We start from the raw sequence: 55685 nt of genomic DNA on the forward strand, positions 1-55685 counted from the left end.
CGTACTTACCCGAGGCGGATCCTCCCCAACCGCGTCACAGGAACAGCACGCACATGGCGTACGCGGCGGGCGCGGCCAGCGCGAACCCGCCCAGCGGCCCCTGCATGTGCCGGGCCACCCACATCGTCGGCGGTTCACCGGCCATCAGCCGGCCCGCCTCGGCGTACCCCACGGCGAGGTCGGCCAGGACGGCGGTGGCCGCGCTGACCACCCCGACCAGGGCGGCGCTGGTCGGGGTGAAACCGACCAGGTAGCTGCCGAGCACGGCGCTGGTGAGCGTGCCGAGCATGGCGCCGACGACCACGCCGGCCGCGCCGCGTGGCACCTGCGGGGCGAGCCGGGGCCACGGCGCGACCGCGTCGGTGAGCCGGGCGACGAGCAACGCCACCCCGGCGGCGGTGAGGCAGACCGTGATCGCCTGGGTGCCCTTGGGGATCCGGCTGAGCACCACGAGCGTGGCGAAGGAGACCACCCCGACCACGATGAGCAGGGTGCCGCCGAGCGAGTCGGTCAGCCGGACCCGGTCCACCCGCCGCACGAGCTGGCCCAGTACGGCGAGCAGGAGCCCGGCGAGCGCGGCGTAGCCGAGCGGGGCCAGGCCGGCGATGTCCGACCGCACGGCGGCGACGTCGGCGATCACCGCCGTCGCGGCGCTGACGAGCGCGACGACGAGCAGCGCGGGCGGCCGCATGGCCATCGTCCAGGCCAGCACGAACAGCAGCTGGACGCCGAAGATGATCGCGGCGAACGGCAGCCGGTGCCCCGGGCCCGAGGTCTGCGCGCCGAGCACCAGGCCGACGCCGAGCAGCGCGGCGAAGCCGGCCACGGTGAGCGCCAGCGGGCGGCGGACCGGGACCGGCGGCACCTCCTCCTCGGGCTCCTCGTCGGACTCGTCGTCGGGACGCCGGCCGGGCCCGCCCTTGCGCAGCCGGCGCGGGCCCTTGCGTTCCGGCCGGTCGCCCTCCTCGTCCGCGGGGCCGGTGCGCGGGGCGGGCGGGTAGCCACGGACGGGGGCGGACGCGCCGGTGGGCGGCTCGTCGGTCCACGGGTCACGGCCGGTGTCGCGCGAGGTGGAGGGAAACACGCCCCGATCGTGCCAGACCCGGGCGGCTCGGCGGAGGTCCCGGTTTCGGCGACGTTAAAACCTGCGCCGCGATCGAGGGCAGAAGGGGCAAACGGTAAATCGCGCGAAGGTGACGCCCGGTCCATCGGTTACGCTCAGGCCGTTACCCGCCCGTCGACGACGCCGGGACCCACGCAAGTTCACAGTGCCGCCCGTCGCCGGGCGTGTCGCTGGTCGCGCGCGGCCGGAAGGCCGCCGGGACGGAGGTGATCGTGGAGCTCCTGCTGCTCGTGACCGCGCGGGCCGGTGAGCCGTCGGCGGTGTTGCCGGCACTCGACCTGCTGCCCCACTCGGTCCGCACCGCACCCCGTGACGTCCGCACGCTGGTCTCCGGCCCGACGCCGGACGCCGTCCTGGTGGACGCCCGCTCCGAGCTGAGCGAGGCGCGGGCCACCTGCCGGATGCTGCACGCCACCGGGCTCGGCGTACCGCTCGTCGCGGTCGTCACCGAGGCGGGCCTGATCGCGCTGAACGCGGACTGGGGCGTCGACGACGTGATCCTGGCCGGCGCCGGGCCGGCCGAGGTGGAGGCGCGACTGCGGCTCGCTGTGGGCCGGCTCAGCAACGCCACCGCCGGCGCCGGCGGCTCGATCCGGGCCGGCGAGCTGAACATCGACCCGGACACGTACGCCGCCAAGCTGAAGGGCCGGCCGCTCGACCTCACGTACAAGGAGTTCGAGCTGTTGAAGTTCCTGGCCCAGCACCCGGGGCGGGTGTTCACCCGGGACCAGTTGCTGCGTGAGGTCTGGGGCTACGACTACTTCGGCGGCACCCGGACGGTGGACGTGCACGTGCGGCGGCTGCGCGCCAAGCTCGGCTCGGAGTACGAGTCGATGATCGGCACCGTCCGCCAGGTGGGCTACAAGTTCGTCGTACCGCCGTCGCGCTCGCTGCCGGAGCCGGAGCCCGCCCCGCTGCCTGTCTGACCGCCTCCGCCCCACCCCGCTAGAGGGCATTTTTCGCGTATGCCCTTTTTGCCCGATCGGTCAGCCATATCCTGGCTGCCGTAATTGTCGGGCTAAGGGGGGCGACGGTGCGCGCGGTGAACACGGGGGCGACGAACGGCCGGTGCCGCTGATGCGGGCCTCGACGCTGCGCGCCGCCGGGCTCGTGACAGTCGTACTGGCCGGCCTGCTCGGTTCGGCCTTCGTGCTGGGCCGCAGCCTGGTGCCGGACCCGCACCCGTCGGCCGCCGGAGTCGCCACCACGCTCACCGGGCCGCGCTACGGCGAGCAGCCACCCAGCACCGACTTCCCCGGCAGCACGACCAGCCCCCGGCCGAGCCCCGACGCCGCGCCGGACGCCGCTCCCGTCCCGCCCGACGGCGACGGCCCGTACGGCGCCATGCTCGCCACCGGCTCGTCCCGGGTCGCGCTGACCTTCGACGACGGCCCCGATCCCCGCTGGACCCCGCAGGTGCTCGCGCTGCTGGCCCAGTACGGCGTACGGGCGACGTTCTGCGTCGTCGGCGAGAACGTCGAGGCCCACCCGGATCTGGTGCGCTCGATCGTGGCCGAGGGCCACACGCTGTGCAACCACTCCTGGAACCACGACGTCAACCTGGGCAAGCGGTCCCCGGCGACGATCCGCGCCGACCTGCTGCGCACGAACGACGCGATCCTGGCCGCCGCGCCGGACGCGCGGATCACGTACTACCGCCAGCCCGGCGGGGCCTGGACGCCGTCCGTCATGTCGGCCTGCGCCGACCTGGACCTCACCCCGCTGCACTGGAGCGTGGACCCGTCGGACTGGAAGGCGCCGGGCGCCACCACCATCGAGGCGATGGTCCGCTCGCAGATGGGGCCCGGCGCGATAGTGCTCATGCACGACGCGGGCGGGGACCGGTCCGGCACGGTCAGCGCGTTGCAGCAACTCCTGCCCGAACTGCTGGCCCGGTTCGATCTGGAGCCGCTGCCCGTCGGCAGCCCGTGACGAGCGCCACCGATCACCGTCGTCGTCGGACGCGAACCGCGGCCCGCCGAGCGCTACCGTGACTCAGATGAGCAGCACCGAGCCGACGCGTGGGCCCGCCGACGGGATCGCCTGGGCGGACCGGCTGACGCCGGACGGGATCGACCGGCCGGACCGGCTGACGCCGGACGAGGTCGCCGAGGTGCTCGCGCTGGCCCGCGCCGCCGGTGACGCCGACGGCGCCGACCCGCTCGACGAGCACGTGCTGCTGCGGCTGCGCGACCCCGAGGCGCCCGCCGTGCACCTCACCGCCCGCACCAGCGAGGGCACCCTCACCGGGTACGCGCACCTCGACACCACCGCCCCGGCCGACGGCGTCGGCGTGGAGATGGTCGTGCACCCCGCGTACCGGCGGCGCGGCTCCGGCCGGGCACTGGCCCGTGCCGTGGTGACCGCCGCTCCCGGGCCGCTGCGCGCCTGGGCGCACGGTGACCACCCGTCGGCCGCCGCGCTGGCCGTCGACCTGGGCTTCTCCCGGGCGCGGGTGCTCTGGCAGATGCGCCGCCCGCTCACCGCCGACATGCCGGCACCTGTCGTACCGGAGGGCGTGACACTGCGCGCGTTCCGCCCCGGGGAGGACGACGAGGCCTGGCTGGCGGTGAACAACGCCGCCTTCGCCCAGCACCCCGAGCAGGGCAAGTGGACGCTCGACGACCTGCGCGTCCGCATCGCCGAGCCGTGGTTCGACAGAGCCGGGTTCCTGCTCGCCGTCGACTCCGCCACCGGGCGGCTGCTCGGCTTCCACTGGACCAAGGTGCACGAGCGGCAGGGCTCGGCCCGCATCGGCGAGGTGTACGTGCTCGGCGTCGACCCCACCGCGCACCGGGGCGGGCTGGGCCGGGTGCTCACCGCCGCCGGCCTGACCCACCTGCGCGACGAGCGCGGGCTGGACCGGGTGATGCTCTACGTGGACGAGAGCAACACCGCCGCTGTGGCGCTCTACGAGCGGCTGGGCTTCGCGCACTGGTCCGCGCACGTCAACTACCAGCTCGGCTGAGCGTTCACCGGCCCTGGAAATTCGCCACAAAGGCGATAGCAGGCTGCTAGTTCACGAAATGGACAACCCTTCCTCAGCGTACGGCCACCTCGTCGGCTGAACGTGTTCACCGCGCGTTCACTTGCGTCCGGCGAACCGTCCACCTGGCCCTCCTACCTTTCGTGTCAGCCGGTCAGCGCCGGCCCCCGGCACTCCGGGCGACCTGACCAAAGACGTGAAGGGAAACCCCTCAAGTGAAGCTCCAGCGGCACGGCGCCATCGCCTGTCTCGCTCTTACCGCGGTTCTCGGTCTCAGCGCCTGCGGCTCGGACAACAACGAGCCGGCCGGCGCCTCCACCGCCGGTTCCGCCGCCGCGGTGGACTGCGCGACGGGCACGCTGAACGCGCAGGGCTCCTCCGCCCAGAAGAACGCCATGGCCGAGTGGATCAAGGTGTACCAGCAGAAGTGCGCCGGCACCACGATCAACTACGAGCCGAGCGGCTCGGGCGCCGGCATCCAGGCCTTTATCGCCGGCACCGCCGACTTCGCCGGCTCGGACTCCCCCCTCAAGCCGGAGGAGCAGCCGCAGGCCGACGCCAAGTGCACCGGCGGCCAGGCGCTCAACCTGCCGATGGTCATCGGCCCGGTCGCCGTCGTCTACAACGTGGGCGGCGCGGACAACCTCCAGTTCAGCCCGGCCACGCTGGCGAAGATCTTCGCCGGCAAGGTGACCAAGTGGGACGACGCGGCGATCAAGGCCGACAACCCGGACGCCAAGCTGCCGTCGACCGCGATCCAGGCGGTGCACCGCTCCGACGAGTCGGGCACCACCGACAACTTCACCAAGTACCTCTCCAAGACCGCCGAGGCGGACTGGACGCTCGGTAACTCCAAGGCCTGGAAGGCCCCGGGCGGCGTCGGCGCGGCCAAGTCCGACGGTGTGGCCAGCAAGGTCAAGAGCACCGACGGCACCATCAGCTACGTCGAGTGGTCGTACGCCGAGAACTCCGACCTGAAGATGGCGAAGATCAAGAACGGCAACGGCGAGTTCGTCGAGCTGACCGGCGACTCGGCCGGCAAGACCATCGCCGGCGCCAAGTTCGAGGGTCAGGGCAACGACCTGAAGATGTCGATCGACTACAACACCAAGGAGGCCGGGGCGTACCCGATCGTCCTGGCGACCTACGAGATCGTCTGCAGCAAGGGCCTCGCCGCCGACAAGCTGCCGCTGGTCAAGGGCCTGCTCGGCCACGCCGCCAGCGCCGAGGGGCAGAAGGAGCTCGTCGAGCTCGGCTACGCGCCGCTGCCCGAGACCGTCCGCACCAAGGTCGAGGCCGCGGTCAAGAGCCTCTCCTGACGCTCTGACCGACACCTCCTCAACACGAAGCGAGCGAGCAGATGGGTGACACCCCTCACCGCTCGGCCCACGCCGGCACCGGCGGGAACCCCGTGACCACGAGTCACGAGCGACCCGCCGGTGCCTCGGCGCGTGTGGCCGAGCGCCCCGGTAACCCGGGCCGCCCCGACGGTGGCCTCGGCGGCGGCGGTGCCCTCCCCCGGGCCCGCGCCTTCGGCGCGGAACGGGCGTTCCGCGGCCTGACCCTGGCCGCCGGCACCACGGTCCTGGTGGTCATCGCGGCCATCGCGATCTTCCTGGTCGCCAAGGCCGTCCCGGCGCTGCGGGCGAACACCGAATCGTTCTGGACGTTCGAGGGCTGGTTCCCGAACGACAACCCGCCGCAGTTCGGCATCGGCGCGCTCGCCTTCGGTACGGTCCTGAGCTCGCTGCTGGCGCTGCTCATGGCGGTGCCGGTCGCGCTGGGCATCGCCCTCTACCTGTCGCACTACGCGCCCCGGCGGCTCGGCAACGCCCTGGGCTTCCTGATCGACCTACTGGCCGCCGTGCCGAGCGTCGTGTTCGGCCTCTGGGGCCGGGACTACTTCGCCCAGCCGGTCGCCGACCTGTCCGCCTGGCTGAACAGGTACTTCGGCTGGATCCCGATCTTCGGCGACGGCCCGTACGGCAACTCGATCCTGCTCGGCTCGGTGGTGCTCGCCATCATGGTGCTGCCGATCGTCACCTCGCTGTCCCGCGAGGTGTTCCGGCAGACCCCGACCGCGAACGAGGAAGCAGCGCTCGCGCTCGGCGCCACCCGCTGGGAGATGATCCGCACCGCGGTCCTCCCGTACGGGCGGCCCGGCGTCATCGCCGCGGTGATGCTCGGCCTGGGCCGGGCGCTCGGCGAGACCATCGCGCTGGCGCTCACGCTCGGCTCCACGTACGCCATCTCGTTCAACATCCTGCAGAGCGGCGGCAACTCGATCGCCGCGAACATCGCCAACCGGTTCGCCGAGGCGAACGACACCGGCCGGGGCGCGCTCATCGCCTCCGGCCTGGTGCTGTTCGCGATCACGCTGATCGTCAACATCACCGCCCGGGCGATCATCTACCGGCGGCGCGAGTTCACGGAGTCGGCCGCATGACCACTACCCTCACCCCCCGCCGCCCGCGCCCGCCGGCCCAGCCGGCCACGCTGCGGGCGAGGCGGCTTCCCGCGTACGCCGCTCCGGCCATCGCCGTCGCGGCGCTGCTGCTCGCGGCGGCAGTGGTGTACGGCACCGGCACCGGCGGCCCGGTCCTGGTCGTGGTGGTCGGCGCGCTGCTCTACCTGGCCGGTCTGTTCGTCGCGGCGAACGCGGTGGAGGGCCGCCGGTCGGCCCGCAACCGCACCTGGAGCGCGCTGATCCACTCCGCGTTCGTGCTGGCGGTGCTCCCGCTGGCCTCGGTGGTCTGGACGCTGGTGAGCAAGGGCTCCGAGCGGCTGGACGCGAACTTCTTCGGCACCTCGATGAACAACATCGGGTCGCGGGACGCCAACGGCGGCGCGTACCACGCGATCGTCGGCACGTTGCAGCAGGTGGGCATCGCCACGCTGATCACGGTGCCGCTCGGCGTGCTCTGCGCGATCTACATCGTCGAGTACGGCCGGGGCCGGTTCGCCTTCACCATCCGCTTCTTCGTCGACGTGATGACCGGCATCCCGTCGATCGTCACCGGCCTGTTCGCGCTGGCCTTCTGGGTGCTGATCGTCTCGCCGTGGTTCAACGACGGCCGGCCGGGCTTCTCCGGCTTCGCCGCCGCGCTGGCGCTGAGCGTGCTGATGCTGCCCACTGTGGTCCGCTCCACCGAGGAGATGCTCCGGCTGGTGCCGGCGCCGCTGCGCGAGGGCGCGTACGCCCTGGGCGTACCGAAGTGGAAGACCATCCTGCGGGTCGTGCTGCCGACCGCGCTGCCCGGCATCGTCACCGGCATCATGCTCGCCATCGCGCGGGCCGCCGGTGAGACCGCGCCGGTGCTGCTCGTCGCCGGCGGCGGCGCGGCGATCAACTTCAACCCGTTCGAGAACAACCAGTCGTCGCTGGCCCTCTTCGTCTACCAGCAGGCCGGTGAGGCGTCGAAGTACTCGCCGGCACGGGCGTGGACCGCGGCGCTGACCCTGGTCGCTCTCGTCCTCGTCCTCACCGTGGCGGCGAAGCTGCTGTCCCGCCGCAACCGGCTCGGCCGATGAACCCCGGAGGTACCGCCACCATGGCCAAGCGCATCGAAGCCACGAACGTGACCGCCTACTACGGCGGGTTCAAGGCGATCGAGAACATCAACCTGACCGTCGAGCCGAAGACCGTCACCGCCCTGATCGGGCCGTCCGGCTGCGGCAAGTCCACCTTCCTGCGGTCGATCAACCGGATGCACGAGGTGCTGCCCGGCGCCCGGGTCGAGGGCAGCCTCACCATCGACGACCAGGACATCTACGACCGCGACGTGGACGTCACCGCGGTCCGCCGGATGATCGGCATGGTCTTCCAGCGGCCGAACCCGTTCCCCACCATGAGCATCTTCGAGAACGTGGTGGCCGGCCTGCGGCTCAACGGCGTACGGCGCAAGTCGATCCTGGAGGAGGCCGCCGAGCGGGCGCTCCGCTCGGCGAACCTGTGGGACGAGGTGAAGGACCGCCTCGCCAAGCCGGGCGCGGGCCTGTCCGGCGGTCAGCAGCAGCGGCTCTGCATCGCCCGCACCATCGCTGTCGAGCCGCAGGTGGTGCTGATGGACGAGCCCTGCTCGGCGCTGGACCCGATCTCCACGCTGGCGATCGAGGATCTGATGTTCCAGCTCAAGGACAAGTTCACCATCATCATCGTCACGCACAACATGCAGCAGGCCGCGCGGGTGTCGGACCGGACCGCCTTCTTCTCGATCGAGAAGACCGGCGACCCGGGCCGCCTCATCGAGTACGACAACACCCAGAAGATCTTCAGCAACCCGGCCCAGAAGAAGACCGAGGACTACATCACCGGCCGCTTCGGCTGAGGTGTAAGGAGGGGCACCCTGTTAACGCCTCCGGTAGAGGAAGGGGCCCCTCTTAACACCACCGGCCGAGGTCAGCTCAGGCGGAAGAGGGGCTCGTCGCCGTCCAGGCCGTCGATGTGGGGCAGGATCGGCGTACCCGGCTCGCGCTCTGCCGCGGCGCGGGCCACGGCGGCGAGGTCGCCCGCGGCGGCGACCTCGGCGAGCGTGACCATGGTCGGCGGCAGCATGGTCAGCTCGCCGGCCTCCGCCCGGGCCAGCGCGTCCGCCGGGCGCAGCCACAGCGTGTGGTCGGCCTCGCCGGAGACGTCCCGGGTCCGCTGCCCCTCGGGCAGCAGGGCGACGAAGAAGTACGTGTCGAAGCGGCGCGGTTCGAACTCCGGGGTGATCCACCGGCTCCACGGCAGCAGCAGGTCGGACCGGAGCGTCAGGCCCCGCCCGGCCAGCAGGTCCGCGAAGCCGACCCGCCGTCCCTCCAGATCCTGGCGGGCCGCCTCCCAGTCGTCGCCGCTCACATCGCCGACCACGGTGTCCGGGTCCGGCCCGGCGAGCAGCACGCCCGCCTCCTCGAAGACCTCGCGGGCGGCGGCGCACACCACCGCCTGCGCGTCGGACGGGTCGAGCCGGAGCCGTTCCCCCCACGCCGCCGGCTCCGGGCCGGCCCAGCCCAGGTGCGCCTCCGAGTCGGAGCGGTCCACGCCGCCGCCGGGGAAGGCGTACATGCCGCCGAACGTCATCGCCGCCACCCGGCGGATCATGTAGACCTCGAAGCCGTCGCCGGCCGGGCGGAGCAGCAGCACGGTGGCGGCGACCCGGGGTACGGCGGGCACGGCGCCCTCGGCCTGGAACCGGCGGGCGTGCTCCACCAGGGCGGGGGGTGCGGCGAAGCCGTCGATCGTCATGCGCCGAGCCTAGTTCGCGACGGGCGGCCCGGCCGGGGGCGGCCGGGCGGGGGCACAGAGCGCCTCACCCGCACTCCCCGACCACGCCACCTGGTCACGATGCGTAGTTCTCGGTCCCTACCCACGGACACCCCTCCGCCGCCTTTGCTCTGCAGCCAGATCCGCAGCGGCAACCGTCCGTGAGCGGTGCGCATGAGGTTGCAGAGCAAAGTGGGCGCGAGGTAATCAGCCCAACTTGCGCCAAGGCCGCCTTATGTCCGGTTGATCGCCTTTGAACGTCTGACTTCGACGAGGAGGCGGGCGGCAGCCGTCACTCTGCGCGTTCTTCACGCTACGTGTTCGCCGCGAAGCGGCATCAGCTCGCCGCGCCCGGTCGTGCGGGCCGGCCGGCCGGACCAGCCGGACCGTCGCCGGCACGGGGCAGCGGCCGCCGGTCGCGACTGGCAGGGTGGTGACCCATGATCGACGACTTCGCGAAGCAGTATCTGCACAACGACCTGCGCCAGATCCGCGAGGCGATGCTGTGGAAGCTCGACGGGCTGTCCGAGTACGACGTGCGCCGTCCCCTGACCGCGTCCGGCACCAACCTGCTCGGCCTGGTCAAGCACCTGTCCTTCGGGGAGGCCCGGTACTTCGGCGAGGTGTTCGGCAGGCCGTTCCCGGAGCCGCTGCCCCGGTGGGACGACCCGGATCCGGACGGCACCGACATGTGGGCGACCGAGCACGAGACCCGCGAGGAGGTGATCGGCCGCTACCGGCGGGCGGCCGAGCACGCGGACGCGACGATCGACGCCCTCGCCGTCGACGCTCCCGGCCACGTGCCGTGGTGGCCCCGCCCGGACGTCAAGTTGTTCAACATCCTGGTCCACGTGGTGGCCGAGACCAATCGGCACGCGGGGCACGCCGACATCCTGCGCGAGCAGCTCGACGGCTCGACCGGGGCATGGGCCGAGTACGCGCACCTGGAACCCGACCAGCCGACGCTGACGGCGCGTCGGGCGACGATCGAACGGGCCGCCCGGGCCGCCGCCGACGTCCCCGGCACCGCCTGACGTCCCGACGGGTGGATCACCCTGCCGGCCCCGGAGCGGGAAGGGATAGCGTGCCGGGCATGACGCGTTGGGGAATCCTGGCCACCGGAAACATCGCCGCCCGCTTCGCCGAGGATCTGCGGCTGGTGCCGGACGCCGAACTGGTCGCGGTCGGCTCGCGTACCCGGGAGAGCGCGGCGCTGTTCGCGCGCCGGCACGACGTGCCGCGGGCGTACGCCTCGTGGGCGGAACTGGCCGCGGACCCGGACCTGGACGCGATCTACGTGGCCACCCCGCACGCCGCGCACCACGAGGCGGCGCTCGCGTGTCTGGCCGGCGGCAAGGCCGTGCTCGTGGAGAAGCCGTGCACGCTGGACCTGCCGACCACCGCCGAACTGGTGGAGACGGCGCGCGCCCGGGGCCTGTTCCTCATGGAGGCCATGTGGATGCGGACGAACCCGCTGATCCTGCGCGTGCTGGAGCTGATCCGGGACGGCGCTATCGGTGAGGTGACGCACGTACGGGCGGACTTCGGTGTGGCCGGCCCGTTTCCGCCGGAGCACCGGATGCGGGCCCGCACGCTCGGCGGCGGCGCGCTGCTCGACCTCGGCGTGTACCCGCTGAGCCTGGCCCACCTGGTGCTCGGCGTGCCGCAGCACGTGCAGGCGTGGGCGAAGCTGACCCCGGAGGCGGTGGACGAGAACACCGGCATGGTGCTCGGCTGGGACTCCGGCGCGGTGGCGACGCTCAGCTGCGGCATGGTCGGGGCGACCGCGATCTCCGCGTCGATCACCGGCACCACCGGCAGGATCGACCTGCCCGAGTTGTTCTTCCGCCCCGCGCACGTGGTGCTGCACCGGGCCGGCACCGAGGCGGAGACGATCCCGGCGGACCTGACCGGCGGCGGCTACCAGTACGAGGCGATCGAGGTGCAGCGCTGCCTGGCGGCCGGGCTGACCGAGAGCCCGCTGGTCCCGCACTCCGCCACCCTCGAGGTGATGGGCCTGATCGACGACATCAAGGACCGGATCGGCGTCTCCTACGCGTGAAGGGTTCCCCGCCGTGGCGGGGAACCCTTCGACGTCGTCGCGCGAAGCGCGAAAAGGAGCTCAGAACAAGGGCCGGACCAGCAGGTACGCGAGGCAGGCGATCGCGGCGGCGGCCGGGAACGTGATGATCCAGGCGATCACGATGTTGCCGGCCACGTTCCAGCGCACCGCGGAGAGCCGTTTCGTCGCGCCCACACCCATGATCGCCGAGGTGATCGTGTGCGTGGTGGAGATCGGCGCCTTCAGCACCAGCGCGTTGAAGTAGAGCACCGCGCTGGCCACGGTCTCGGCCGCGAAGCCCTCCGCCGGGCCGAGGTCGATGATCTTCCGGCCGAGCGTCCGGATGATCCGCCAGCCGCCCGCGTACGTGCCGGCCGCCAGCATCGCGGCGGAGGTCCAGAACACCCAGCCCGGGATGTGCGTCTTGCTCTCCTGGAAGCCACCGGTGTAGAGCGCGAGCACGATGATGCCCATGGTCTTGGCGGCGTCCTGCATGCCGTGACCGACCGACATGGCGGCGGCGGACGCGGTCTGCGCCCACCGGAAGCCCCGGCTGAGCTTGCCGGGCTGGCCCTTCCGGAACAGCCACATGATCGCCAGCATCATCAGGAAGCCGAGGATCAGGCCGACCACCGGCGAGAGCACCATCGGGACGAGAACCTTCTCGATGATGGTGCCCCACTGGACGATGCCGTCGGCGGCGAACAGGGTGGCGCCGACCAGTCCGCCGAAGAGGGCGTGCGAGGACGAGGACGGCAGGCCGAAGTACCAGGTGATCAGGTTCCAGATGATCGCGCCGAGCACGCCGGCGAAGACCACGCCGAGGCTCTCCACCCCGGTCGGCAACGTCACCAGGCCGTCGCCGACCGTCTTGGCCACCCCGGCGCCGAAGTGCGCGCCGACGAAGTTGCCGACGGCGGCCAGCGCGAGCGCGATCCGGGGGGTCAGCGCCCGGGTCGAGATGCTGGTGGCGATCGCGTTGGCCGCGTCATGGAAGCCGTTCGTGTAGTCGAACGCCATGGCGACCGCGATCACCGCCAGCACGGCGATGAGTTCGGGACTCACTGGATCAGGACTCCTTGACCGCGATGGTCTCGACGGTGTTGGCGACGTGCTCGAAGGCGTCGCAGGCGGCCTCCAGCTCGTCGGCCACCTCCTTCATCTTCAGCACCGTGAGCGCGTCGTACTCACCGGAGAAGAGGCGTACCAGCAGCATCCGGTACGCCTGGTCGCCGTCGTTCTCGAGCCGGTTGCACTCGATCCAGTAGTCCTCGAGATCCTTCATCGACTTCAGCCGGGGCATCGCCTCGGCGGTGAGCTTGGCCTGCAGGTCGAGCACGTTGACCAGCTCGTGCAGCTCGCGCGGGAGCGACGGGAGCTTGGTCAGGCCGTACAGGTAGAGCAGGTTGCCGACCGCCTCCAGGTGGTCCATCACGTCGTCGAGCAGCGAGCCCAGCCGGTAGATGTCCTCCCGGTCGAACGGCGTGATGAACGTGGAGTTGATCTTCTTGTACAGCTCGTGCGTGATCTGGTCGCTGTCGTGCTCGATGTCGGTCAGCCGCTCGCTGATCGACTGCACGTCGGCACCGGGCAGACCCAGCTCGTTGAGCAGTTCGGTCCCCTTCACCAGGTTCTGCGCGGCCCTGGTGAAGAGCTCGTAGAAGGCGCCCTCGGTGGGACGGAAGGAAAACTTCACAGCACGGACCTCGTCGTGTCGGTGGAAGGGTGGCCGTCGCCCCCCGGGCGTCTGCTCTGCGCATGCTAGGGACCGCGCCGAACCCACTTTCGATCGGCCCACCCCTGGTCAGGCCCGATTCACCGCTCGTTCACCTTCCGTTCACCTGGTCACCCGCCGAGTTGGTTCCGTAACCGGTCACGCTCCCGTTCGACGTCGAAATCGGCAGGCGGATACCCCAGATCCAACCCGCCGAACGTCTCCCGCAGCAGGTGGGCGACGGCCCAGTCGCGGTACCACTTGCGGTCCGCCGGCACCACGAACCAGGGCGCGGCGTCCGTGCCGCAACGCTCCAGAGCCTCGGCGTACGCGTCCTGGTAGTCGCCCCAGCGTGCCCGGGTGTCCAGGTCGCTGGGGTTGAACTTCCAGAACTTCGTCGGGTCGGTGAGCCGCTCCATCAGCCGCTCCCCCTGCTCGGCGAACGAGATGTGCAGCATGACCTTCACCACTGTGACCGCCTGCTCGGTCAGTTCCCGCTCGAAGTCGTTGATGATCGCGTACCGGGACCGCCAGGTCGCCTCGTCGACCAGCCCTTCGACCCGGGCGATGAGCACGTCCTCGTAGTGGGAGCGGTTGAACACGCCCACGTAGCCGGGCGGTGGCAGCGCCCGGCGTACCCGCCACAGGAAGTCGTGCCGCAACTCCTCCTCGGTCGGCGGCCCGAACGAGCGGATGTGCAGCCCGAGCGGGTTCATCGCGCCCGCCACCCGCTTCACAGTGCCGTCCTTGCCACCGCAGTCCATCGCCTGGAGAACCAGCAGCACCCGGCGCGGCCGGTCGCCGTCCAGCCCGGCGTCCGCCTGCGCCGGAGCGCTGGTGGCGCCGCCCGGTCCGGCGGCGCCCTTCGCCGAGGCGTACAGCATCTCCTGCTGCCGCCCGAGTTCCGCGCCGATCAGCTCGACCTGGGCCCGCGCCCACTCCTTGCGCGCCGGCCCGCGCCCGGCCGCCACCGGCAGCCCCGGCGTCGACCGAGGATCGACAGCCGCCAGATCGACAGTCCCCGGCCCCACTCGAAGCAGTTCCCGCATAGGCCCGCCGACGGGCCGCACCACCTCACTCATCCCCCGATCCTCACCCCCGGAGCCGTTCCGCGCCCGCCTCGTCCCGCCGATCTTGCGGTTGCAGTCCCTGGCACGCCCGGAGAGCACCGTTTGCCGGGGCGGCAAGTGCAAGATCAACGGGGGTGGGTGGGGGTGGGCGGGGTGCCGTGGCGAGGGGTGGGGCGGGAGAATGTCTGGGTGGACGAGCTTGCGGGGGAGTTCGAGGCGGAACGAGGGCGTCTCCTGGCTGTGGCGCAGCGGATGCTGGGTAGCCGCAGCGAGGCCGAGGACGCGGTGCAGGAGACCTGGCTGCGCTTCTCCGGCGCGCTGAGCGACCCCGAGGAGCGCGCCCGCGTACGCGATCTGCGCGGCTGGCTCATCACCACCTGCTCCCGGATCTGCCTGGACGTGCTCCGCTCCGCCCGGGTGCGCCGGGAGGCGTACCCCGGTCAGTGGCTCCCCGAGCCGATGGTGACAGCGGTGCCGGCGGCGGACGGGTTCGCGCCCGACCCGGCCGAGCGGGCGGTACGGGCCGACCAGCTCGGCACCGCGCTGCTGGTCGTGCTGGAACGGCTGACGCCGGAGCAGCGGGTGGCGTTCGTGCTGCACGACGTGTTCGCGGTGCCGTTCTCCGGCGTGGCGGACGTGCTCGCGGTGACGCCGGAGGCGGCACGTCAGCTGGCGTCTCGCGCACGCCGGGCGGTGCACGGGCCGGACGCGCCCCGGCACAGCGCCGACCTCGCCGAGCAGCGGCGGGTGCTCGCCGCGTTCGCCGCTGCGGTGGAGTCGGGTGAGCTGGAGCAACTGGTCCGCGTGCTCGCCCCGGACGTGGTGTCGATCGGCGACGCCGGCGGCCACTTCCCGGCCGGTCGCCGGCCGGTGGTCGGCGTGGACTCGGTCGCCCGCCTGCTGCTCGGCCTCTACGGCCAGGCCCGGCAGCGGGGTGGCCTGCGCGGACGCCCGGTGCTGGTGGACGGCACGCTGGGATGGCAGACGGAGTTCTTCCACCGGGACGGGCGGCCCGTTCGGATGGTCACCTCGTTCGCGGTCCACGAGGGGCGGGTCACCGGCGTGTTCAACCAGCTCAACCCGGCCAAGGTCGGCGACCTGCCGCCGCTGGGGCCGGACGCCGTCTGGCCGCCGCGCTGGTGAGCCGGCTCAGACCACCAGTGCGAGCCACTTCCGGTACGACGTGGCGAACGGCTCGGTGCCGTCGCCGAGCGCGCCGAGCAGCCAGCGGGACGCGGCCTCGGCCTCGGTGACCACGTCCTCCGGGTAGCCCCAGCGGGCCCGGTGCACGGCGAACTCGTCCTCGTCGCGCAGCTCGACCAGGCCGGTCTCACGGCGGCGCACCACGTCCAGGTCGAGGTCGATCAGGTGGACCGTCTCCTCACCCTCCCAGCGGGCCGGGGTGGCGATGTCGCAGTAGACCTCGCTGGTGCGCGGCGGCGGGTTGAACATGCCGGTCCACCATCCGTGGTGCGGCACCAGCAGGACGAACGGGATCCGCTCGACCGACGGGCGGCCGTGGTAGACGGACTCGGTGCCGGCGGGCACGCCGAGCCAGACGCCGAGATCGTCCTCGGCGAGCCGGCGGGCCGGGTAGTCGCGGTGTGCGCTGCCGTCGTACTTGCGGTAGATCACGCGGACCACATCGCTCGGCATGCCTGGCACCCTAACCGATTCCGGCCACGCCACGCGATCGGGAGGTAACCGGACGCGACCCGCAGTCCCGCCACGCCGTCGGAGCGGCCGGACCCCCGTCGGTGCCGGCGGGTACGGTCGCACGGTGACCCCGTCCCGCACCGCCACCGGCCCGGCCGTCCCGAAGAAGCGCCGCAGGGGCCGCGCCGGTGCCGGGGAGCTGCTGACCGCCGCGGTGGGCGCGGTTCCGGGTGGCGCGGCCCGGCCGGGTCAGCAGCAGATGGCCGAGGCGATCGAGCGCAGCATCGCCTCCGGCGAGCATCTGCTGGTGCAGGCCGGCACCGGCACCGGCAAGTCCCTGGCGTACCTCGCTCCGGCGCTGACAGTGGACGGGCCGGTGGTGGTCTCCACCGCCACGCTGGCGTTGCAGTCCCAGCTCGTCGAGCACGACCTGCCGAGGCTGGCCGACGCGGTCGAGCCGGTGCTGGGCCGCCGTCCCACATTCGCCGTGCTGAAGGGGCGCCACCACTACCTGTGCCTGGCCCGGCTGGACAGCTCGGTCGAGGACGAGCCGGACGACGCGCTGTTCGACGCGCCGCGCTCCGGAGGCGGCGGCACCAAGTGGCTGGGCGAGGCGGGCCGCCTGGGCAAGCAGGTGCAGCGGCTGCGCGACTGGGCCGAGGAGACCGCCACCGGTGACCGCGACGAGCTGGATCCGGGCGTGGACGACCAGGTGTGGCGCAGCGTGTCCATGCCGGCCCGGGAGTGCGTGGGCGCGAGCCGCTGCCCGTTCGGGCAGGAGTGCTTCGCGGAGGCGTCCCGGGCGCGCGCCCGCGAGGCCGACATCGTGGTCACCAACCACAGCCTGCTCGCCGTCGACATGCTCGCCGGGCGGCACATCGTGCCGCCGCACAGGCTGCTCGTGGTGGACGAGGCGCATGAGCTGGCCGACCGGGTCTCGTCGGCCGCCCAGGCGGAGCTGGTGCCGGAGCTGATCGACAGGTCCACCCGGCGGGCCCGGCCGCTGCTGCGCCCCGACGTGGCCGAACGACTCACCGAGGCGGGTGACGCGCTCGCCGTGGGGCTGGCCGAGGCGCCGGCCGGGCGGCTCACCGCCGGTCTGCCGCCCGCGCTGCGCGAGGCGTGCACGCTGCTGGACTCGGCGACCCGGGCCGCGCTGGAGGGGATCGGCGACGTGAAGGCCGACGACCCCGATCCGGTCCGCAAGCAGCAGGCCAAGGCCGTGCTGGACGAGCTGTCCACCACCGCCCAGCGGCTGCTGGAGGAGGCCGACCACGACGTCGCCTGGGTCGAGAAGCCGGACAACGGCAGTCGCCGGGCACTCGTCGTCGCGCCGCTGTCGGTGGCGGGCACGCTCGCCACCCACCTGTACGACGAGCGCACTGTGGTCGCCACCTCGGCGACGCTGGCGCTGGGCGGCCGCTTCGACACGGTGGCCCGGGCGCTGGGGCTGGACGCGCCGCCGCCCGCCCCGCCGTCACCGGCCGCCGCCGCGATCGCCACCGCTGCCGCCGCGGGCCGTTCCCCGGTCACGCCGGTGGCCGCCGCCGAGGGCAGCCGCGCGTCGATCGGCACCGTCCCCGCGACCGAGGGGCCGGGCTGGAGTTCGCTCGACGTCGGCTCGCCGTTCGACTACGCCCGGCAGGGCATCCTGTACGTCGCCGCGCATCTCCCCCGCCCCAGCGTCTCCGGGTTGCCCGGACCGGCAGGTGAGGAGTTGCTGGCGCTGGTCGAGGCGCTCGGTGGTCGTACCCTCGGGCTCTTCTCGTCGCGGCGGGCCGCGCAGCAGGCCGCGGAGCTGGTCCGCGCGCGGACCGACCTGCCCGTGCTGCTCCAGGGCGAGGAGGCGCTGCCGCTGCTGGTGCGCCGGTTCCGTGAGGTGCGGGAGAGCTGCCTGTTCGGGGTGATGTCGCTCTGGCAGGGGGTGGACGTGCCGGGCGACGCCTGCCAGCTCGTGGTGATCGACAGGTTGCCGTTCCCCCGCCCGGACGAGCCGCTCGCGGCGGCGCGGGCGGCGGCGGTGGACGCCGGTGCCGGCTCGGGTTTCGCGGCGGTGAGCGTGCCGATCGCGGCGGTCCGGCTGGCCCAGGGCGTCGGCCGGCTGATCCGGGCCACCGGCGACCGGGGCGTGGTGGCGGTGCTCGACTCGCGGCTGGAGACGGCGCGCGGGTACGGCCCGTTCCTGCGTCGCTCGCTGCCGCCGTTCTGGTACACCACCCGGCCCGAGGTGGCCCGGGGCGCGCTGGAACGGCTCGCCAAGAGCTGACGCCCGCGCCTCCCCGGGCGGGGTGACGCGGGCGTCGGCGGATCGTGCCTGGTCAGGGCGCCTGGGAGGCGACCACCACCGCGTCCGGTGGGGTGTCCGGCACGGTACGCGCGGCGAGCCGGCGCACCGCGGTGTTGAGGACGGCGATCAACGGCACCGCGACCAGCGCACCGGCGATGCCGGCGAGCACCACGCCGGCGGCGATGCCGATGATCACGGCGAGCGGGTGGATGGCCACCGCGCGGCCCATGATCAGCGGCTGGAGCACGTGGCCCTCGACCTGCTGCACGCCGATCACCGCGCCCAGGATGATCAGGGCGGTCACCGGGCCGCTGTCGACGAGCGCCACCAGCACGGCCACCACGCCGGACAGGAACGCGCCGACGATCGGGATGAACGCGCCCAGGAAGACCAGCGCGGCCAGCGGGAACGCGAACGGGATGTCGAACAGCACCAGGAAGATGCCGATGCCGACCGCGTCGATGAAGGCGACGAGCACCGTGGCCCGCACGTACGCGCCGAGCGTCGCCCAGGACGCGCGACCGGCGTCGTCGACCTTCCAGCGGGCGGCCACCGGCAGCAGCCGGACCAGGAACCGCCAGATGTTGTTGCCGTCGCGCAGGAAGAAGAACGTGGCGAACAGGACCAGGACGGTGCCGGTGAGCACCTCGGCGAGCGTGGCGGCGGTGCTTATCGCACCGCTGGTGAACCGCTCGGTGTTGCCGTTGATCCAGTTCTGCGCCTCGTCGATGTAGCGGTTGAGCTGGCTGTCGGACAGGTGCAGCGGGCCGGTCTTGAACCAGTCCTGGATCTGCCGGACGCCCTCGGAGGACTTCTGGCTCAGCTCCGGCACGCCCTTGATGAACTCGTTGACCACGAGCGTGAGCGTGCCGACGACGGCGGCCAGGCCGCCGACGAGCACCACTGCGGTCGCCAGCGAGCGGGGCAGCCGGACCCGGAGCAGCCAGCCGACCGCCGGGGCGAGCAGCGCGGAGAGCAGCAGCGCGACGGTCAGCGGAATGATCACGATGCTGATCGTGCCGACGATCTTGAGCAGGGCCCAGGTGACGATGCCGATCACGATCAGACGCCAGCACCACGCGGCGGCGATGCGCAGCGCGTGCGGCACCTCGGTGTCGTCCCGGCTCACAGTCGAGGAGTGCAACGCCGCCGGCGGCTCGACGCCCACCACCGTCGCCTCCGGCGAAGCGGCCGGTCCTGGTGAGGCGGGAGAGGCCACGCCCCCGTCCGCCGCCTCCGCGGCAGCGGCTCGCCGGGTCCGGGCCGCCTCCCGGCCCGACTCGTACGCACGGCGGAGCCGTCCGCGCATCCGCTCCATGCGGCTCAAGCGCACCTCCGGCAAATCGGCCCCACCGGGTCACAGGGGGCACAGGATACGTCCGTACGCCCCACCCTAGGGCGACTCGGCCACACATTGCCCGCCCGGCGCTCTCACCAACCACGCCGGAATCGACGGACGGCCACGCGGTAGCGTCTTCGCGTGACCGCCGACCAGAGTCTCGACGCCGGGCTGCCGATCCGCCTGCTGCACGACCGCGTGCTGGTGCGTACCGAGGGTGCGGAGGGGGAACGCCGCTCCACCGCCGGTATCGTGATCCCCGCGACGGCAGCCGTCGGCAAGCGGCTGGCCTGGGCCACCGCGGTCGGCGTCGGGCCGAACGTCCGCGCGATAGTGGCCGGTGACCGGGTGCTGTTCGACCCGGACGACCGCTCCGAGGTCGAGTTGCACGGGCGGGCGTACGTGCTGCTGCGCGAGCGGGACGTGCACGCCGTGGCGGCCGAGCGGGTGGAGAGCACCGCCGCCGGCTCCACCGGTCTGTACCTGTAGTCCTCCCCCTCCGACGCCGCTCGCTCCGCGGCGGCGCTGTTTGCGGCGCTGCCCGGCGGGAAGCCCAGGCACCTCAGCGCGCCCTGGGGAGGGACACCATGCCGGTAGTGATCAAGAAGATCCTCGCCTGGGGATTCCTCGCGTTCCTGATCTACTTCATGGCGTTCCGGCCGGACGGTGCGGCGCAGGTGTTCAAGGGCATCGGGGCCGCGCTGATGGCCATCGCCCAGGGGCTCGGCGACTTCCTGACCGGCCTGATGAGCTGACCGGGCAACGCACGAGCCGCGCCGGCGTCAGCGTCCGGGGTGCCAGGGCGCGCCCGGGTCGTGCCAGCCGCCCGGGCCGTGACCGCTCGGGCCGTAGCCGCTCGGCGGGAAGGCGGGCGGCGGGGCCAGCACCACCGGGATCGGCACCACGGGGTCGTCCGGCGCCTCGACCGGGCGCTGCGAACCGTCCGGGAACCGCAGGTGGTAGCGCTGACCGTCCCAGACCCCGACCGGCGCCTGCGGGTCACGACCGACGAAGAACGACCGGTACGCGGTGATCGCGTCCAGCAACTCCCGTTCCTCCCGCGCCGTCCGCTCCCGCTCGGCCGGCTTGTGATCGAGTCCCCGGCGCATCCCGTCACGCAGCAGCGCCAGCCGGGTCGCGGCGAACTGGTAGCCGCGCATCGCGCGTACCCCGCCCTCACCGGCGACCCGCCGGGCCCAGGTACGCGCCGCGTGCCGCCGGCCCAGACTCCCCAGCGCCGCCACCTCGGGCGGGGTGAGCCAGCCCGCGCGGACGTAGTCGGGCAACGTGCGCTCGGTGAGCCGCCCCTCCCAGGCGCGCAGCCAGATCGCCAGCCCCACCATCGCGAAGAAGATCGGCATCATCAGGCCGATGAAGCCGTAGAGCGCGATCACCGGCTGCCCGATGGCCTGGGCGAGCGTCGGCAGCAGGTTCCAGGTGCCGTGCAGGATCATCGCCACGAGCAGCCCGGCGAGCGGCGCGAGCACCCGTACCCGGCGGTCGGCGGTACGCGCCGCGATACCGAGCCCGACACCGGTCATCGAGGTGAACAGCGGGTGGGCGAAGCCGAACAGCAGGATCCGGCCGATGAACAGCGCGATCACCAGCTGCGTGCCGGTGGCCGGGCCGTACTGCTCCACGCCCGTGCGGTAGCCGTACCCGCCCAGGTAGAGGATGTTCTCCACCATGGCGAAGCCGACCGCGGAGAGCCCGCAGTAGACCAGGCCGTCGGTGATCCCGGAGAACTCGCGGCGCCGGAAGATCAGCAGCAGGAGCGGGCCGGCCGCCTTGGTCAGCTCCTCGATGAACGGGGCGACGAGCACCGCGGTGAGCGCGGCGGGCAGCCCCAGGTCGTCGAAGATCTGCGCGCCCGTCTGGTTGACCTTCAGCGAGATGGCGGTGGAGACGAAGGCGCCCCAGGCGAAGCAGAAGACCAGGTAGGGCAGCGGTTCGGGCTCGTAGCGGTCGAGCCACAGGAGGCAGGCGACCAGCACCGGCACCGGCAGGACCGCCGCGACGGCGCCCACCAGGAGCGCCTCCGCGCCCAGGCTCTCACTCAGCTGGTAGACCATGTAGAGCGCGCCGGCCGCGATCAGCAGCACCACCCCGGCCAGCACCGACGCCCGTCGCCAGCCGAACCGGCGCGACGGCATCCCGGGCGTCGGCGCACCCGCGGGCGGGGCGGCGGGCGCATGCGGTGGCGGCGGTACTGCGCCGGGCGGGGTGTCGGCCATGCGGTCAGCGTAGTCACCCGCGACCCACTGGTCCGGTCGCATCGTCACGGCTATGCTCCCGAACAGGTCACGAGCGCCAGCGTCAAGCCCCGGCTTGCTGGCCGGCAACCCTCGTCGAGGTTCGCGGTGGGGTGCCCCGGGTGATGACCGGGCCCGGTGCCGCTCCGCGTGCCGGGCAAGCGCGGACCCCGTCCCGACGCCCCGGGGTCCCCTGTGACCCCGGAGGCTCCGGCATGACCGTCACCCTCGTACCCCCGCTGTCCGTGCTGCCCGTGCTGCCCGCGCCGGCCCGGCCCGGCCCGCTCGGCGTGCTCGGCGTACCCGGGGAGATCAACCTGGACCACGCCGCCAGCGCGCCGTGCGCGCGGGCCGCGGCCGACGCGGTGGCCGGGCTCCTTCCCTGGTACGCCAGCGTGCACCGGGGCGCCGGCGCGCTGTCGCGGCGCTGCACACTGGCCTACGAGCGGGCCCGGCAGACGGTAGGCGACTTCCTCGGCGCCCGCCCCGGCGACCACGTGATCTTCACCCGGAACACCACCGACGCGCTGAACCTGCTGGCCCGGGCGCTGCCCGCCGGCACCACCGTGATCACGTTCGGCGGCGAGCACCACGCCAACCTGCTGCCCTGGCCGCGCGGGTCGGTACGGCTGCCGGTGCCGGACAGTCCGGCCGGTGCGGTCCGGTCCCTCGCGGCGGCGCTCGGCGAACTGGCCCGCGACGCCCGGCCCGGCCTGCCGGTGCTGGTGGCGGTCACCGGCGCCGGCAACGTCACCGGCGAGTGCTGGCCGGTCGCCGAACTGGCTCGGGTGGCGCACCGGTACGGCGCCCGCATCCTGGTCGACGCCGCGCAGCTCGCCCCGCACGCCCCGGTCGACCTGACCGCGCTGGACGTGGACTACGTGGCAGTGTCCGGGCACAAGCTGTACGCCCCGTTCGGCGCGGGCGTGCTCGCCGGGCGGGCGGACTGGCTGGACGCGGCCCCGCCGTACCTGGCCGGAGGCGGCGCCACCAGCCACGTCGGCGCGGCGACGCACGAGGTGCGCTGGACGACCGGCCCGGCCCGGCACGAGGCCGGCACCCCGAACCTGCTCGGGGCGGTGGCGCTCGCCGCGGTCTGCGAGGCGCTCGGCGCGGCCGACCGGGACGCGCTGCACGCCCGGGAACAGGCGCTGCTGGCGCGACTGCGTACCGGCCTGGCCGCGCTGCCGGACGTGGTGGAGCTGCGCATGTTCTCCCCCGAAGCGCCCCGGGTGGGCATCGTCAGCTTCGTGGTCGCCGGGCGGGACTCCGCCGAGGTGGCCGCCCACCTGGCGAGCCGGCACCGGATCGGGGTACGCGACGGCTTGTTCTGCGCCCACCCGCTGACCCGGCGCCTGCTGGCCGAGGCCGCCGCCCGTACCGGCCGCACCGACCTGCCCCCGACCGCCCTGCGCGCCAGCCTGGGCCTCGGCACCACAGAGCCGGAGGTGGACACCCTCCTGACGGCCCTGACCCACCTCCCCTAGCCCTCTCCCCTCTCCCCACCACCTCGTCGATCATGAAGTTGACCGGCCCGGGAAGCGCTTTCCCGGCAGCCAACTTCATGATCGACGCCGGGCGAGGGCGGGGCGGGGGCGGGGTCAGCCGACGGGTGGGGCTGTGGGTGGGTGGGCGGCGGGGTTCCGGGCTGCGGGTTCGCCCTGGCGGTTCTCGCCGAACGCCTGCCGGACCAGCCGGTTCGCCTCCTCCTGCTCGATCCCGGAGGCCACCATCAGATCGCTCGCCGTGGTACGCACCTGCGCGATCACCACGCTGCCGGAGAAGCCGACCCCCTCGGCGTACGCCCGGCCGGCCTCGCTCACCGCGCGCAGCGACCGTTCGCGGGCCTCCTGCGGCTCCTGCCCGGCGGCGAACTCCTGGCGGAGCAGGCGCACCGACTCGGCCAGGTGACCGATCGCGTCCGGCATCGGCTCGGGGGCCGGTTCGTCGTCCTCGATCATGGTGACGGCGCGGCGGATCAGCGTGCCGGTGTTGCGCATGGCCCGGTCGATCGGGTCGGCCGCCTCCGCGTAGTGGGTCAGCTCGCTGCGCCGGTGCCAGCGGGCCGGGGACAGCGTGCTGGTCTCCTTCGCGCCCTCGATCGCCTCGGAGAGCGCGGCCAGCTCCTCCTTGTTCTCCCGCAGCCGGAACAGCGCCTGCTGGGCCGCGTCCCGGTCCCGGTTGCGCACCGCGTCGGCGCAGGCGTCGAGCTGGTCGGCGAGCAGGTCCAGCGCGGGCCGGGCGGCCCGGTTGATCACCCGGAGCGGGTTGAGCGGCAGCAGGATGGCAGTGACCAGCAGCGCGATGCCGCCACCGAGTAACGCGTCGATGAAGCGGGGGAACTCCAGGTTCTCGGTGGACGGGCTGAGCGTCACGATCAGCACCGCGGTGGCCGCGGCCTGGATCACGATGGCGACGCTCGCCCCGGCGAAGATGCTCAGCAGGATCGCCGAGGTCACCACGAGCGCGAGCTGCCACGCGCCGGTGCCGACGAAGTAGATGAGCGCGTCGCCGACGAGCACGCCGACCGCCACGCCGACAATCAGCTCGACCGTACGCCGGAACCGCTGCCCGACCGAGGCGGCGAGCGTGCCCACCGCGGAGATCGGTGCGAAGACCGGCTGGGGGTTCTTCAGCAGCCGGTGCGCGACCAGGTAGGCCAGGCCGGCGGCGAGGCCGGCCTGTACGGCGAGACCGAACGCGGTACGGACCCGGTGCAGCCGGTCGTGCAGCGTCGCCTTGCCCCGGTGCCGCAACTCCTCCATCGCCGAGGCGATCCGCTGCCCGTCCCGGTCCGCCAGCCCTTCGCGCAGCTTGCCACGACGCAGGAACTGCAGTCGTCCGTCCCGGGCCATGGCCGGTACTACCCGTACCGCTCCGGCTGAATCCCTCCGACCGGGCCGGAGTGGGGCAGACTGCACCCGATGGACGACCTGACGGCACGCTGGCGGGACACGGCACGGGCGGCGGGCGCGACCGATCCGGCGGCTGCCGACCGGGCCGGTGCCCGGCTGCTGGCGGGCTGGCGGGAGCCGCACCGGCGCTACCACGACGAGGCGCACCTGCGGGCGGTGCTCGACGTGGTCGACGCGTACGCCGGTCTGGCCCGCGACGCGGACCTGGTCCGGCTGGCGGCGTGGTGCCACGACGCGGTCTACGACCCGCGCGCGGCGGGCGACGCCAACGAGCGTGCCAGCGCCGACCTGGCCGTCGAGCTGCTGGCCGCCGCCGGCCTCCCGGCCGCGACGGTGACCGGGGTACGCCGCCTGGTGCTGCTCACCGCCGGCCACGCGGCCGGGCCGGACGACCCGGACGGCGCGCTGCTGTGCGACGCGGACCTGGCGGTGCTCGCCGCCCCGGCGGAGCGCTACGACAGGTACGCCGCGGCGATCCGCGCCGAGTACGCGCACGTCCCCGAACCGGACTTCCGCACCGGCCGGGCCGCGGTGCTGCGGCACCTGCTCGACCTGCCGGCGCTGTACCGCCTACCCGAGCCGCACGCCCGCTGGGAGGACCGGGCCCGGGCCAACCTGTCCCGGGAGCTGGCCGCGCTCACCTGAGACGCGGTGCTTGGGGCGGCGCAGCCCGGCGTCCCGCAGCAGCCGGACGATCTCCCGCGAGGGCACGACAGTGGCGCCCAGCCAGACCGCCGCCCGGAACCGCTCGGCGGGCACGTCGTAGTGGTCGCGGTCGAAGCCGCGCCGGGGCGCGCCGAGCATCTCGGCGAACGCGTGCAGCTCGGCGTAGGAGACGTCGCTGATCAGGTGCGACCAGAGCCGGCCGCGCCAAGGCACGGCGGGCGGGTCCAGGTAGAGCACGGCAACAGACGGTACGCCGGTAGCCTTCCCGGCATGGCCGCCCATCCCCTCCTCGACGACCTGCGGGCCGCGCTCGGTGACGCCGCCGTGCTGACCGACCCGGATCTGCTGGCCGGGCACGAGCGCGACGAGGCCGACCTGTGCGACTCGGGCACCCCGCTGGCCGTGGTGCGGCCCCGCGACACCGACGAGGTGGTGGCGGTGGTCCGCGCGGCCGGGCGGCACGGCGTACCAGTGGTGCCGCAGGGTGCGCGGACCGGGCTGGCCGGCGCGGCGAACGCGGTCGACGGCGCGGTGGTGGTGAGCACCGTGGCGATGGACGCGGTGCGGGAGATCGACCCGGTCGGGCGGATCGCCGTGGTGCAGCCGGGCGTGGTGAACGCGGCGCTGGCCCGCGCGGTACGGGAGCGCGGCCTCTGGTATCCGCCGGACCCCGGCTCGTGGGAGTCGTCCACGATCGGCGGCAACGTGGCCACGAACGCCGGTGGCATGTGCTGCGTGAAGTACGGCGTGACCAGCGAGTACGTGCTGGGCCTGGAGGTGGTGCTCGCCTCCGGTGAGGTGCTGCGCACCGGGCGGCGGACCGCCAAGGGGGTCGCCGGGTACGACCTGACCCGCCTGTTCGTGGGTTCGGAGGGCACGCTCGGCGTGATCACCGAGGTGACCGTGGCGTTGCGTCCGGCCCCGGAGGAGTCACTGACACTGGTCGCGGTCTTCCCCACGGTGGCGACGGCAGGCGGTGCGGTCGCCGGGATCGCCGAGCGCGGGCTCACGCCGAGCCTGCTGGAACTGCTGGACCGGACGCATCTGCTGGCTATCGAGGCGTACCGGCCGATGGGTCTGCGCACCGATGCCGAGGCGCTGCTGCTCGCGGCGGTGGACACCGGCGCGCGGGCCGCCGACGACCTGGCCCGGCTCGCCGAGGTGTGTACGGCGGCCGGCGCCGACGAGGTCTACGCGGCCACCGACGCGGCCGAGGCGGCGGCCCTGCTCCAGGCGCGGCGGCTGGCCCACCCGGCGATGGAGCGGTTCGCCGCCGAGACGTTCCCGGGTGGCAACGGCGGCCTGGTCATCGACGACGTGGCGGTGCCGCGCGGCCGGCTGGCGGAGCTGCTCGACGGGGTGGCCCGGATCGCCGAGGCGTGCCGGGTGCCGATCGGGGTGGTCGGCCACGCCGGCGACGGCAACATGCACCCGAACATCGTGGTCGACCGGGCCGATCCGGCGAGCCTGGCCCGGGGACGGCAGGCCTTCGACGAGATCATGCGGCTGGGGCTGGACCTGGGCGGCACCTGCACCGGGGAGCACGGCGTCGGGCTGCTCAAGCGGGACTGGCTGGCCCGCGAGATCGGCCCGGTGGGCGTACGCGTGCACCAGGCGATCAAGGCGGCGCTGGACCCGGCCGGGCTGCTCAACCCCGGCAAGGTGTTCTAGCCCTTGTCCTCCGCGGGCGTGGCCTGGGTGACGAGCAGCAGCACGTCGTAGGCCACCTTCGGCTTCGGCTCGCCCGGGCAGTCCTGGATGGTGACTGTCAGGCCCGGCGGCACGAGCAGCGTCGAGGTCAGCACGCCGATGCAGCCCTGCTTGTAGTTGCGGGCCTGGTCGGTCTCCGTCGCGATCGCCGGGTCCGCGAGCATCCGCTGGAGCCGCCGCGTCTGGTCCGGGCTCAGCGTGCCGGTGGCGTCCACGCCGTCGCCGGCGCAGTCGCGGCACTGCCAGCGGCCGGACGGGTCCACGTCGAGGTTGCGGACCGGGCCGTCACCGAGCCGCTGCACCAGAGAGACGCGTCGGCCGTCCGGTGTCGGACTGGCCGTGCCGGCTCCGGGTGTGGTGGCGCCCTCGGCCCGGCCGAAGGAGCAGCCGGTCAGAGCGGTTGCCAGCAGCACAACAGCGGACAGGGCGGGGACGCGCAACCAGGATGGGCGAACCACGCGGGGAAACCTACACTTCCGTAGGTAGCGCGCACCAGCGGCCGAGCGGCCCGGGTAGGGGATCCCCTACCTGGGGGAGGCCGGAAGTTCAACGCCCGGGCCGTCGGTCCCTCGGTCTGCCGCGAATCCGCGCACATCGGGCGCGCCGAGGCGGGCCGCGTCGGCAGCGATGTCGTCCGGCATGAGCTGCGACTCCCGCTCGGCCAGCACCCGCGCCCGGTAGTGGGCGACCTCCCGGTCCCGGGTCGCCGCGTCCCAGCCGAGCACCGCGCCCATCAGCTCGGCGGCGTGCTCCGCCGACTCCAGGCCGCGGTGGCTGGTCTCGATCGAGATCCGGGTACGCCGGGTGAGCACGTCCTCCAGGTGCAGTGCGCCCTCGGCTCGGGCGGCGTACGTCACCTCGGCGGCCAGGTATTCCGGCGCGCCCGCGAGCGGCGAACCGAGCAGCGGATCGGCGTCGACAAGGGCGAGCAGTTCCAGGGTGAGGCTGCCGTAGCGCTCCAGCAGGTGCTCGACCACGCCGACCGCCACCCCGTGCCGGCGGGCCAGGTCGGCCCGGTCCCGCCACATGGCGGCGTACCCGTCGGCGCCGAGCAGCGGCAGGTCGGCGGTACGCGAGGAGCGGGTCCGGCCGAGCCGGTGCATCGCGCGGTCGACCACGTCGGAGGCCATCACCCGGTAGGTGGTGTATTTCCCGCCGGCGACCAGCAGCAGACCGAGCATCGGCTCCACCACGGCATGCTCGCGGGACAGCTTGGAGGTGGAGTCCGCCTCGCCGGCCAGCAGCGGGCGCAGCCCGGCGTACACGCCCTCGATGTCGGCGGTGGTCAGCGGACGGTCCAGCACCTCGTTGACCTGCGACAGCAGGTAGTCGATGTCGCTCGCGGTGGCGGCCGGGTGGGACCTGTCGAGTTGCCAGTCCGTGTCGGTGGTGCCGATGATCCAGTGCCCGCCCCAGGGGATCACGAACAGCACGCTCGTCGCGGTACGCAGGATCAGGCCGGTCTCGCCGACGATCGCCGAGCGGGGCACCACGAGGTGCACCCCCTTGGAGGCGCGGACCCGCAGCTTCGGGCGCAGCCCGACGTCGTTGAGCATCCGCGACATGTCGTCGCTCCACACGCCGGTGGCGGCGATCACGGTGCGGGCGCGTACCTCGAACTCGGCGTCCGGCGAACCGGCGGGCGCCTCCAGGTCGCGGACCCGCACGCCGGTGACCTCCCGGGCCTGCCGGGTCAGGCCGACCGCGCGGGCACTCGTCACCACAGTCGCGCCGAGGCTCGCGGCGGTGCGCGCCAGCGTCACCACCAGGCGGGCGTCGTCGACCTGGCCGTCGTAGTAGCGGATCGCGCCGGCCAGCTTGTCCGGCCGGAGGCTGGGGAAGATCCGGCGGGTGCCCTCGCGCGTGAGGTGCCGGTGCAGCGGCATGCCACGCCCGCCGCCGAACACCCCGGCGAACGCGTCGTACGCGGCCACGCCGAGGCCGTAGTAGGAGCGGCGGAAGAACCGCCGGGGCAGGTCGCGCGCGCCGCCCTCGGCGGGCAGCGGCACCAGGATCGGCACCGGCCGGACCAGGTGCGGCGCGAGCCGGGTGGCGAGCAGGCCGCGCTCGGTCAGCGCCTCGTGGACCAGGTGGAACTCCAGTTGCTCCAGGTAGCGCAGGCCGCCGTGGATCAGCTTGCTGGACCGGCTGGACGTGCCGGCGGCGTAGTCGCGCGCCTCCACCAGGGCCACCTTCAGCCCTCGGGACGCGGCGTCGAGCGCGGCGCCCGCTCCGGTCACGCCACCGCCGATGACCAGCACGTCGAACCGCTCGGCCCGGAGCCGGCGCAGGTCGTCGGCGCGGCGCTCGGCGGACAGCCGGCCGGCCGTGGATCGGGACACACTCGGGTCACGCACCAGTCAACGGTAACCGTCCCGGGCGCGCGGCGACACGGCCCGGCCGTACCGTGATGACCATGCTGACCGGTCCGCCGCTCGCCCCCGTACCGCCGCCGCCGCGCGGGACCGGTCCGTGGCCGGTCGTCGCGGCGGTGGCGACCGGCGTGTGGATCGTGCTGGTCACCGTGCCGGGCCAGGTCACCGGCTGGCTGGTCGACCAGGTGGCGCTGGTGATCGGCGCGGACCGGCCGGTGGCGGCCTGGCCGGTGGTGGCGGTGGCCACGGTGCTGCTGGCGGGCGCCCCGGCGCTGGCGCTGGCGCTCGCGCCCCGCTCCCCCGCGCTGCGGGCGACCGGCCGGGCCTGGACCGCCGCCGTGGTGGCGCTCGGCGCGACCACGCTGCTGCGGACGGTGCCGCCGGTGCACCACGAGGCGTACCTGGCCGCGCTCGCGGTGACCGCCGCGGTGCTCGCGCTCGTCGCCGTCCGCCTCGGCCGGGTCCGGCCACCGGTGGTGGTGGATGCGGCCCCGGAGGGCCGGTTCGGGTCGGTGTCGCTGCTGGCGATCGCGGCCGGGCTGGCCGTACTGCTGCCGTGGGCCTGGGTGGGCGCCCTCGGCGGAGCGCTGGAGACGTTGCTGGCCGCCCTGGCCGCCGCCGCGTTGGGCGCGCTCGCCGGGGCGCTGCTCGGCGCCGGTTTCTGGGCCTCGTTCGGGCCCGGCCCGGTCCGGCTGGTGCTCGTCGGCGGCCTGGTCGCGGGGGTCGCGCTGACGCCGCTCGCGGCCGGCGCCGGGCAGACGGGCGTGCAGTTGCCGGCGCTGGTCCTGCTGCCGCCGCTCGGTTTCGTGCTGGCCGCGCTGGAGGCGGCGGCCCGCCACGCGGGCCGTCCGGCCGGGCCCGCGCCGGCGCGCCGGCTGGTCGGGCTCGCCCTGCTGGGGCCGCTGGCGTTCACCGACCCGGAGGAGATCAGCCTCCTGCTCTCCGCCACCCGCGACATGCCGTTCTGGGTCGCGGTGGGCACCGGCGTGGCGTTCGCCGTCGCGGTCCTGCTCGCAGTCGGGTACGGCGTGCTGCTCGCCCGGTCCCGCGCCCGCGCGCCCCGGCGCGGTCCGGCCGCGCTGGCCGCCGCCGCGCTGCTCGCCGCCGTCGCCGTGGTGTACGTGGTCCCCGGCCAGCCCGGACTGTACGGCGAGCGGCTGCTCGTGGTGCTGCGCGAGCAGGCCGACCTGACCGGTCTGCCGGCCGGGACGCCGGGCCGGGCCGGACGGGACGCCCGGGCGGGTGAGGTCTACCGGCGGCTGGTGGCGACAGCCGACCGCACGCAGGGCGACCTGCGCCGCACGCTCACCCGGATGCGGCTGAACCCGACGCCGTACTACCTGGTCAACGCGATCGAGACGGACGGCGGGCCGGCGGTACGGGCCTGGTTGTCGAGCCGCCCCGAGGTGGCCCGCGTGCTGGTCAGCCAGCGGGTGCGCCCGCTGCCCGCGCTCGCACCGGAGGCGCGTGGCGACCAGCCGGCGCCGGCCGGCCCGGCCTGGAACGTCTCCCTGATCGGCGCGGACCGGGTCTGGTCGGACCTGGGCGTCACCGGGTCCGGCGTGGTGGTCGGCAGCTCCGACTCCGGGGTGGACGGCCGGCACCCGGCGCTCGCGGACGGCTTCCGGGGCGGCGACGACTCCTGGTACGACCCCTGGGAGGGCCGCCGCGCCCCGGCCGACCGGGGCGGCCACGGCACCCACACGCTCGGCAGCGCGGTGGGCCGGGACGGGATCGGCGTCGCACCCGGTGCGAGCTGGGTCGGCTGCGTCAACCTGGACCGCAACATGGGCAGCCCGGCCCGCTACCTCGACTGTCTCCAGTTCATGCTGGCCCCGTTCCCGCCGGGCGGGAACCCACTGACCGACGGCCGTCCCTCCCGCGCCCCGGACGTGCTCACCAACTCGTGGGGCTGCCCGCCGGTGGAGGGATGCGACCCGGGGGCGCTGCGACCGGCGACCGCCGCGCTGACCGCGGCGGGCATCCTGGTGGTGGCCGCGGCCGGGAACACCGGCCCGTCGTGCGGCTCGATCGCGGACCCGCCCGCGCCGTACCCGGACGTGCTGACCGTCGGGGCGGTGGACCGGCAGCGCCGCGTCACCGAGTTCTCCAGCCGGGGCCCGGCGCCGGACGGCCGGGCCAAGCCGGACCTGGTCGCCCCCGGTGCGGCTGTGCTCTCCGCGATGCCCGGCGGTGGTTACGCCACCCTGGACGGCACCTCGATGGCGACGCCGCAGATCGCCGGTGTGGTGGCGCTGATGTGGTCGGCGAATCCGGCGCTGGTCGGGAACCTGGAACGGACCCGGGCGATCCTGCGCGACACCGCCCAGCCGGTCGCGTCGCCCGCCGGTGCCGACACCTGCGGCGGACCGCAGGACGTCTCCGGCGCCGGGCTGGTGGACGCGTACGCGGCGGTGCGCGCGGCCCGCTCCGCGACCACCGGTTAACAACCCTGTCCATTGGCCTGCCGATGCCCTACTGTCGGCGTCCATGAACGTGGAGATCATCGAGCTGGGCCGGGACCGGCTGCCCGAGGTGGTCGAGCTGTGCCGGCTGTCATTCGACCTGCCGGAGGACGCGGCCGAGGCGTCAGCCGTGGTGGTCACCGTGGCGGAGCGGGCCGAGGCCGGCCGCCGGGTGCTGCGCCTCGGCGCGGTACGCGACGGCGCGCTGGTCGGCGTACTGATCGGGTCGCTGTCGGCGGCCGATCCGCGCCTCGGCCACGTCGACCTGGTCGCTGTCGCGCCTGCGGAGCGACGCCAGGGCGTCGGCGGAGCGCTGCTGACCGAGGCGGAGAGCCGGCTCGGCGCGCTCGGCGCGGCCGAGGTGCTGCTCGCCGGTAACCCGCCGCACTACGCCTGGCCGGGCATCGACGTGCGCTACACCCCGGCGGTCTGCGCCGCGCAGCGGCTCGGCTACCGGCAGGACCGTACCGCCTGGAACATGACCGCCGAGCTGACCGAGGGCTCGGCGGCGCTGCGTCCCACCGAGGCCGCCGAGCAGCGGCTGGCCGGGCGGGGCGTGACGGTACGCCGGGCCGGCTCCGCCGACCTGCCGGCGCTCGCCGCGTTCGCCAGGTCCACGTTCGGCGGCACCTGGGACGGTGAGCTGGCCGGTTCGGTGGGACGGCCGGACGCGGGTGTGCACCTGGCCGAGCGGGACGGCGAGATCCTCGGGTTCGCCGCGTACGGGTCGGCGCGGCCGAGCTGGTTCGGGCCGATGGGCACCGCACCGGCGGCGGAGGGCTCCGGGATCGGCGGCGTGCTGCTGCGCCGCTGCCTGCGTGACCAGGCCGCCGCCGGGATCACGGCGGCGCAGATCGGCTGGGTGGGGCCGGTGCCGTTCTACTCGAACGCGGCGGGCGCCCGGATCGAGCGGGTGTTCTTCCTCTACCGGAAAGCCGTCAAAGGGGCATAGACGTCAATAGCGCCATTCGGCCTCCTTCGCCATCGACCGGGCTCTACGGTCGGAGCAGAGGAGGCGGTGCATGACCACGAATGACGAACGGGCCGAGGACCCGGCGGCGGGCCGGCGCCCGCCCGACGAGCTTCCCGGCCAGCTTCCGTTCGACCGGCTCGACGTCGGTGACGCCGAGCAGCTCGCCGAGCTGACCGGCGGCGACGGGCCACCGGTGGAGGAGTCACGGCAGCCGGTGGACGAGCCGAGGCGGCTGCCGCCGCCGTACGACAGGGCGCACAAGCGGCGCAACCAGCGCCCGCTGCCCACCTGAGCCGGATACGCGGAAAGGGGGCGGACCGCTGACGCGGCCCGCCCCCTTCGGCGTACTGGATGGAGCTGGACTCAGAAGTCCATCTCCCCGCCACCCGGGCCCGCCGGGGCGGCCGGGGTCTTCTCCGGCTTGTCCGCGACGACGGCCTCGGTGGTGAGGAACAGCGCGGCGATCGAAGCGGCGTTCTGCAGCGCGGAACGCGTCACCTTGGCCGGGTCGATGATGCCCGCGGCCAGCAGGTCCACGTACTCGCCGGTCGCGGCGTTGAGGCCGTGACCCGGGTCGAGGTTGCGAACCCGCTCGACGACGACGCCACCCTCCATGCCGGCGTTGACGGCGATCTGCCGCAGCGGGGCGTCCAGCGCGATCTTGACGATCTGCGCGCCGGTCGCCTCGTCGCCGGCCAGGTCCAGCTTGTCGAAGGCGGTCTTGCCGGCCTGCACCAGCGCGACGCCACCACCCGGGACGATGCCCTCCTCGACGGCGGCCTTCGCGTTGCGGACGGCGTCCTCGATGCGGTGCTTGCGCTCCTTCAGCTCGACCTCGGTGGCCGCGCCGACCTTGATCACCGCAACACCGCCGGCCAGCTTGGCCAGACGCTCCTGCAGCTTCTCCCGGTCGTAGTCGGAGTCGCTCTTGTCGATCTCGGCCCGGATCTGGTTCACCCGGCCCTGGATCTGCTCGGCGTCGCCGGCACCGTCGACGATGGTGGTCTCGTCCTTGGTCACCACGACCTTGCGGGCGCGGCCCAGCATCTCGAGGCCGGTCGCGTCCAGCTTGAGGCCGACCTCCTCGCTGATGACCTGACCACCGGTGAGGATGGCGATGTCGGTCAGCATGGCCTTGCGGCGGTCACCGAAGCCCGGCGCCTTGACGGCGACCGACTTGAAGGTGCCACGGACCTTGTTGACCACCAGGGTGGCCAGGGCCTCGCCCTCCAGGTCCTCGGCGATGATCAGCAGCGGCTTGCCCGACTGCATGACCTTCTCCAGGATCGGGAGCAGGTCCTTCACCGACGAGATCTTGCTGTTGACGATCAGGATGTACGGGTCGTCGAAGACGGCCTCCATACGCTCCGGGTCGGTCATGAAGTAGGCGGAGATGTAGCCCTTGTCGAAGCGCATGCCCTCGGTGAGCTCGAGCTCCAGGCCGAAGGTGTTGCTCTCCTCGACGGTGATGACGCCTTCCTTGCCCACCTTGTCCATCGCCTCGGCGATGATCTCGCCGACGCTGGGGTCGGCGGCGGAGATGGAGGCGGTGGAGGCGATCTGCTCCTTGGTCTCCACGTCCTTGGCGAGCTTGAGCAGCTCCTCCGAGACGTTGGCCACGGCCGCCTCGATGCCCCGCTTCAGGGCCATCGGGTTGGCGCCGGCGGCCACGTTGCGCAGACCCTCACGGACCAGGGCCTGGGCCAGGACGGTCGCCGTCGTCGTGCCGTCACCGGCCACGTCGTCGGTCTTCTTCGCGACCTCCTTGACCAGCTCGGCGCCGATCTTCTCGTACGGGTCCTCGAGCTCGATCTCCTTGGCGATGCTCACACCATCGTTGGTGATGGTGGGGGCACCCCACTTCTTCTCGAGCACGACGTTGCGGCCCTTGGGGCCGAGGGTCACCTTCACGGCGTCGGCGAGCTGGTTCATGCCCCGCTCGAGGCCGCGGCGCGCCTCTTCGTCGAACGCGATCATCTTGGCCATACGGCGTTGTCCTCCTGGACACTCACGGGCCACCCGGGATGCCCGGATGGGCCGTCTGGTGTACGCACCTTGGGGACGTCGCCACCTGGCGACGACGACGTCTCCTCGGTCGGGCCGGACAGCCCGCGACGACCGGCCTCGTACCGCTCCGGCACCCCTTCGGACACCGGCGCGACCGTGGCCCTACCGCCCCGACCTTCTGGCACTCACCGTACGCGAGTGCCAATGACTTGTTTAGCACTCTCCCTAGCCGAGTGCAAGCACGACAGCCCCGCTCAGCCGAGTTCCGCCGCCAGCCGGGCCGCGTTCACCGGGCCTTCGTGAGCCCGCTGTTCGGCGTACGTGACAACCAGCCCGACCTGCTGCGCCAGGTAGGCCGGGGCGGCGAGCAGGGCACCGAACACGGCGAGCACCACGGCTCCGATCGCGGTGCCGACGGCATTCATCGGCGTGACGCCGAACGCCGCCCCGCTGATCCCGCCCACCACGGCATCCAGCACCGTCGCCGCGAAGAGCACCGCGATCACCAGCGCGACCCGGCCCAGCACCATGCCGAACCGGTTGTGGAACATCCGCCACGCCCGCCCGATCGGCTCCCGCCGCTCGAACAGGTAGACCGGGCCGAACAGGGCCAGCGCGAACGCGGCGTAGAGGCCGGGCAGCAGGCAGAAGCAACTGCCGAGCATGACCAGCAGCGAGACCAGGAGCGTCCAGCCCCACAGTCCGAGGGCGCGGCGCAGCCCGTACCGGAAGGCGGCGCCGAGTTCGACCGGCTCGCCGGCCGCCTGGCGGGTGACCACCCAGGTGCCGGCGGCCCAGCCCATCGCCTGGAGCAGGCCGAAGATCAGTCCGGCGGACAGGAGCACGCCGTAGAAGGCGAACATCTGCCCCCAGAAACCGGCCGGCAGCACCGGCGCGCCGTCCGGCGCTGTCGCCAGCTCGCCCTCAGGGCTGAAGACGAGCGTGAGGACGCTGATCACCGAGGCCGGGAGCACCTGGGTGAGCAGCACGATGGGCAGCAACTGCCGCCAGCCGCGCCGCAGCGCGGCGGTGCAGCGGGCGAACCAGGGACCGATGCCCGCGTGCGGCGGGTTGACGAGCGGATCCTGCGGGTCGAGGCCGGGGAACCAGCCGGCGTACGCGCCGGGACCGGCCGGCATCGGGTACGCGGCCCCGGGGACCGGGTACGCCGCGCCAGGCATCGGATGGCCCGGGTACGCGGGAGGGCCCCAGCCCGGGGGCGGCGTGCCGGGCGGCGCGTTCCAGCCGTGTGGCGGGGTGCCCGGGGCGTTCCAGTTCTGCGGCGTAGCGCCCGGGGTGTTCCAGCCCTCCGACGGCGTGCCCGGGGCGGTCCAGCCCGGCGGGGTGTGGCCGGGTGGGACGTCACCCGGGGCGGTCCCGCCGGGCGGGGTGCCCCAGCCGGGTTGGCCGGCCGGGTTCGGGGCGCCGGGCTGCGGGCTGCCGTACTCCGGAACGATCGGGGCGTGCCCGGTGTGGCCGGCCCACGGGTCGGCGCCGGGCGGGCCGGAGGCGGGCGTCCCCGACGGCGCGGCGGCCGGCGGTGGGGGCGCGGTCGGGTCGGCCGGAGGGCCGGACGACGCCGGCGGCACCGGTTCGGTGGAACCCGACGGGGGCAGATCGGACATGGGCCCTCCTCAGCGACTACGGCTGGAACGGCTCATGATCTTCCATGGTGTCCGGCCGCGACGCAGCCCCCCGGTCCGGGGCCCGGTCACGGAGCACCGCCCGCCGCAGGTCAGGCGATGACGCGGACCCGCTCGGCCTGCGGGCCCTTCTGCCCCTGCGCGATCTCGAACTCGACGCGCTGGCCGTCGTCGAGCGCCTTGTAGCCGTCCATCTCGATCGCGGAGAAGTGGACGAAGACGTCCTGCCCGCCGTCGACGGCGATGAAGCCGTAGCCCTTCTCGGCGTTGAACCACTTCACGGTGCCCTGTGCCACGGTGCACTTCCTCACTCTGCGCGGCGTTCCAAGACCCGGAGACCGGCGGACCGGCACCGGCGGCGCACCGGCCCAGCGATCGGTAACGCTGAATTCGGTGACCGAAATCGCACGCTACACGAGGCGTGACGGCGGCGCACGACCACAAATCGGGCATATTCCGGGCGTCGCACGGCCCTGTCGCACACGTGCACCGGGCCGTCCGGTATGCATGCGGCATGACCAGCGTGCGCACCACGACCACCGTCCACCGGGTACGGCCGACCGACGCCGCCCGGATGCGGGCGCTCCGGTTGGAGATGCTGGCCGACTCCCCGCTGGCGTTCCTGGAGACCGTGGCCGAGGCCGCCGCCCTGCCGCACACGGAGTTCGCGGCCCGGGTCGCGGCCGTATCCCGGGGCGACCACAACGCGCAGTTCGTGGCCGATCCGGGCGGCCGCCTGGTCGGCCACGCCGGCGGCGTCGCGGCGCCGGACGAACCGGGCCTGACGCTCGTCTACGCGGTCTACGTGACGCCGGCGCGGCGGGGTACCGGCCTGCTGGCGGCGCTCGTCGACGAGGTGGCGGCCTGGTCGCGCGCCTGCGGGCGGCCCGAACTGATGATGGAGGTGGTGGTCGGCAACGACCGCGCCTACCGGGCCTATCAGAAGCTGGGCTTCGTGGACACCGGGGTACGGGTGCCGCACCCCCGGATCACCGGCCTGCACGAGCTGCAGATGCGCCGCCCGGCCTGAGCCTGCGCGGCGTTTATCGCGGCGTTAACAAGGGGCCCCTCCTCTACCGGAGGCGTTAAGGAGGGGCCCCTCCTTTCAGGCGTGGCGGCGGCTCTGCACGATGCGGAACCGGTTCGCCACGTACGCGCCGTCGGTCAGCGCCGAGTTGGCCGCCGCGTTCGCGCCGGAGCCGTGGAAGTCGGAGAACGCGGCCGACTGGTTGACGAACACCCCGCCGGTCAGGTTGCAGGACAGGTGCACCCCGGCGTCGACCGCCGCCGCCTCGGCCGCGTCCAGCACCGCCTCGTCGGTGGAGTAGACGCCCGCTGTGAGCGCGCCCTTCTCCCCCACCGTCTCGCGCAGGATGCGCAGGCTGTGCTCGGTCGAGTCGGTGGCGATGGCGAACGAGATCGGCCCGAACCACTCCCGTGAGTAGGTGGCGGTGTCGGACGCGTCGAGCTTCACCACGGTCGGCGTACGCACCACCGCGCCGGGGAACGACGGGTGCTCGACGGTGCGCGACTCCAGCACCGGCTCGCCGACCTTGGTGACCTCCTCCAGCCGCTCCAGCACGCCGTCGTTGACGATCGCGCCGGTCAGCTCGACGCCCCGGGCCGGGTCGGCGGTCAGCTTGGCGACCGCGCCGGCGATCCCGGCCGCCACCTCGTCGAAGCTTTTGTGCCCCTGGTCGGTGGAGATGCCGTCGCGCGGGATCAGCAGGTTCTGCGAGGTGGTGCACATCTGGCCGCTGTACAGCGTCAGCGTGAAGCCGAGGTTGCGGCAGAGCCCGGCGAAGTCGTCGGTGGAGTCGATCACCACCGTGTTCAGGCCGGCCTTCTCGGTGTAGACGGCGGCCTGCCGGGCGTTCGCCTCCAGCCAGTCGCCGTACTCGGTGGAGCCGGTGAAGTCGACGATCTTGACGGCCGGGTGCAGCGCCAGCGTGGTGGCGAGCTTCTCGCCGTCGGTCTCGGGGGCGAGCTGCACCAGGTTCGGGTCGAAGCCGGCCTCGGCGAGCACCTGGCGGGCGTACTTGACGGTGATCGCCAGCGGCAGGACCGCGCGCGGGTGCGGCTTCACCACTACCGGGTTGCCGGTGGCGAGCGAGGCGAACAGACCGGGGTACGAGTTCCAGGTCGGGAACGTGTTGCAGCCGATGACCAGCGCGACCCCGCGCGGCACCACGTGGAACGTCTTCGTCATCCGCAACGGCTCACCCTTGCCGGCGGCCTTCTCCCAGCCGGCGGTGCCCGGGTGGCGGGTCATCTCCGCGTACGCGTAGGCGATCGCCTCCAGCGCCCGGTCCAGCGCGTGCGCGCCACCGGCCTGGAACGCCATCACGAACGCCTGGCCGCTGGTGAACTGCACCGCGTTCGCCAGTTCGAACACGTTGCGGTGCAGCCGGTCCAGGATCTCCAGGCAGACACCGGCGCGGGCCTGCGGGCCGGCGTCGCGCCAGGCGGGCAGCGCCGCGCTCGCGGCGGACACCAGCTGGTCGGCGCCCGCGTGCGGGTAGCGCACGTCCAGCGTCACCCCGAACGGGCTGACCTCGGTGGCCACGGTGGTGCCGTCACCGGCCTGGTCGAGCGGGAAGTCCCCGCCCAGGTACGCCTCGAAGGCGGCCTTGCCGTCGGCGGCGGCGGTCTCGCCGTACACCCGTGGGCTGGGCGACTCGGGGTAGGCCGACCAGTACCCGCGCTCCGCGATGGCGGTCAGCGCCCGGTCGAGGGTCTCGCGGTGCCTGTCGTACAGGGGGTGCGGGGTCTCCGTCATGCCCGCCATCATGCAACAGAAAGGCACCAGATCAGTAGGGGCGTGTCACAACTCAGATCGTCAACTGCCAGTCGACGGAACCGGCCGCCGGGCGGAAGCCGAGCCGCTCGTTGATCGCGATCATGTGCCGGTTCGCCGCCGCGTTCCAGGTGTCGACGGCCCGCAACGCCGGTTCGTTCGCCAGCGCGTACGCCAGGTTCTCCGCCTTGCAGAGCAGGCCGAGCCGGTGGCCGCGGTGATCGGGGTCGACCAGGGTGATCTGCTGCCAGGCGTGGTCGGTGCTGCTCGCGTCCATGCTGAGCTGGGTCCAGCCGACCAGGCGGCCGGTCGCCTCGTGCACCGCACCGGTGTTGTACCGGCGTACGCCTCGGGCATCAAGCGCCCGTTCCGCGTCCCGCACCCGCGCCGCGTCCATCCGCTCCGGTTCCCAGTCCAGCTCGCCCATGGGCGCGTCGAGCAGCAGCCGGCCCTCCAGGTAGGCGGCGTCCGCGACGTACTCGTCGGGTGCGTGCTCGCGCCACCGCACCAGCCGGTAGCCGGTGGCCGCGGTGCGGGCCTCGGCCAGCAGCGCGGCGAGCCGGTCGCGGTCGAGGCCGGCCACGTCGAGGCGGCGGCGGACGTCGGCCAGCGCAGGCTTGGCGCCCAGGGCGGCGGCGAACGCGGCACCGGGGAAGACCCGGTCCTCCTCGCCGGGCAGCGCGGCGGCGGTCGAGCCGACCAGGCGTTTGCCGCCGTGCTCCCGCAGCAGCCGGACGCCGTGCTCGTGCAGCGTGCGCCCGATGCCACGCCGCCGGTACGCCGGGTCGACGGTCAGTTCGACGCTTGCGTTCTCGGTGTTCTCGATCGTGTGCAGGTGCAGCCGGAGCCAGCCGACCGGCAGCCCGTCCAGGCGGGCGACGAGCCAGCGTCCCTCGATGCCGGGCATCGGGTGCGACAGCAGCGCCTCGAAGCGGCGGCGGCAGGTCGGCGGAAGGTCCGGCTCGTCGACGGCCTGGGCGGCGCAGGCGATCCGGTACGCCGCGTCGAGCGTCTCGCGGTCGGTGGGATCCAGCGGCGTCACGGTGAGCGTCATGCCACCGAGGGTGCGCCGGACACAGCGAAGGGGCCAGCGGTTTTCCGCCGGCCCCTTCGAACGTTGGTCGGGAGGGACGTCCGCACAACGCCTCCGGCGTTGGGTCGTAAGAACTTGAAAAGTCTCCGGCGGATGCCCTCCCGCACGAAGCATCTTGCGCCGTCCGGTTCCTGCCGTCAAGTCCTTGAGGGTGGTTTTCTGGCACTCACCGCACATCACCGGTTACCCACCGGTCTCACCCGATCCCCCACCCGGGCGAGCCCCACCTCCCCCACCCGGCCACCCCGGCCCGTCCCGCCCGCGGTGATCAAGGAGTTCGTGTCCCGGAACGACCCGGCCGGAGACACTTTCTCCTTGATCACCGCACAGGCGGGGGGGGAACGGAGGGAGGGATCGTCAGGCGAGGAGGCCGGCGTCGCGGGCGGCGCGCAGGCTGGGCTTGATGCGGTGGGTGGGGCCGACCTGGGCGGCCACCGCGTCGAGCGTCTTCAGGCCCTCGCCGGTGTTGAAGACGACAGTCTCGGCGGACGGGTCGAGCCGGCCCGACTCGACCAGCTTGCGCAGCACCGCGACGGTCACGCCACCGGCCGTCTCGGCGAACACCCCTGTGGTACGGGCGAGCAGACGGATGCCGGCGCGGATCTCGTCGTCGTCGGCGTAGTCCATCCAGCCGCCGGTACGGCGCACCGCCTCCAGCGCGTACAGCCCGGCGGCCGGATCGCCGATGTTCAGCGACTTCGCGATGCCGGCCGGCTTGACCGGCGTGATCGTGTCGGTGTCGCCGTGCAGCGCGGTGGCGATCGGGTTGCAGCCGGCCGACTGCGCGCCGAACACCTTCCAGCCACCGGCCGGCGCCTCGACCAGCCCGATCTCGACCAGCTCGGTGAACGCCTTGTCGATCTTGGTGAGCAGCTCGCCGCTGGCCATCGGGATGACCACCTGGGCCGGGATCCGCCAGCCGAGCTGCTCGGCCACCTCGTAGCCGAGCGTCTTTGAGCCCTCGGCGTAGTAGGGCCGCACGTTCACGTTGACGAACGCGGTGTCCTCGAACTCGTCGGTCTCGACCAGTTCGCCGCAGAGCCGGTTCACGTCGTCGTACGAGCCGTCGATGGCGACCAGGTCGCCGCCGTAGACCGCGGTGGTGACGACCTTGCCCTGCTCCAGGTCGCCGGGGATGAAGACGACAGACGGCACGCCGGCCCGGGCCGCGTGCGCGGCGACGGAGTTGGCGAGGTTGCCGGTGGAGGCGCAGGCGTAGCGGGTGAAGCCGAGCGCCCTGGCGGCGGTGAGCGCCACCGAGACGACCCGGTCCTTGAACGAGTGGGTGGGGTTCGCGCTGTCGTCCTTGACCCACAGCGGCGCGGTGAGTCCCAGCTCGGCGGCGAGGTTCGGGGCGGCGACCAGCGGGGTCAGCCCCGGGTCGAGCGTGACCCGGGTGCCCGGGTCCTGGCCGGCCGGCAGCAGTGCCGCGTACCGCCAGATGTTCGCCGGACCGGCCTCGATCTGCTCCCGGGTGACGGTGGCGAGCGCGGCGGTGTCGTAGTCGACCTCCAGCGGCCCGAAGCACTCGTAACAGGCGTGCTGGGCGGCCAGCGGGTAGCGCGCCGAACAGGCACGGCAGACCAGGGCGCGGGCCGGGCTGAGGGTGGTGTCGATACCGGTGGCGACGGGAAGCGTCGACGTCATGTCGAGGAGTTCCTCTCATCTTTCCCCGCATCGCCGGGTGCGGCGGGGACGGAATTGGCACCTGCCCGCTGTCGCTCGTCGTCGAGCGTGCGGGTGGTTGCCGGGGCGTCGTCGGGCCGTATCCCTCAGCCCCTCTGGATGAGGTATTCAGTTGTGCCGCCGAGTCTATGCGCTGCTCACGACCGCGCCACCTCGGGTTCCCACGCTGTGGGCCGGCTCAGCGTCCGACCACCGCGACCGGGTCCACCACGGCGGGCCGGTCCACCACCGCGACCGGCTCCGGCGCCGTCGCGGTCACCGCTGCCGAAGGGGTACGGGTGACGAGGTTCGCGGCCACCAGGGCGGCGATGGTCAGCCCGGCGCCCACCAGCTCCACCGCGACCGGCCGGTATCCGCGCACGATCTGCACCGCGAACGTGGCCACCGGCACCAGGTTCATGAACAGCGCGGCATTCGCCGGGCCGAGCCGGCGGACGCCGGTGTTCCACGCCAGCACCGCGAGGACGGCGGCGATCAGCACCGCGTACGCGAGCTGCGGAGCGACGGCGACGAGGTCGGCGGCGGCGGGCGCGTGCTGGAGCCCGGTGAGGTCGGCGACGGCGCTGGCGCCGAGCATCGCGATCATGCCCGCGACGGCGGTCAGCGTGGTGTAGCGCAGCGCGGACCACTCGGGGAACCGGCTCGCGCCGTGGGTGTAGAACGCCCAGCCGAACACGGCACCGATCATGAGCAGACCGCCCCAGCCGAACTGGCCCAGCCCGTCGAGCCGGCCGCGGGTGATCACCAGGCCGACGCCGGCCAGGGCGACGAGCGAGATGCCGAGCAGTACCGGACGTGGGCGGACGCCGTCGCGCGCCCAGCGGACGAACTGGGTGACCAGCGGCACGGTGGCCGCGAACAGCGCGATCTGCTGCGGCGCGGCGTGGCCGAGGGCGAGGTTCGTCAGCGTGTTGAACCCGGCGAAGCCGAGCGCGCCGAGGAGCACCACCTCGAGCCCGCGCCGCTGGGTGGCCAGGGCGGCCACGCCCTCGCGGGCCAGCAGCAGGGCGAGCAGCACGGCGGTGGCGAGCACGTACCGGACGGTGGTCAGGTTGAGCGCGTCGACGCGGGTGAGCGCGCTGGCGAGCACGGGGAACATGACGCCCCAGCTGACCACGGCGAAGATCGGGAGGGTGGCGTGACGGGAACGCATCGCAAGCTCCTATGTTCGAGTACCGTCGAACCAACGCCCCGACTCTAGGAACTTGTTCGACGGTTGTCGAACATGGGTTATCGTTGTCACATGGAGCTGCACGAACCCGAGCTGCGCGAGGTGCCCGTCACCGCCGTCCTGGCGGCGCTGGCCGACGACGTCCGGCTGCAGATCGTGCGGGCGCTCGCGCCGGGCGGGGAACACGCCTGCGGCTCGTTCGAGTTCGGTGTCTCCAAGGCGACCCGCAGCCATCACCTCAAGGTGCTGCGGGAGGCCGGCCTGACCCGCACCCGGGTCGCCGGCACCACCCGCTACGTACGGCTGCGCCGCGAGGAACTGGACCGCGTCTACCCGGGCCTGCTCGACGCGGTCATCGCCGAGCGGGACGGAGTGGCATGATCGCCGGATGCGGAGACCGGCGCGCCTGATCGGCGCCCTCACCGGCGTGGCGCTGCTGACCGCCTGCGCCCCGGCGCAGGGGCCTGCCGACGGGCGGCTGCCCGACCCGCCGCTCACCGGTGTCGACCCGCTGACCACGGTGCCGCCGCGACCGGGCGCCCCCACGGCCGAGCCGGCACCCGCCGCCACCTGCTCCCCCGAGGGCATCGCGATCACCGAGCTGGGCGTGAGCGCCGCGATGGGACTGCGGGCGATGGGCCTGGACCTGCTCAACTGCGGCGACCGGCCGTACGAGCTGCGCGGCTATCCGGCGGTCACGCTCCGGGACGCCGACGGCGACCCGATCAAGGTGCGGATCATCCCGGGCGCCGAGCCGATCACCTCCGGCTTCGACCACCCGCCCACCCGGATGGTGCTGGCCCCCGGCGAGCGGGCCGGCGCGGCGCTGATCTGGCGCAACCTGGTCACCGACACGACAGTGGTGGCGACGAACGGCACCGGACTCGACGTCGCGCCGGTGGCCGGCCGACCGGCGTACCCGGTCACCCTGGACGGGCCGATCGACCTCGGCAACACAGGCCGGCTGGGCGTCAGCGCGTGGAAGCGCCGGGAGCCAGGCCCGGCCGGCACGCCCACACCGGCCGCCCCACCGCCGCCCACGACGTCGCCGGTCGATCCGCTGTAGCACCAGAACCCGGCACGGGAGCGCCCCGACCGGGATCTGGTTCGGCGCGGACGCTCAGACCGGGACCGAGGCCGGCGTGGCGGTGGGCTCAGCCGGGACGGCGTTGCGACGGGCCAGCAGCGCGTCGAGCGCCCAGTTGCCCGGGCCGAGCACCGCGACCAGCAGGAACGACCAGCAGAAGAGCGCGGCCAGCTCGCCGCCGTTCTGCATCGGCATCAGGTGGTGCGGCTGGTGCACCACGAAGTACGCGTACGCCATCGAGCCGGAGGCGAGCAGCGCGGCCGGCCGGGTGAACAGTCCGACGAGCACCAGCGCGCCGCACACGAGCTGGATCAGCGCCGCCCACCAGCCGGGCCAGGTGGCGAACGGGACGGCGCCACCGGTGGCCGGATTGCCACCGAAGACGCCGAATATCGAGGCGGCGCCGTGGCAGAGGAAGAGCAGGCCGGTGACGATGCGGAACAGGGACAGCACGGGGGCCTTCAGCTGTGCCGGGATCATGGGAAACCTCCTGGTACGGGCGGTGGACGCCGTCCAGGATGGCGGGACTATTGATAGATGTTAATCGATATCTTTGCAGGCGGGACAATCTCATGGGAACGCTCCCATGATATGGGCCCGGCCGCCCCGCGGCGACCCCTTACGGTCACCTCAGCTCGTGACGTCCTTGCGGGTGAAGCGCCAGAAGGCCAGGCCCCAGAACAACGTGGCGTAGACGACCGCCGAGAACGCGCCCTTGACCACGTCGTCTGTCTGCATCGGCGTCGACAGCAACCCCAGCCACGCGCTGCTGTAGTGGGTCGGCAGCAGGTTGCGCAGCCCGCCCAGCGCGGTGATCTGGTCCAGGATGCTGGACAGGATCCACAGCAGCACCGCCCCGCCGACCGCACCCAGCGCGGCGTCGGTGGTCACCGACAGCAGGAACGCCAGCCCGGCCACCACCAGCAGTACGACCGCGAGATAGCCGAGCACGCCGAGCAGCCGCAGCAACCCGTCCGCCGGGGCCAGCTCGGCCGAGACCTGGCTGCTCAGCGGCTTCCAGCCGTACCGGAGCGTGCCGGCGAGCAGCGCGGTGCCGGCGAGCAACAGCAGAGCCAGCCCGGAGTACGCGAGCGCCACCACCAGCTTCACCGCGAGCAGCCGGGCCCGGGGCACCGGCACCGCCAGCAGGTAGCGCAGGCTGCCCCAGCTCGCCTCGCTCGCCACCGTGTCGCCGCAGAACAGCGCCACCACCACGACCAGCAGGAACGACGCGGACACCAGGATGGAGAACAGGGTGAAGTTGAGCCCGCCCGAGGTGGCCAGGTCGGCCAGGCTGGAGAACTCGCCGCGCCCGCCGCCGTCGTCGTCCCCGGCGTCGAACTGGAACGCCACCAGGATGATCAACGGCAGCAGCACCATGAACCCCAGCGCGAGCTGGGTACGCCGGCGCGACGCCTGCCGCCGGAACTCCGCGGCGAACGGGAGCGTGGCCGAGGGCCGGTAACCGGCAGCCGCACCGCCCGCGCCCGGCGCCGGCGTACCGGACGTGCCGCCGCCAGGCGACGATGCCACAGACGAACCCGCCATCACCGGTCCCCGCTTCCCCGAGAGTTCTCGCCCACCAGGGCGAGGAACGCGTCCTCCAGGCGGCGCCGGGGCACCACCCGGTCCACCCCGATGCCGGCCCGGACCAGTTCGGCCACCACCTCGCTGCGGGCGGTGCCGTTCGTGTCGACCACCAGAGCGCCCTCGGTGTCGGGCAGCACCCGTACGCCGTCGAGCCGGTCGAGCACCGTCCGCGCCGCGTCCGGGTCGCTCACCTCGAACAGCACGCTCGGCGACTCGCCGACGATGTCCTCCACCGGGCCGGACGCCACGATGCGCCCCTTGTTCACCACCACCGCGTGCGTACAGGTCTGCTCCACCTCGGCCAGCAGGTGGCTGGAGACCAGCACCGCCCGGCCGTCGGTGGCGTAGCGCTGGAGCACCCGGCGCATCTCGGCGATCTGCGGCGGGTCCAGCCCGTCCGTCGGCTCGTCCAGCACCAGCAGCTCGGGCAGGCCGAGCATGGCCTGGGCGATGGCCAGCCGCTGCCGCATGCCGTGGCTGTACTTCTTCGTCCGCCGGTGCACCGAGTCACCCAGGCCGGCGATCTCCAGCGCCTCGTCGAAGTGCGCGTCCTCCCACGGCCGGCCGGTGGCCCGCCAGTACGCCTTGAGGTTGTCCAGGCCGGACAGGTGCGGCAGGAAGCCCGGCCCCTCGACCAGCGCGCCGATCCGGGACAGCACCGGCGAGCCCGGCACCAGCCGGTGCCCGAAGACGTAGATCTCCCCGGCCGTGGGCTGGGTCAGCCCCATAAGCACCCGCAGCGTGGTGGTCTTGCCCGCGCCGTTGGGCCCGAGCAGGCCCACCACCTGACCGGGGTGCACCTCGAAGTCCACGTCGGAGACCGCGACGAAGCCGTCCGCGTACTCCTTGCGCAGGTTGCGCACGGCGAGCGGGACGCCCGCGTACTCCGGGTGCACGGAGTCGTCCTGGCGGCGGTGCCGGCGGCGGGTGAGCAGCACGACCACGACGAGCCCGGCCACGATCGCGGCGAGCAGGCCGGCCAGCGCCCAGCGCCAGATCGTCGCGGTGGTCGGGATCGGCGTGGCGTCGACGGTGGGCAGCGTCAGCGGCCCGTCGGCGAGCGCCACCGTGTGCACGGCCGGTTCGGCCGGCGAGGCGTACGCCTGGTCCGACGTCGCCACCACGAGCCGCAACCGGTGCCCGGCCTCGACCCGCCGGACGATCCCCGGCAGCGTCACGGTGACCGGCGTGGCCGCGTCGACGGTGGCCGGCAGGCCGGTCAGGCGCACCGGCGCGACCAGGCCGGACGGCAGCGTGGCGGCGCCCTGCGGGTCGACGTCGTAGAGCTTCACGAACAGCACCGCCTCGCCGGTCGGTGAGGCGGCCCTGATCCGCACCGTGGGCGCGCCCACCACGTCGACCGGCTGGTCCAGCGGCGCCGACTCGAAGCGGGCGTGCTGGCCGGGGATGTCACCGGCGACGCCGTCCAGCAGCGAGCCGAGCGCACCCGCGAACGGCACCGAGGAGATCGCCGCCGGGTTGCCGTTCGGCGGTACGGCGACCGGCTGCGGCGGACCGGCGAGCGTCACCTCGCGGCGGTCCTGGCCGGCCAGTCCCGGATAGTCGGCGGTACGGAAACCGGTCGCCACCAGGCCCCGGTCGAGCGCGTCGAAGCCGGCGATCCGGGAGAACGTGAACGTGTCGCCGGGGGCCGCTCCGTCGCCCTTGACGTAGTGGTCGAGCCACTGCGCGGTCAGGAACTTCACCCGGTCGGAGTCGGAGGTGGGTCCGGAGCCGCCGTCGTGGCCGCCGGTGAACCAGGCGACCCGTACCGGCGTGCCGGCGGCGGCGATGCCCCGGGCGTTGGCGTCCGCCTCGGCCAGCGGGAACAGCGTGTCCGCCTCGCCCTGCACCAGCAGCGTCGGCGACTTGATCCGGTCCAGCACGCCGGCCGGCGACGACCGGCGCAGCAGCTCGACCGCCGCCGCGTCGGCCCGGCCCGTGGTGGCGATGCGCAGGTACGCGGCGCAGACGTCGGCCGCGAAGCGCCCGCAGGAGGGGTCGGCGGCGCCGGTCGGCGCGCGACCGGAACCGGTGCCCGGCCCGGCGCCCGGCTGCGGGCTCGGCGGGCCGGCCGACTCGGGCGCGCCCTCGGGCGCGGCGGCGGTGGCCCCGGAGAGCCCGGCCGGACCGGAGCCGGCGTTCCCGCCACCGCCGAAGAAGATGCCCGCCCAGCCCTTCTTGAACACGCCGTCGGTGGGCTGCCGGCCGCTGCTCTCGGGCAGGAAGGCGCGGGACAGGTCGTTCCAGGTGATCATCGGGACGATCGCGTCGACCCGCTGGTCCTGCGCGGCCAGCAGCAGGGCCAGGCCGCCGCCGTACGAGCCGCCGACCACACCGACCCGGGGGTCGCCGGCCGCGTCGAGGCGGATGTCCGGACGCTCGGCGAGCCGGTCGAGCAGACGCTGCGCGTCCCGCACCTCGTAGTCGGGGTTGTCCAGGTGGATCTGGCCGCCGCTGCGCCCGAAGCCGCGCGCGGTCCAGGTGAGCACCGCGTATCCGCGGGCGACCAGGTCCTCGGCGTCCGAGCGGACCGAGTCCTTGGTGCCGCCGAAGCCGTGCGCCAGCAGCACCGCCGGTACCCGCTTCGACGACGAGGCGCCGGCCGGCAGGTAGAGCGTGGTGTCCAGGTCGACGGGCTCGCCACCGGACGGCCCGGAGCGTACGGTCACCAGCGCCGACTCGGTCCGGAAGTCCCCGCCCCCCGGCCGGGCCGTCCAGACCAGCGCGGCGGCGACGAGGACGACCACCGCCAGCGCGGCGACGATGCGGCGCGGATGGCCGGCCAGGGCGCGCCGGAGCCGCGCGGCGGTCGATCTCATGCGGCACACGGTACGGGCCGACGGCTGAGCATTCGCTGAGATCCGCCGTACGTCCGTCCGGTTGCGCCGATCGTCGCGAAGCGTCCGTCATCCGCCAAAGGTCCAGAGCATCCCAGCGGGACGTATTCGGATCATGTGAATTCACATCTACAGGCGCAAACCATCGTCGATGTCATTTCTCGGCAACACGATCACACGCTACGTACCTTTCGCCCTGACGCAGGGTCACCCAAAATGGACTGACGTGAAGCCGACTCATCGGCTGAGGTCTCACGCACGTCCGGTTCGGCTACTTTTCCGGTCCGGTGCACGGGACTGCGTACGGCGACCTCCCGGGGCACCGATCGCCCCGCCGTCGCCGGAGGAGAACACATGACAGTCCCCGCGTCGCGGGTCCGTCGGCGGCCCGCCGTACCGGGCCGTACGCTCACCCTGGTTCTGGTGCTGGCGCTGCTGGCCCCGCTCGGGCTGATCTTCATACAGGCCGAGAGCGACTTCGCCGACGACCACGACCTGGTGAGCCGGGAGCGGCTCGGCGTCCGCTACCTGCGCGCCCTCGGGCCGGTCACCGACGCGCTGGTGGAGGCCCAGGCCATCGCCGTCGCCGAGGGGGCCGTCTCCCGGGCCTCGCTCGCCGCCGCCATCGAGGGCGTCGCGGAGGTGGACAACGCGGTCGGCGACGAGCTGCGCACCCACGAACGCTGGGCCGGGCTACGGGCCAAGCTGGAGGCGCTGCCGGACCGCGGGATCGGTGACCCCGAGGCGGCGTACCGGGCCTACGGCGAGGCGTCCGACCTGCTGCTGGCCCTCTACCGCAAGGTACGGGAGAGCTCCGGCCTGATCCGCGACCCTCGCTCCGACTCGTTCTTCCTCCAGGACGGCATCGGCGGGGACCTGCCCACCGCGACGGTGCTGGCCGGGCGGCTCGTCGACCTGGCCCGGCTGTCCGCCAAGCGCCCCGCCGCCGAGCGCGCGCGGGTGGGCGCCGAGCTGGCCGAGCTGCGGGTCTCCGCGCTCGGTCCCGCCACCGACCTGGTCACCGACCTGCGCTCGGCGGTGGACAGCTCGGAGAGCACCGACCTGGGCGCCAACGTGCTCACCCCGCTGGACACCTACCAGCGGTCCCTGGAGACGTTCGCCGTCTACTCGGCACCCGGCGCCGGCCGGTCCGCGCCCAGCACCGACCAGCTCACCAGCGCCGGGATCAGCGCGCAGAACGCCGCCAAGCAGCTCCGTACGGTCATCCTCGACCAGCTCGACGCGCTGCTGCGGGAACGGCTCGACACCCTGGAGCGGGACCGGCTGCTGGGCCGGATCGCCGCCGGGGCGGCGGTGCTGCTGATCGCCGGCATCGTCGCGCTGCACGTGGCCGCGCTGAGCCGGGACCGCTCGCGGGCCACCCCGTCCCGCCGGGAACCGGCCGAGGCCGCCCCGGCGACCCACCCCGCCCCGCCGCCCGCCGTGCCCGAGGACGACCGCCAGCCGGTCGCCGTGGGACACGGTGGCGACGCCGACCGGTGGAGGCCGTTCGATGCTGCTCGGTAGGTTACGCATCCGGGGCAAGCTCGCCCTGCTGGTGATCATTCCGCTGCTCAGCATGGTCGGCCTGGCCGTACCGGTCGTGATCGACCGGGTGACCGCCGCCCGGCAGGCCGCCGACACCGCCGAGACCGTCCGCGTCGCCAGCCGGGTCGGCAGCCTGGTCCAGGATCTCCAGCAGGAACGTCTGCTCTCGATCGGCCTGCTGCTGCGGCGGGTGAGCCGCACCGAGCTGATCCAGAAGTCGGCCACCGTCGACGACCGGGTCGCCGACCTGCGCGCCGAGCCGCTGCCGGCGGCCGTCCGCGAGAGCCTCGACGGGGTACGCCGGCTGGAGGACGTCCGCAACGCCACGCTCGCCGGCCGGGCCACGCCGCAGCAGATCCTGACCGTGTTCGGCGAGGTCGACACCGCCCTGATCGACGCGCTGCGGCTGCCCTTCCGGGTGGACACCGACACCGCCGCCGGACGGCAGGTGCTCGCCCTCGACGCGCTGCTGCGCGTCGACGAGGCCCTCAGCTCGTGCACCACCCAGATCGTGCTGGTCAAGGCCACCGGTGATCCGCAGGTCTCCCGGGCGTTCGTCGCCTGCATGGCGGCGCTCAACGTCGACAACCGGCGGTTCCGCAAGCTGATCACGCCCGAGCAGCTCAAGGTGGCCCAGCTGGACGACGCCGCGGTGGCGGCCCGGACCAGCCCGACGTTCCTGGTGGACAGCCTCCGCGACCCGGACGGCGCGATCGCGCCGGTGCCGCTGGACGTGCTCTTCCCCTCGGCCCGGTCGATGATCACGCTGGGCCAGTTCGTGGAGAAGAAGGTCGTCGCGGACGTCATCGCGGAGACCCGTGCCCGGGAACGGGAGGCGCTGACCGCGGCCTGGCTGGTCAGCCTCGCGGCGGCGGCGATCCTGCTCGTCGTGGTGCTGCTGAGCATGACCGTGGCGCGTACGGTGGCCCGGCCGCTGAGCCGGCTCACCCGCTCCGCCGAACGGGTCGCCCGGGTCACCGAGGCCGAGCTGACCCGCGTCGCCGACGACGAGTCCGAGACGGTCCCCCCGGTACGCCTCGACCCGGTGGAGGTCAGCGCCCGGGACGAGATCGGCGAGCTGGCCCGCGCGTTCGACCGGGTGCAGCACACCGCCGCTCGGCTGGTCGAGCGGCAGGTCGCCGGGCGGCGCAACGTGGCGCAGATGTTCGGCCACGTCGGCCGCCGTACGCAGAACCTGGTCGGCCGCCAGATCGCGCTCATCGACCGGCTGGAACGACAGGAGACCGACCCGGGCCGCCTGGAGCACCTGTACCGGCTCGACCACATCTCCAGCCGGTTGCGCCGCAACGCGGGCAGCCTGGTGGTGCTCTCCGGCGCGACCGGCTCGGACGGCCACGTGGCGCCGGTCCCGCTGGCCGACGTGGTCCGGCTCGCGCTCGGTGAGATCGAGGACTACACCCGCGTGGACGTGGAGGTCCCGCCCGGCGTGGCGGCGGCCCCCGCCATCGCCGGTGACCTGGTGCTGACGCTCGCCGAGCTGATGGAGAACGCCACCTCGTTCTCGCCGCCGCACACCCGCGTGGTGGTGACCGGCGAGCTGACCGACGGCGGAGCCCGGCTGGTCGTGGTCGACCACGGCATCGGCCTGACCGGCGACCGGATGGCCGAGGAGAACGCCCGGTTCACCCGGCGGGAACGCCTCGACCTCGCCCCGACCGAGGTGCTCGGCCTGTTCGTGGTCGGCCGGCTGGCCCGCCGGCACGGCTGGAGCGTCCAGCTGAGCCACACCCCCGGTGGCGGCGTCACCGCGGCCCTGGAGATCCCGGGTGCCTCGCTCGTGATCCGCCGTCCCGAGCCGGTCGGCGTCACCGCCGGCCGGGCCGCCGTACCCGGCGCCCGCGAGCCGGAGCCGGCCGCCGTCGAGGCGCCGGCCGGCTTCGACGCCGAGCTGCTCAGCCGGGCCACCCGCAGCATGTCCAGCGGCGACCCGTGGAACGCGTTCGGCCACCAGACCGAAGGCGCGGAGCCGCCCGAGGACCAGGGCCCGCCCACCGGCGGTCCGCCTCCGGTCTGGCCGCCGTCGGCCGTACCGCCAGCGCGTCCCGGGCATCTCTCCCCACCGACACCGGTCGCCGGCCCGGCCCCGGCCGCTCCCCCGGCCGCCGGGCCGGCGACCGGCCCGACGATGACGCCGCCGGTCACCCACCCGGCCCTGGCGCCGCCCGCCGGGCCGGCCGTCGCGCCACAGCACGGTCCGGGCCTCGCGCCGCAACACCGTCCGGCGCTCGCGCCGCCGTACGGTCCCGGGATCGCGCCATCGCACCGCCCGGGGCTCGCGCCACCACCGGGTGGCGCACGCCCGCCGACGCCGGCCGGGTCACCCCCGGCCGTGTCGGCGCCGACCGGGCCCAACCCGGTCGGCCCGCCCGCCGGCCGCCCCGGCACCCGGTCGCCGATCCGGCAGCGGGTGCCCGGCGCGAACCTGCCGGCCGCCCCACCCGCCCCGCCCGCCGGACCGGCCGGACCGGCCACCGGCGGTCCGCTGATCGGCGTCCCGGCGGATCCGTCGAGCGTCCGGGCCCTGGTAGAGGCGTTCCAGGACGGGGTACGGCGGGCCGAGGGCGCTGTCGATCCCACGCCCCCGGCGACGGAACGGCCCCGGCTCAGCCGCCGGGTGCCCGGCGCGAACCTGTCCGTCTCCCCGGCACAGTCCGCGCCCCCCACCAGTTCCGACCCCGGCGATCCCGTCGAGGTCCGCAACCGGATCAGCGAATTCGAGGCGGGCGTCGCCCGTGCTCTGCGCGAAGTCAGTACCGACCGCCGCTACGAAGAGGACCCATCACGGTGACCAGCCCCTTCCTCCACGAGAACGTCGAACAGAGCACCACCGGCGACCTCAGTCCCGAGGCACGCACCTTCAACTGGCTGCTCGACTCGTTCACCTCCAGCACCGCCGGGGTGATGGAGGCGATCGCGGTCTCCTCGGACGGGCTGCTGATGGCCATGTCCGCGATCAAGGACCGGTCCAACGCGGAACGACTCGCCGCCGTGGTCTCCGGCATGACCAGCCTCGCCGGGGGCGCCGCGAGCTGGTACGCCCTCGGCGCGCTCAACCGGGTGATCGTCGACATGGCCGAGGGATACCTGCTGATCAGCGCGATCAGCAGCGGATCGGTCCTCGGCGTCGTCGCCGACCGCACGGCGAACCTGGGCACCGTGGCGTACGAGATGACGCTGTTCGCCGGACGCGCCGGCGGCGCTCTGAGCCCGCGTCTGATCGCCGAGCTGAAGAACGCCGTACAGCAATGATCCCAGGGGCCGCCGGCGCGGACCCGGAGCCGGAGCCCGGCGTCCGGATCCGCCCCTTCCTGAACGCGTCCGCTCCGGTGCCGGAGCCGGACGCGGGCGACGGGGAGCCGACCGGCCCACGCCCCTTCGTGCTGACCTCCGGACGGGTGGACGGTGACCCGGCGATCGGCCTGGAGACCCAGGTCACCGCTCGTCCGGGCAGCACCTCGTGGGCGGTGACCGCCCGGTTGGCCCCGGAGCTGGCGGCGATCGTCGCGATCTGCGCCGAGCCCGTCTCGGTGGCCGAGATCTCCGCCCGGACCCGGATGCACTTCGGGGTGACCCGGGTGCTGGTCGGCGACCTCCGGGCCGCCGGCCATCTCGACGTGCACGTCGCGGACGTCGACGACGCCCTCGATCCCGACATCATCCTGCGAGTGATTGATGGACTTCGTGCGATCTCCTGAATGGCCGGCGGCCGCCACGGGCGGGCCGGCCGCGAACAGCGCCCCGAGCCGCTACGGCGGCCCGGCGCCGCTGATCGGCCGGGCCACGCCGCCCCCGCCCACGCCGCCGCTGCCGTACCTGCCGCCGGGAGTGCCGCCGGCCGAGCCGGCACCGATCGTCAGCCGGGTGCCGGCGCCCCGGCCGCCGATCCCGGTCAAGATTCTCATCGCCGGCGGGTTCGGGGTCGGCAAGACCACCACAGTCGGTGCGATCTCCGAGATCGCGCCGCTGACCACCGAGGCGGAGATGACCACCGCCGGTATCGGCATCGACGACCCGGGCGGGGTCGCCGGCAAGACCACCACCACAGTGGCCATGGACTTCGGCTGCGTGACCATCGACCGCAGCCTGAAGCTCTACCTCTTCGGTACGCCCGGACAGGCGCGCTTCGGGTTCATGTGGGACGACCTGGCCCGGGGCGCGCTCGGCGCGCTCGTGGTGGTGGACAGCGCCCGGCTCGACGACTGCTACCCGGCGATCGACTTCTTCGAGCGGTCCGGGCTGCCGTTCGCGGTGGGCGTCAACGCCTTCGACGGCCGGCTGGCCCTGGACCTGCCGTCGATCCGCTGGGCGCTGGCGATCGGTGAGCACGTGCCGCTGGTGCAGTTCGACGCCCGGGACCGCCTCTCGGTGCGGGACGCCCTGCTCGTCGTCCTGGACCGCGCGCTGGACCGGGCCACCCGATCCCGGGCAGGCTGAACTGGCAGTCGTTTCGATCCGTTGTCTGGCGAAGGGGTGGACGCCATGAGAGGTGATCTGGACGAGACACTGGCCCGGATGGCACGGCGCGAGGAAGCGCTGCGCCGCCGGGCGCCGATGCCCGGCGAGCCGGCCGGGACGCCCGAGCGGGACGTACCCGCGGAGGCGGCGGACGAGCCGGGCGACGGGCGGGCGGGGCACGGCGCGTACCGGCTGCGCGGTGGTGAGGCGCCGGCGCGGCGTGACCCGGTCGAGGAGGTCGCCGAGGCGGTCCGGCGGGTGGTGGCCGAGCACCCGGGGCTGGCCGTGACGCTGCGGGTGGAACTGGGCGAGCAGGCGTACCCGCTGCGGGTCTCCTGGTCCGGCACGGCGGTGACGGTGGGGCCGGCGGCGCCGCCCGCGCCGCCGCCGGCGTGGCCCATGTCGGTGAAGACGGTGCCGGCGCCCGGCCACGATCCGCTGGAGTCCGACCCGGCGGCCCGGCTGGCCGAGATGATCCGGCGCGACCCATCGCTGCTGGACGATCCGGGCCCGCGCTGACCGGCACCCGATGATCGGGGCGGCTACTGTCGGCGGGTGGCCGAACCCGACCTGACCCTGACCGCGACGCTGCGGCCGGCCGCGCTCGACGCCCGTCGCGGCGTGGTGCGCCTGCATCCCGAGGTGCTCACCGCGCTGGCGCTGCGCCCCGGCGACCCGGTCCGCCTGACCGGCCGCCGGGTCACCGCCGGCATCGCTGCCGCCGCCGAGCCGAGCACCAGCGGCGCCCTCCTGCACGCCGACGATCTGCTGCTGGGCAACCTCGGCCTGCGGGCCGGCGGCCAGGTCACGGTGAGCCCGCTGCCGGTGGCCCCGGCACGCCGGCTCACCGTGTCCGGCCCGGCCGCTGTGGTCGCCGCGGTCCCGCCGGAGATGCTGCGGCTCGCGCTG

Annotated in this window: 51 protein-coding genes and 2 riboswitches (1 of these 53 running past the window's edge); of the genes, 29 read left to right on the forward strand and 22 right to left on the reverse strand. The window is 73.6% G+C overall.

Annotated features, from left to right (window positions below):
- Positions 1-34: 34 nt before the first annotated feature.
- Positions 35-1084: a hypothetical protein gene (locus NMK34_RS28195; RefSeq protein ID WP_318335867.1), complete on the reverse strand. Its 1050-nt coding sequence runs from the start codon at positions 1082-1084 to the stop codon at positions 35-37.
- A 245-nt stretch (positions 1085-1329) separates the two neighbouring features.
- Between NMK34_RS28195 and NMK34_RS28200 the strand changes: the two genes are divergently transcribed.
- From NMK34_RS28200 to pstB, 7 genes are all read left to right on the forward strand, one after another.
- Complete coding sequence (locus NMK34_RS28200) at positions 1330-2049, forward strand: winged-helix domain-containing protein (RefSeq protein WP_176739763.1); 720 nt, start codon at positions 1330-1332, stop codon at positions 2047-2049.
- A gap of 151 nt (positions 2050-2200) precedes the next feature.
- Complete coding sequence (locus NMK34_RS28205) at positions 2201-3055, forward strand: polysaccharide deacetylase family protein (RefSeq protein WP_318336445.1); 855 nt, start codon at positions 2201-2203, stop codon at positions 3053-3055.
- A gap of 67 nt (positions 3056-3122) precedes the next feature.
- Positions 3123-4091, forward strand: a complete 969-nt coding sequence (mshD, locus tag NMK34_RS28210; protein WP_318335868.1) for a mycothiol synthase — start codon at positions 3123-3125, stop codon at positions 4089-4091.
- Between the two features lie 233 nt (positions 4092-4324).
- The gene (gene pstS / locus NMK34_RS28215) at positions 4325-5428 is read left to right on the forward strand and encodes a phosphate ABC transporter substrate-binding protein PstS (RefSeq protein ID WP_318335869.1); all 1104 of its coding nucleotides are present in this window, start codon (positions 4325-4327) and stop codon (positions 5426-5428) included.
- Positions 5429-5469: 41 nt separating this feature from the next.
- Positions 5470-6555 (forward strand): phosphate ABC transporter permease subunit PstC, encoded by a 1086-nt coding sequence (gene pstC / locus NMK34_RS28220; protein WP_318335870.1) that lies wholly within the window; start codon positions 5470-5472, stop codon positions 6553-6555.
- Positions 6552-7640, forward strand: a complete 1089-nt coding sequence (pstA, locus tag NMK34_RS28225) for a phosphate ABC transporter permease PstA (RefSeq protein ID WP_318335871.1) — start codon at positions 6552-6554, stop codon at positions 7638-7640. Before pstC ends, pstA begins: the two co-directional genes overlap by 4 nt.
- A 20-nt stretch (positions 7641-7660) precedes the next feature.
- Positions 7661-8437, forward strand: coding sequence for a phosphate ABC transporter ATP-binding protein PstB (gene pstB / locus NMK34_RS28230; protein WP_120572908.1), 777 nt, complete (start codon positions 7661-7663; stop codon positions 8435-8437).
- A gap of 71 nt (positions 8438-8508) precedes the next feature.
- On the opposite strand, the gene NMK34_RS28235 is transcribed toward pstB, so the two are convergent.
- Positions 8509-9336: an NUDIX hydrolase gene (locus tag NMK34_RS28235; RefSeq protein WP_318335872.1), complete on the reverse strand. Its 828-nt coding sequence runs from the start codon at positions 9334-9336 to the stop codon at positions 8509-8511.
- A 458-nt stretch (positions 9337-9794) separates the two neighbouring features.
- Here NMK34_RS28235 and NMK34_RS28240 point away from each other — a divergent pair, with 458 nt between their 5' ends.
- Both NMK34_RS28240 and NMK34_RS28245 read left to right on the forward strand, forming a co-directional pair.
- On the forward strand, positions 9795-10388 hold the full coding sequence (locus NMK34_RS28240) for a DinB family protein (protein ID WP_318335873.1): 594 nt from the start codon (positions 9795-9797) through the stop codon (positions 10386-10388).
- A 59-nt stretch (positions 10389-10447) separates the two neighbouring features.
- A complete protein-coding gene (locus NMK34_RS28245; RefSeq protein WP_318335874.1) occupies positions 10448-11416 on the forward strand; it encodes a Gfo/Idh/MocA family oxidoreductase in 969 nt (322 codons plus the stop codon).
- A gap of 60 nt (positions 11417-11476) precedes the next feature.
- Here NMK34_RS28245 and NMK34_RS28250 read toward each other — a convergent pair whose 3' ends face one another.
- The 3 genes from NMK34_RS28250 to NMK34_RS28260 all read right to left on the reverse strand — a co-directional run bounded on the left by NMK34_RS28250 (position 11477) and on the right by NMK34_RS28260 (position 14212).
- Positions 11477-12481 (reverse strand): inorganic phosphate transporter, encoded by a 1005-nt coding sequence (locus tag NMK34_RS28250; RefSeq protein WP_194801845.1) that lies wholly within the window; start codon positions 12479-12481, stop codon positions 11477-11479.
- Between the two features lie 4 nt (positions 12482-12485).
- The gene (locus NMK34_RS28255; RefSeq protein WP_013288834.1) at positions 12486-13112 is read right to left on the reverse strand and encodes a DUF47 domain-containing protein; all 627 of its coding nucleotides are present in this window, start codon (positions 13110-13112) and stop codon (positions 12486-12488) included.
- Between the two features lie 149 nt (positions 13113-13261).
- The gene (locus tag NMK34_RS28260) at positions 13262-14212 is read right to left on the reverse strand and encodes a PPK2 family polyphosphate kinase (protein WP_318335875.1); all 951 of its coding nucleotides are present in this window, start codon (positions 14210-14212) and stop codon (positions 13262-13264) included.
- A 177-nt stretch (positions 14213-14389) separates the two neighbouring features.
- On the opposite strand from NMK34_RS28260, the gene sigJ reads away from it, so the two are divergent.
- Positions 14390-15343: an RNA polymerase sigma factor SigJ gene (gene sigJ / locus NMK34_RS28265; protein ID WP_318335876.1), complete on the forward strand. Its 954-nt coding sequence runs from the start codon at positions 14390-14392 to the stop codon at positions 15341-15343.
- Between the two features lie 6 nt (positions 15344-15349).
- Here sigJ and NMK34_RS28270 read toward each other — a convergent pair whose 3' ends face one another.
- Positions 15350-15856: a DUF402 domain-containing protein gene (locus NMK34_RS28270; RefSeq protein WP_123110811.1), complete on the reverse strand. Its 507-nt coding sequence runs from the start codon at positions 15854-15856 to the stop codon at positions 15350-15352.
- 124 nt (positions 15857-15980) lie between these two features.
- On the opposite strand from NMK34_RS28270, the gene NMK34_RS28275 reads away from it, so the two are divergent.
- Positions 15981-18122, forward strand: coding sequence for an ATP-dependent DNA helicase (locus NMK34_RS28275; protein WP_318335877.1), 2142 nt, complete (start codon positions 15981-15983; stop codon positions 18120-18122).
- A gap of 52 nt (positions 18123-18174) precedes the next feature.
- On the opposite strand, the gene NMK34_RS28280 is transcribed toward NMK34_RS28275, so the two are convergent.
- Positions 18175-19461, reverse strand: a complete 1287-nt coding sequence (locus NMK34_RS28280; RefSeq protein ID WP_318336446.1) for an AI-2E family transporter — start codon at positions 19459-19461, stop codon at positions 18175-18177.
- Positions 19462-19623: 162 nt separating this feature from the next.
- On the opposite strand from NMK34_RS28280, the gene NMK34_RS28285 reads away from it, so the two are divergent.
- Together NMK34_RS28285 and NMK34_RS28290 are read left to right on the forward strand one after the other, a co-directional pair.
- The gene (locus NMK34_RS28285; protein ID WP_013288840.1) at positions 19624-19971 is read left to right on the forward strand and encodes a GroES family chaperonin; all 348 of its coding nucleotides are present in this window, start codon (positions 19624-19626) and stop codon (positions 19969-19971) included.
- 98 nt (positions 19972-20069) lie between these two features.
- Positions 20070-20237 (forward strand): hypothetical protein, encoded by a 168-nt coding sequence (locus NMK34_RS28290; RefSeq protein WP_167796936.1) that lies wholly within the window; start codon positions 20070-20072, stop codon positions 20235-20237.
- A 27-nt stretch (positions 20238-20264) separates the two neighbouring features.
- Here the strand turns inward: NMK34_RS28290 and NMK34_RS28295 are convergent, their stop codons facing one another.
- Positions 20265-21758, reverse strand: a complete 1494-nt coding sequence (locus NMK34_RS28295; protein ID WP_318336447.1) for a PrsW family intramembrane metalloprotease — start codon at positions 21756-21758, stop codon at positions 20265-20267.
- Positions 21759-21781: 23 nt separating this feature from the next.
- Positions 21782-21904, forward strand: a riboswitch (SAM riboswitch).
- Between the two features lie 45 nt (positions 21905-21949).
- Between NMK34_RS28295 and NMK34_RS28300 the strand changes: the two genes are divergently transcribed.
- Positions 21950-23221 (forward strand): aminotransferase class V-fold PLP-dependent enzyme, encoded by a 1272-nt coding sequence (locus NMK34_RS28300; RefSeq protein ID WP_318335878.1) that lies wholly within the window; start codon positions 21950-21952, stop codon positions 23219-23221.
- Positions 23222-23335: 114 nt separating this feature from the next.
- Here NMK34_RS28300 and NMK34_RS28305 read toward each other — a convergent pair whose 3' ends face one another.
- The gene (locus NMK34_RS28305; protein ID WP_013475094.1) at positions 23336-24589 is read right to left on the reverse strand and encodes an FUSC family protein; all 1254 of its coding nucleotides are present in this window, start codon (positions 24587-24589) and stop codon (positions 23336-23338) included.
- Between the two features lie 69 nt (positions 24590-24658).
- Here NMK34_RS28305 and NMK34_RS28310 point away from each other — a divergent pair, with 69 nt between their 5' ends.
- Positions 24659-25294 (forward strand): metal-dependent phosphohydrolase, encoded by a 636-nt coding sequence (locus NMK34_RS28310; protein ID WP_318335879.1) that lies wholly within the window; start codon positions 24659-24661, stop codon positions 25292-25294.
- Here the strand turns inward: NMK34_RS28310 and NMK34_RS28315 are convergent.
- Positions 25220-25552, reverse strand: coding sequence for a DUF4031 domain-containing protein (locus NMK34_RS28315; RefSeq protein ID WP_013475092.1), 333 nt, complete (start codon positions 25550-25552; stop codon positions 25220-25222). The two genes, NMK34_RS28310 and NMK34_RS28315, sit on opposite strands and share 75 nt — an antisense overlap.
- Before the next feature lie 33 nt (positions 25553-25585).
- Here NMK34_RS28315 and NMK34_RS28320 point away from each other — a divergent pair, with 33 nt between their 5' ends.
- Positions 25586-26986, forward strand: a complete 1401-nt coding sequence (locus tag NMK34_RS28320) for an FAD-binding oxidoreductase (protein ID WP_091330695.1) — start codon at positions 25586-25588, stop codon at positions 26984-26986.
- Here the strand turns inward: NMK34_RS28320 and NMK34_RS28325 are convergent.
- Together NMK34_RS28325 and NMK34_RS28330 are read right to left on the reverse strand one after the other, a co-directional pair.
- Positions 26983-27483, reverse strand: coding sequence for a hypothetical protein (locus NMK34_RS28325; RefSeq protein WP_318335880.1), 501 nt, complete (start codon positions 27481-27483; stop codon positions 26983-26985). The genes NMK34_RS28320 and NMK34_RS28325 overlap by 4 nt on opposite strands.
- 66 nt (positions 27484-27549) lie before the next feature.
- Positions 27550-29367 (reverse strand): glycerol-3-phosphate dehydrogenase/oxidase, encoded by a 1818-nt coding sequence (locus NMK34_RS28330; protein WP_318336448.1) that lies wholly within the window; start codon positions 29365-29367, stop codon positions 27550-27552.
- Positions 29368-29435: 68 nt separating this feature from the next.
- On the opposite strand from NMK34_RS28330, the gene NMK34_RS28335 reads away from it, so the two are divergent.
- The 3 genes from NMK34_RS28335 (at position 29436) to NMK34_RS28345 (ending at position 33130) form a co-directional block, all read left to right on the forward strand.
- Positions 29436-31847: a S8 family serine peptidase gene (locus NMK34_RS28335; RefSeq protein ID WP_318335881.1), complete on the forward strand. Its 2412-nt coding sequence runs from the start codon at positions 29436-29438 to the stop codon at positions 31845-31847.
- Positions 31848-31890: 43 nt separating this feature from the next.
- A complete protein-coding gene (locus tag NMK34_RS28340; protein ID WP_318335882.1) occupies positions 31891-32817 on the forward strand; it encodes a GNAT family N-acetyltransferase in 927 nt (308 codons plus the stop codon).
- 70 nt (positions 32818-32887) lie between these two features.
- Positions 32888-33130 (forward strand): hypothetical protein, encoded by a 243-nt coding sequence (locus tag NMK34_RS28345; RefSeq protein WP_318335883.1) that lies wholly within the window; start codon positions 32888-32890, stop codon positions 33128-33130.
- Between the two features lie 71 nt (positions 33131-33201).
- Here NMK34_RS28345 and groL read toward each other — a convergent pair whose 3' ends face one another.
- The 3 genes from groL to NMK34_RS28360 all read right to left on the reverse strand — a co-directional run bounded on the left by groL (position 33202) and on the right by NMK34_RS28360 (position 36784).
- Positions 33202-34824, reverse strand: coding sequence for a chaperonin GroEL (gene groL / locus NMK34_RS28350; RefSeq protein ID WP_018787968.1), 1623 nt, complete (start codon positions 34822-34824; stop codon positions 33202-33204).
- A gap of 275 nt (positions 34825-35099) precedes the next feature.
- The gene (locus NMK34_RS28355; RefSeq protein ID WP_318335884.1) at positions 35100-36470 is read right to left on the reverse strand and encodes a hypothetical protein; all 1371 of its coding nucleotides are present in this window, start codon (positions 36468-36470) and stop codon (positions 35100-35102) included.
- Positions 36471-36580: 110 nt separating this feature from the next.
- The gene (locus NMK34_RS28360; protein WP_013288855.1) at positions 36581-36784 is read right to left on the reverse strand and encodes a cold-shock protein; all 204 of its coding nucleotides are present in this window, start codon (positions 36782-36784) and stop codon (positions 36581-36583) included.
- Between the two features lie 218 nt (positions 36785-37002).
- Here NMK34_RS28360 and NMK34_RS28365 point away from each other — a divergent pair, with 218 nt between their 5' ends.
- Positions 37003-37518 (forward strand): GNAT family N-acetyltransferase, encoded by a 516-nt coding sequence (locus tag NMK34_RS28365; protein WP_318335885.1) that lies wholly within the window; start codon positions 37003-37005, stop codon positions 37516-37518.
- Positions 37519-37593: 75 nt separating this feature from the next.
- On the opposite strand, the gene paaN is transcribed toward NMK34_RS28365, so the two are convergent.
- The 4 genes from paaN to NMK34_RS28385 form a co-directional block, all read right to left on the reverse strand.
- Positions 37594-39267, reverse strand: coding sequence for a phenylacetic acid degradation protein PaaN (gene paaN, locus NMK34_RS28370; RefSeq protein ID WP_318335886.1), 1674 nt, complete (start codon positions 39265-39267; stop codon positions 37594-37596).
- 52 nt (positions 39268-39319) lie between these two features.
- A complete protein-coding gene (locus NMK34_RS28375) occupies positions 39320-40339 on the reverse strand; it encodes a GNAT family N-acetyltransferase (protein WP_318335887.1) in 1020 nt (339 codons plus the stop codon).
- A 396-nt stretch (positions 40340-40735) separates the two neighbouring features.
- The gene (gene thrC / locus NMK34_RS28380) at positions 40736-42025 is read right to left on the reverse strand and encodes a threonine synthase (RefSeq protein WP_318335888.1); all 1290 of its coding nucleotides are present in this window, start codon (positions 42023-42025) and stop codon (positions 40736-40738) included.
- Between the two features lie 12 nt (positions 42026-42037).
- A riboswitch (SAM riboswitch) is annotated at positions 42038-42170 on the reverse strand.
- A gap of 72 nt (positions 42171-42242) precedes the next feature.
- On the reverse strand, positions 42243-43217 hold the full coding sequence (locus tag NMK34_RS28385) for a DMT family transporter (RefSeq protein ID WP_318335889.1): 975 nt from the start codon (positions 43215-43217) through the stop codon (positions 42243-42245).
- 90 nt (positions 43218-43307) lie between these two features.
- Here NMK34_RS28385 and NMK34_RS28390 point away from each other — a divergent pair, with 90 nt between their 5' ends.
- A complete protein-coding gene (locus tag NMK34_RS28390) occupies positions 43308-43616 on the forward strand; it encodes an ArsR/SmtB family transcription factor (protein WP_135242255.1) in 309 nt (102 codons plus the stop codon).
- Between the two features lie 7 nt (positions 43617-43623).
- Positions 43624-44301, forward strand: a complete 678-nt coding sequence (locus tag NMK34_RS28395) for a DUF4232 domain-containing protein (protein ID WP_318335890.1) — start codon at positions 43624-43626, stop codon at positions 44299-44301.
- Positions 44302-44355: 54 nt separating this feature from the next.
- On the opposite strand, the gene NMK34_RS28400 is transcribed toward NMK34_RS28395, so the two are convergent.
- The 3 genes from NMK34_RS28400 to NMK34_RS28410 form a co-directional block, all read right to left on the reverse strand.
- Complete coding sequence (locus NMK34_RS28400; protein WP_318335891.1) at positions 44356-44802, reverse strand: DoxX family protein; 447 nt, start codon at positions 44800-44802, stop codon at positions 44356-44358.
- Positions 44803-44952: 150 nt separating this feature from the next.
- Positions 44953-45870, reverse strand: a complete 918-nt coding sequence (locus tag NMK34_RS28405; RefSeq protein ID WP_318335892.1) for an ABC transporter permease subunit — start codon at positions 45868-45870, stop codon at positions 44953-44955.
- The gene (locus NMK34_RS28410; protein ID WP_318335893.1) at positions 45870-48734 is read right to left on the reverse strand and encodes an alpha/beta fold hydrolase; all 2865 of its coding nucleotides are present in this window, start codon (positions 48732-48734) and stop codon (positions 45870-45872) included. The genes NMK34_RS28405 and NMK34_RS28410 overlap by 1 nt, the downstream gene beginning before the upstream one ends.
- Positions 48735-49106: 372 nt before the next feature.
- Here NMK34_RS28410 and NMK34_RS28415 point away from each other — a divergent pair, with 372 nt between their 5' ends.
- The 7 genes in view from NMK34_RS28415 to NMK34_RS28445 are tightly spaced (at most 45 nt apart) and all read left to right on the forward strand, a layout consistent with a single transcriptional unit that may run on beyond the window.
- Positions 49107-50279 carry a hypothetical protein gene (locus NMK34_RS28415; RefSeq protein WP_318335894.1) on the forward strand — a complete coding sequence of 391 codons (1173 nt, stop codon included), beginning with the start codon at positions 49107-49109 and terminating at the stop codon, positions 50277-50279.
- Positions 50266-53109, forward strand: a complete 2844-nt coding sequence (locus NMK34_RS28420; RefSeq protein WP_318335895.1) for a nitrate- and nitrite sensing domain-containing protein — start codon at positions 50266-50268, stop codon at positions 53107-53109. The genes NMK34_RS28415 and NMK34_RS28420 overlap by 14 nt, the downstream gene beginning before the upstream one ends.
- Entirely contained in the window at positions 53106-53570 is a 465-nt protein-coding gene (locus NMK34_RS28425; protein ID WP_013288866.1) for a roadblock/LC7 domain-containing protein, read from the forward strand. The genes NMK34_RS28420 and NMK34_RS28425 overlap by 4 nt, the downstream gene beginning before the upstream one ends.
- Positions 53567-54016: a DUF742 domain-containing protein gene (locus tag NMK34_RS28430; protein WP_018787957.1), complete on the forward strand. Its 450-nt coding sequence runs from the start codon at positions 53567-53569 to the stop codon at positions 54014-54016. The genes NMK34_RS28425 and NMK34_RS28430 overlap by 4 nt, the downstream gene beginning before the upstream one ends.
- The gene (locus NMK34_RS28435) at positions 53994-54755 is read left to right on the forward strand and encodes a GTP-binding protein (RefSeq protein WP_013288868.1); all 762 of its coding nucleotides are present in this window, start codon (positions 53994-53996) and stop codon (positions 54753-54755) included. The genes NMK34_RS28430 and NMK34_RS28435 overlap by 23 nt, the downstream gene beginning before the upstream one ends.
- Positions 54756-54800: 45 nt before the next feature.
- Entirely contained in the window at positions 54801-55295 is a 495-nt protein-coding gene (locus NMK34_RS28440) for a hypothetical protein (protein ID WP_318335896.1), read from the forward strand.
- 36 nt (positions 55296-55331) lie between these two features.
- Positions 55332-55685, forward strand: partial view of an AAA family ATPase gene (locus NMK34_RS28445; protein ID WP_318335897.1) — the 5' portion only. The gene runs 1887 nt beyond the window's last position; the window shows 354 of its 2241 coding nt (coding positions 1-354); its start codon is at positions 55332-55334; the stop codon falls past the right edge of the window.

The sequence above is a fragment of the Micromonospora sp. BRA006-A genome (assembly GCF_033433935.1).
Taxonomy (GTDB): Bacteria; Actinomycetota; Actinomycetes; order Mycobacteriales; family Micromonosporaceae; genus Micromonospora; species Micromonospora aurantiaca.

What these genes read in the sequence shown, in the direction of transcription:
- NMK34_RS28205 (WP_318336445.1), top strand. Translation starts at nt 2,201, where the DNA reads ATGCGGGCCTCGACGCTGCGCGCCGCCGGGCTCGTGACAGTCGTACTG.
- mshD (WP_318335868.1), top strand. Translation starts at nt 3,123, where the DNA reads ATGAGCAGCACCGAGCCGACGCGTGGGCCCGCCGACGGGATCGCCTGG.
- pstC (WP_318335870.1), top strand. Translation starts at nt 5,470, where the DNA reads ATGGGTGACACCCCTCACCGCTCGGCCCACGCCGGCACCGGCGGGAAC.
- pstA (WP_318335871.1), top strand. Translation starts at nt 6,552, where the DNA reads ATGACCACTACCCTCACCCCCCGCCGCCCGCGCCCGCCGGCCCAGCCG.
- pstB (WP_120572908.1), top strand. Translation starts at nt 7,661, where the DNA reads ATGGCCAAGCGCATCGAAGCCACGAACGTGACCGCCTACTACGGCGGG.
- NMK34_RS28235 (WP_318335872.1), bottom strand. Translation starts at nt 9,336, where the DNA reads ATGACGATCGACGGCTTCGCCGCACCCCCCGCCCTGGTGGAGCACGCC.
- NMK34_RS28240 (WP_318335873.1), top strand. Translation starts at nt 9,795, where the DNA reads ATGATCGACGACTTCGCGAAGCAGTATCTGCACAACGACCTGCGCCAG.
- NMK34_RS28245 (WP_318335874.1), top strand. Translation starts at nt 10,448, where the DNA reads ATGACGCGTTGGGGAATCCTGGCCACCGGAAACATCGCCGCCCGCTTC.
- NMK34_RS28260 (WP_318335875.1), bottom strand. Translation starts at nt 14,212, where the DNA reads ATGAGTGAGGTGGTGCGGCCCGTCGGCGGGCCTATGCGGGAACTGCTT.
- NMK34_RS28270 (WP_123110811.1), bottom strand. Translation starts at nt 15,856, where the DNA reads ATGCCGAGCGATGTGGTCCGCGTGATCTACCGCAAGTACGACGGCAGC.
- NMK34_RS28280 (WP_318336446.1), bottom strand. Translation starts at nt 19,461, where the DNA reads ATGGAGCGGATGCGCGGACGGCTCCGCCGTGCGTACGAGTCGGGCCGG.
- NMK34_RS28290 (WP_167796936.1), top strand. Translation starts at nt 20,070, where the DNA reads ATGCCGGTAGTGATCAAGAAGATCCTCGCCTGGGGATTCCTCGCGTTC.
- NMK34_RS28295 (WP_318336447.1), bottom strand. Translation starts at nt 21,758, where the DNA reads ATGCGACCGGACCAGTGGGTCGCGGGTGACTACGCTGACCGCATGGCC.
- NMK34_RS28300 (WP_318335878.1), top strand. Translation starts at nt 21,950, where the DNA reads ATGACCGTCACCCTCGTACCCCCGCTGTCCGTGCTGCCCGTGCTGCCC.
- NMK34_RS28305 (WP_013475094.1), bottom strand. Translation starts at nt 24,589, where the DNA reads ATGGCCCGGGACGGACGACTGCAGTTCCTGCGTCGTGGCAAGCTGCGC.
- NMK34_RS28310 (WP_318335879.1), top strand. Translation starts at nt 24,659, where the DNA reads ATGGACGACCTGACGGCACGCTGGCGGGACACGGCACGGGCGGCGGGC.
- NMK34_RS28320 (WP_091330695.1), top strand. Translation starts at nt 25,586, where the DNA reads ATGGCCGCCCATCCCCTCCTCGACGACCTGCGGGCCGCGCTCGGTGAC.
- NMK34_RS28335 (WP_318335881.1), top strand. Translation starts at nt 29,436, where the DNA reads ATGACCATGCTGACCGGTCCGCCGCTCGCCCCCGTACCGCCGCCGCCG.
- NMK34_RS28340 (WP_318335882.1), top strand. Translation starts at nt 31,891, where the DNA reads ATGAACGTGGAGATCATCGAGCTGGGCCGGGACCGGCTGCCCGAGGTG.
- NMK34_RS28345 (WP_318335883.1), top strand. Translation starts at nt 32,888, where the DNA reads ATGACCACGAATGACGAACGGGCCGAGGACCCGGCGGCGGGCCGGCGC.
- groL (WP_018787968.1), bottom strand. Translation starts at nt 34,824, where the DNA reads ATGGCCAAGATGATCGCGTTCGACGAAGAGGCGCGCCGCGGCCTCGAG.
- NMK34_RS28355 (WP_318335884.1), bottom strand. Translation starts at nt 36,470, where the DNA reads ATGTCCGATCTGCCCCCGTCGGGTTCCACCGAACCGGTGCCGCCGGCG.
- NMK34_RS28365 (WP_318335885.1), top strand. Translation starts at nt 37,003, where the DNA reads ATGACCAGCGTGCGCACCACGACCACCGTCCACCGGGTACGGCCGACC.
- paaN (WP_318335886.1), bottom strand. Translation starts at nt 39,267, where the DNA reads ATGACGGAGACCCCGCACCCCCTGTACGACAGGCACCGCGAGACCCTC.
- NMK34_RS28375 (WP_318335887.1), bottom strand. Translation starts at nt 40,339, where the DNA reads ATGACGCTCACCGTGACGCCGCTGGATCCCACCGACCGCGAGACGCTC.
- thrC (WP_318335888.1), bottom strand. Translation starts at nt 42,025, where the DNA reads ATGACGTCGACGCTTCCCGTCGCCACCGGTATCGACACCACCCTCAGC.
- NMK34_RS28385 (WP_318335889.1), bottom strand. Translation starts at nt 43,217, where the DNA reads ATGCGTTCCCGTCACGCCACCCTCCCGATCTTCGCCGTGGTCAGCTGG.
- NMK34_RS28390 (WP_135242255.1), top strand. Translation starts at nt 43,308, where the DNA reads ATGGAGCTGCACGAACCCGAGCTGCGCGAGGTGCCCGTCACCGCCGTC.
- NMK34_RS28395 (WP_318335890.1), top strand. Translation starts at nt 43,624, where the DNA reads ATGCGGAGACCGGCGCGCCTGATCGGCGCCCTCACCGGCGTGGCGCTG.
- NMK34_RS28400 (WP_318335891.1), bottom strand. Translation starts at nt 44,802, where the DNA reads ATGATCCCGGCACAGCTGAAGGCCCCCGTGCTGTCCCTGTTCCGCATC.
- NMK34_RS28405 (WP_318335892.1), bottom strand. Translation starts at nt 45,870, where the DNA reads ATGGCGGGTTCGTCTGTGGCATCGTCGCCTGGCGGCGGCACGTCCGGT.
- NMK34_RS28410 (WP_318335893.1), bottom strand. Translation starts at nt 48,734, where the DNA reads ATGAGATCGACCGCCGCGCGGCTCCGGCGCGCCCTGGCCGGCCATCCG.
- NMK34_RS28415 (WP_318335894.1), top strand. Translation starts at nt 49,107, where the DNA reads ATGACAGTCCCCGCGTCGCGGGTCCGTCGGCGGCCCGCCGTACCGGGC.
- NMK34_RS28420 (WP_318335895.1), top strand. Translation starts at nt 50,266, where the DNA reads ATGCTGCTCGGTAGGTTACGCATCCGGGGCAAGCTCGCCCTGCTGGTG.
- NMK34_RS28430 (WP_018787957.1), top strand. Translation starts at nt 53,567, where the DNA reads ATGATCCCAGGGGCCGCCGGCGCGGACCCGGAGCCGGAGCCCGGCGTC.
- NMK34_RS28435 (WP_013288868.1), top strand. Translation starts at nt 53,994, where the DNA reads ATGGACTTCGTGCGATCTCCTGAATGGCCGGCGGCCGCCACGGGCGGG.
- NMK34_RS28440 (WP_318335896.1), top strand. Translation starts at nt 54,801, where the DNA reads ATGAGAGGTGATCTGGACGAGACACTGGCCCGGATGGCACGGCGCGAG.